Raw genomic sequence first — 56,296 nt, forward strand, 5'->3', positions numbered from 1 at the left:
GACCATCCTCTGGTCCGGGCCGCCGCCGTCGTGCGTGCCTACGGGGTGCGTCTGTGCCGCGTGCGTACTGTCGTCTCGTCCGCTCCGGCATCCGGTCCGGAGTGTCAGGCCGCTTCCACGATCTCGTCGCGGATGGCCGCCGCCCACTCGGTGACCAGCCGCTGGTACTCCGCGGCCTCGTCGGGGGAGAGGGAACCGCCCGCGCGCAGCCACAGGCCGCGGATCTGCTCGTTCAGCACGGCGGCCGTACGCCGTGCGGGGCCGGAATGGGGGTGGTTCGTGGACATGTGAGCAAGCCTAGGGGAAAGAACTGACGTTCCGCCACGGAGCAGTCACTGATCGCACCGAGACGCGGCTGTGACCTGGGGGTTCTTCGTGGGGATGCTGTGAGGATCACATCCGCCCGTCCCGGAACACCCCGTAGTACGGGCCGAGTCGGCCTTTCCGGGCGCATTCGAGGGCGCGTGGGGGTGTGGGGGGCGCGTGGTCCGCGAGCGGCGGTACGCGCGGCCGGGACCCGCGATCGCCGGGTGGGTGCCTGGGGCGCGGCGGCGGAGGCTACGCGGCCTCGGTCACCTCGGCGCTGACGGCCGTCGCCCACTCCTCCACCAGCGCTTCGTACTCCGCTCGCTGTGCTGCCGTGAGCCGTCCGGCAGAGCGCAGCATGAGGGCGCGGATCTGCTCGTTTATGACGGACGGGGGGCGCACGCGGGCGGTGACGGGGGTGGAGGACATGTGAACAGAGTAGGTGCTCCCTGTGATCTTTCGCTGCGTATTGACCGCCGCCGAATCGGCATCGTCCGTCGGGAACAGCGTCTGACCTGCAAAGACGCGCGAATTTCGGCTGGAGAGCGGCCGATTGTGACGTTCGCCGCCTCATTGGCCCGGCGCGTTACCCGCGAGGGCCTGCGCCCCCTGGCCAAGAGGCTCCCGCCGAGGTGAGGCGGGGTGCGGTTTCGGGCGGCGCCGGGATCCGGGGGAGCCCGGAGACCGACGGCCGGGCCGGCGAGGCGGCCGGGCGACCCGGAGAGCGGTGCGGGGCCGGGACGTACGGCGGGGCAGCACCGTGGGTCCGGTGCTGCCCCGTCCGTCCGCGCCGGGCGCTCCAGGCGCCGTGCGAGATGTGTCAGGCGCCCCTACAGCGCCTGGGCGCCGGGCTTCACCATGCCGCGTACGGTGCGGGACTTCACGAAGTCGCCGATGGCTGTCATCTCCCACTCGCCGGAGAACTGGCGGATCAGCTTGGCCATGAGCACGCCGGTCTGCGGCTCGGCCGAGGTGAGGTCGAAGCGGACCAGCTCCTCGTCGGTCGCCGCGTCCACCAGGCGGCAGTACGCCTTGGCGACCTCGGTGAACTTCTGGCCGGAGAAGGAGTTCACCGTGAAGACGAGGCCGCTGACGTCGGCCGGGAGGCGGCCGAGGTCCACCACGATGACCTCGTCGTCACCGCCGCCCTCACCGGTGAGGTTGTCGCCGGAGTGCTTGACGGCGCCGTTCAGGATCGAGAGGCGGCCGAAGTAGCAGCTGTCGAGCTGGTTGCGCTGCGGGCCGTAGGCGATGACCGAGGCGTCCAGGTCGATGTCCTTGCCGCGGAAGGCCGGCTCCCAGCCGAGGCCCATCTTGACCTGGGAGAGCAGCGGGCGGCCGCCCTTGACCAGGGAGACGGTCTGGTTCTTCTGGAGGCTGACCCGGCCCTTGTCCAGGTTGATCTTGCCGGAGCCGGGGGCCGGGGGAGCCGGTGCGGCCTGGGGCGTGGCGGGCGGCGGTGTCGACATGGCGGCGCGCGGGTCCGGGGCGGCAGGCGCGGCGGCCGGGGCGGGGGCCGGCGCGGCGGCCGGCTCCTCCTCGACGCTCACCCCGAAGTCGGTGGCGATGCCGGCCAGCCCGTCGGCGTAGCCCTGGCCGACGGCGCGGGCCTTCCACGCGCCGTTGCGGCGGTAGACCTCGATGACGACGAGGGCGGTCTCCGCGCCGAGCTGCGGCGGGGTGAAGGTGGCGAGGGCCTGGCCGTCACCACCGCGGATGGTGGCGGTGGGCTCGATGCCCTGGAAGGTCTGGCCAGCGGCGTCCGGGCTGGCCGTCACCACGATCTTCTCGATCTGGGCCGGGACCGAGGCGGTGTCGACCACGATCGCGTCGGGGGCCGAGCCGCCGCCCGAGCGGTAGGTCACACCGGCGCCCGTGGGCTGGTTGTAGAAGATGAAGTCGTCGTCGGAGCGCACCTTGCCGTCGGCGGTGAGCAGCAGGCCCGAGACGTCGAGCCGCACCGGGGCGGAGACGTCCACCGTCACGCTGGTGGCGGTGAGAGGGATGTTCGAGCCGGGGGTCATAGCTGTCATGTCCGGAGGAACGAACGACCCCGCTTTGCCGTTCCCTTACCCGCGCGGAAGTTCCCGGCTTCGCCCGAACGGGCGCGTCCGCGCTCCGGGGACCGACGCCTCCGGCCTCCCCGGGGGCCGGCGGACGCCTTCACCCCGCCCCCCGAACGCCAGCCCCGCCGCGCAGACGAGCGCCGCCGCCCCGGTGACCGCCAGCAGCACGCGGTGGTCGGCGACCGCGACCAGGCCCGCTCCGGCGAGCAGTGCCACGGCGTTCGGCGTGTACAGCAGGGTGTGGACCCGGCCCGCCGTCACGCCGAGCCGGTCGGCGGGCGTCTCCCGCTGCACCGCCGTGAGCGCGGCGATCAGTACGCAGGGCAGACCCGCGCCGATCAGCAGGCTCCCGGTGAGCACCGCCGCGTCGTCCGGCAGGGCCCGCGCCGCGACGCCCAGCCCGAAGAGCACGACGCCCCCGGCGGCGAACCCCCGCTCGCCCAGGCGCCGCAGCAGCCTCCCGGCGGCGAGGCCGGTCGCCACCGACCCGGCGCCCTGCACCGCGTAGAGGACGCCCGCCCAGCCCGGCGCGCGGCCGAGCCCCGCGTCGACCACGGCGTAGACGCTCGCCCCGTTGATCCCGGCGAGCAGCATCGTGCAGGCTCCGGCCGCGACCAGGGCCCGCAGGGCGGGGGCGGGCGGCAGCAGCGGGCCCCGGGGCCGTCGCCGGGGGAGGGGCGGACGGGCGGGTTCGGGGGCGCGGAGCAGGGCGTAGAGCCCGGCGGCGGACAGGAAGGTCAGCGCGTCCAGCAGGGCGACGGCGCGGCCCCCGTACCAGGTGAAGAGGGCGGCGCCGGCGAGCGGGGCGAGGAGTTTCATGGACTCGTTCGCCGTCAGGCGGAGCCCGTTGAAGCCGCCCAGCAGCCGGGCGTCGACGGCGGTGGCGACCAGGGCCGTCTCCGCCGCGTCGTGGACGACGCCGCACACGCCGTACAGCACCAGCACGGTGAGGAAGAGCCAGAGCCGGTCGGGGGAGGCGGTGGCGGCGAGGAGCAGGAGGAGCGCGGCGGCGGCGAGGTTGGTCCGTACGAGCAGCGGGCCGCGCCGGAACCGGTCGGCGAGGGCGCCCAGCCACGGGCCCGCCGGGACGGCGGCCCACAGGGCGGCCGTGGCCAGGGCGGCGAGGCTGTCCGACGCGGTCAGCTCCTTCATCCAGACTCCGGCGGCCAGGGCCATCGCCGAGGAGCCGAAGCCCGAGACGAGGACCGCGCTCAGGAACAAGGACGCCTCACGGTCGCGGAGGATGTGGCGCGCGGTGCGCGGGGTGGTGGTCATGGGCGCAGGGCCGCGGCGCAGGGGGTGCCGGGGCATCGGGCGATTGCCCAGGTGCACGGCCCCACTTGGCACGGGAGACGGGGTAAGGAGGGGCGGCCGTCTTCTGAGGCCCCCTCGGAAGGCGGACCTCCCCCTGTCGCCGTCCGCCGCCGACCGGCCCGCTCTCGAAGGTGGCGATGACCGCCTGGAGGCGCTCCCCTCGGACACGGCCGCCCGGCGACCGGCTCCCTCGGACGCCGGTTCACGAGCGTGCCGCTCCGGCCCCTACTGGCCGGATCGCCGGATCCCCGGAACGCACGGGGCGGGCGGCCGCAGTGCCTTGGCCGCCACCGCGCGCGACCGTGCCCCGGGCGCCCGGCCCGCCCGCAGCGCCGCGAGGTGCGCGTCGGCGTCCGCGAGGGGGAGACCGGGGAGCCGCCGCCGCAGAGCGAGCGGCGCCGGGCCACGGCCCGGCGTCTCGGCGAGCGCGCGGATCTCGTCGTGGAAGTCGTTAACCGGGGTGCGCACCGGTAGACCGCGGACCCCGGCGCGGTACTCCGCCTCCATGCCCCGGTCGCGGCGTCCACGCCGCCGGCGCGTACGGCCCGCCGTCGACGTGATCGGCCAGGAACGGGCCGGTGCCGGCCAGCGTAAGCGCCGCTTCCCCCTCCGCGCCCACGCGGCGCTCCACACCGGCGGACGCGCCGCCACCTCCGTCACCGCCGGACGCGCAGTACGCGGGTCCACGGCCACCAGCGCGCCCAACTCCCGTGCCGGGCGCCCCTCGACGATCCGTACCGCCGCCGACCGCTCGATCGCCCCGGCAGTCTCCCGCGCCCGCCCCCGGCGCGGCGCGGGGGGAGTTCTGCGCGACAGGCCGCCCCTTGACCCCCGTGATCACCCCCGCATAGCCTCCGCGCCCAAGAGCTCCGCCCTCAGGAGTCTCATCCCCCACCCTGACGAGACCGCACCCCCGATGAGACCGCGCCCGGTACGGGACAGCGCCCGGCACGGACGGCGCCGTCGGTTGTGGCCCGTACCGAAGGAGCCCCGCCGTGGCAGCAGGAGCCGTATGGAGTGTCGACCCCCGGACCGGCAAGGAGCGCGAGCAGGTCGCCGTGGAGGCCACCGGGGCCGAGGTCGACCAGGCGGTACGCGCGGCCCACGCCGCACGCGGCGCCCTCGCCGACCGGGCCGTACGGGCCGCGCTGCTGCGGGCGGCGGCCGACCGGCTCGACGGGGCCCGGGCCCACCTGGTGGAGGCCGCCGACGCCGAGACGGCTCTCGGCCCCGTCCGCCTCGACGGTGAACTGACGCGGACCACCAGCCAGTTGCGGATCTTCGCCGCCCTGGTGGAGGAGGGGGCCTTCCTCGGCGTCCGTATCGACCACCCCGACCCCGCCGCCACCCCGCCCGTCCCCGACCTGCGGAGCATGCGGGTACCGCTCGGCGTTGTCGCCGTCTACGCGGCCGGGAACTTCCCCTTCGCCTTCTCCGTGCCCGGGGGCGACACCGCCAGCGCCCTGGCGGCGGGCTGCCCCGTCGTGGTCAAGGCCCACCCGGACCACCCGGCCACCTCCGAGTTCACCCTCGCGCTGCTGCGCCGGGCCGCCGCCGACACCGGCGTGCCGCCCGAGGTCTTCGGGCTCGTGCACGGCTTCGACGCGGGCGTGGCCCTGATCAGCCACCCCTTCCTCGCCGCCGCCGGGTTCACCGGTTCCGTACGCGGCGGGCGCGCCCTCTTCGACGCGGCGGCGGCCCGGCCCGTGCCCATCCCCTTCCACGGCGAACTGGGCAGTCTCAACCCGGTCCTCGTCACCCCCGGCGCCGCCGCCGAGCGGGCGGGCGAGGTCGCCGAGGGGCTGGCCGCCTCGGTGACACTGGGGACGGGCCAGTTCTGCGTGAAGCCCGGGCTGGTGCTGGTCCCGGCGGGCGAGGACGGGGACCGGCTGGTGACGGCGCTGACCGCCGCCGTCAGCGACACCGAGGCCGGAGTGCTCCTCGACGCCCGCATCAGGGACGCCTTCCTCGCCGGGGTCACCGAGCGCGCCGCGCTGGACGGGGTGGAGAGCCCGGTCACCCCCGGCGCGGCGGGCGAGCACACGGTGGCCGCGGGCTTCCTCACGGTTGCCGCGCCCCGGCTGGCCGCCGCGGGCCCGCACGATCTGCTCCTGGAGGAGTGCTTCGGGCCGGTCACCGTCCTCGCCCGCTACGACGGGCCCGCCGAGGCCGAGGCGCTCCTCGCCCGGCTGCCCGGCAACCTCACCGCCACGCTGCACCTCTCCGCGGCCGAGGAGCGCGGCGAGGGCGGCGCGGCCGCGCTCCTGGAACGGCTCACCCGCCTGGCCGGCCGGGTCGTCGTGGGCGGCTGGCCCACCGGGGTCGCGGTCGCCGACGCCCAGCACCACGGCGGCCCCTACCCGGCGGCGACCTCCTCGGCCACCTCGGTCGGCACCGCCGCCGTCGAACGCTGGCTGCGCCCGGTCGCGTACCAGACCACGCCTCAGGCGCTCCTTCCGCCGGAGCTGCGGGACGGCAACCCGCTGGGGCTGCCCCGCCGGGTGGACGGCCGGGCGGAGCACGGGGCCTGACGCGGAGGCCGGGGGCGGGCCCGGAAGGCTACGGAATGCGCCGGTCCGCACCCGCGTTGCGGAAGAGCGGAGGCCGCCTCCGTACCCTGGTGCCCTGCCCCGCCCGCGGGACCACCGTCCCGCCCCGACCCGCCCGCCCCGGGCAGAGGAGTTGAACCGCAGCCATGCGCGTCGAGATCTGGTCAGACATCGCCTGTCCCTGGTGCTACGTAGGAAAGGCGCGGTTCGACAAGGCGCTCGCCGCCTTCCCGCACCGCGACCGGATCGAGGTCGTCCACCGCTCCTTCGAACTCGACCCGGCCCGCCCGAAGGGCACCCCCGAGCTGGTCCTGCCGATGCTCGCGAAGAAGTTCGGCATGAGCGAGGCGCAGGCCGCGGAGGCCGAGCGGAACCTCGGCCGGAACGCCGCCGACGAGGGTCTGCCGTACCGCACCGAGGGCCGCGACCACGGCAGCACCTTCGACATGCACCGGCTGCTGCACCTGGCCAAGGCGCACGGCCGCCAGGACGCATTGCTCGCCGTGCTGTACCGGGCCAACTTCGCCGAGGAGGAGACCGTCTTCGCGGACGACGAGCGGCTCGTCGCCCTCGCCGTGGAGGCCGGGCTCGACGAGGCCGAGGCCCGCGCGGTCCTCGCCGACGAGCAGCGGTACGCCGCCGAGGTCCGCGCCGACGAGCGCGCCGCCACCGAGCTGGGAGCCAACGGCGTCCCGTTCTTCGTCCTCGACCGCCGGTACGGCGTCTCCGGGGCCCAGCCCGCCGAGGTCTTCGCGCAGGCGCTCACCCAGGCGTGGGAGAGCCACGTCCCGGCCGCCGGGCTCGCCACTCCGGCGGGCGCCGAGGGCGGCGAGGCGTGCGGCCCCGACGGCTGCGAGCTCCCGCGGCGCTGACCCGCGCCCGCGTCCTTCCGGCCCGGCCTCCGCCCCGGCGGGGGCGGGCCGGAAGCGTGTCAGGGACCGTTCGGCGCACACCGCACCATGGACGCCCGCCGGGAGGAGGTGCACAGTGGCCGCATGGACCTCGACCACAGCCTGGCCGAAGACGAGTTCACGCCTTCCCGGACGCACCTGGCGACCGCCGGCACCGGCCTCCTGCCGCGGAGCGCGGCGAGGGCCGTACACGAAGCGGTCGACGCCTCCGCCGCCGGAGCCCCACCCGACATGTTCGCCGACATGGAGGCCGCCCGGGCCTCCTTCGCCCGGCTGGTGGACGTCCCCGTCGCCCGGGTCGCCACCGGCTCCTCCGTGGCGACGTACACCGGCCTGATCGCCTCCTCGCTGCCGGACGGCGCCGAGGTGCTGACCGCCGACGGCGACTTCAGCTCGCTGGTCAACCCCTTCCACACGCGGCCCGGACTGACCGTGCGCACCGTGCCGCTGGAGCGGATCGCCGAGCACGTCACCGAGGCCACCGCGCTGGTCGCCGTCAGTGCGGTGCAGTCCGCCGACGGCCGCCGCGCCGACCTCACCGCCGTCCGCGAGGCGGCCCGCGCCCACGGCGCCCGCACCCTGGTCGACGCCTCGCAGGCCGCCGGCTGGAACACACTCGACGCCGACGCGGACGACTACACCGTCTGCGTCGGCTTCAAGTGGCTGCTCTGCCCGAAGGGAACCGCCTTCCTCGTCGCCCCCGAGGACCTCGGCGTCCTGCCCCCGCTCCTGGCGGGGTGGGTCGCCGGCGAGGCCCCGTTCGACAGCTGCTACGGCCCCGTCACCGAACTGGCCCGCAGCGCACGCCGCTACGACGAGAGTCCGGCCATGCTCGCCTGGGCGGGCGCCCGGCACTCCCTCGCCCTGCTGGAACGGATCGGCACCGAGGCGGTGGGCGCCCACGACGTCGCACTCGCCGAACGGTTCCGGGAGCGGCTGACCCTCGCCGGGCACGCCCCGGTTCCGGCCCCCGGCTCGGCCATCGTCTCCGTGCCGGGGCTCGGGGAGCGCGCCGGGGCCCTGGGGGAGCGGGGGATCACGGTCTCCGACCGGGCGGGGATGCTCCGGGCCTCGTTCCACCTGTACAACACCGCGGGCGACGTGGACCGGCTGGTGGACGCGCTCGACGGCTGAGGCCGCGCCCGGGGCTCCGGCGGTGGTCGGAGCCCGTTACCCCTGCGGTTCCCCCTGCTCCGGGCACCCCCGCACCCGGTCGCACAAGTTGGCCTCCACCGCCGCCAGCAGGCGCCCGAGTTCGGCGCGGTCGGCGCGGGTGAGGCCCGCCAGGGCGTACTCCTCCAGCCCGGCCCAGGCCGCCTCGACCTGCCGGCTCAGCCCGCAGCTGAGGGGGGTCGCCTCGACCAGGACGGCCCGCCGGTCGGCCGGGTCGGGGGTGCGGCTGACGTGCCCGGCCTGCTCCAGCCGCTGGAGCGTCTTGGTCACCGTGGACGGGTCGAGTTCCACCGCCTTGATCAGCTCGGACTGGCGGACCGGGCGGCCCGCCTCCCAGAGGTGGCCGAGGACGATCTCCTGGCCCGGGTAGAGGCCCGTCTCCCGCAGCGCCCGCCCGGCGGCGGTCCGGTGCAGCCGGGCCACCCGCGTGACGAGGTGGCCGAACGGCCCGCCGGGCAGGGCGACGCCCGCCTCGGCGGGCCAGGTACAGGGGCCCTGCTCGGGGCCGGTCGCGTCGTTCATTCAACGTCTCCCGCTGGGTCGTGGCGGTCCTCTGGGCGGGCCGCGGGCGCCGCCGCGGAGACGGGACGTGCCGTCGGTCGAGGGGTGCGCGGTCTCCGCCGACTATACCTTTGGCCGACCAATCAATGGGTTACAGGGGCACCGGCCTATTAGCTGGCCGGCCATGCAATGGATCGGCCGCGGCCCCGCTCTGCCCGGAACCGCCCGTTCCCCCACTGGAGACCGCCCGTGACTTCGAGCACCTCGACCTGTCCGGCACCAAGCTCCCGCACCGCATCGCCATGGCCCCCATGACCCGCAGCCGCTCCGGCGCGGCGGGCGTGCCGACGGCGCTCATGGCCGAGTACTACGCGCAGCGCGCCTCGGCCGCCCTGATCGTCTCCGAGGGCGTCCAGCCCTCCGCCGTGGGCCAGGGCTACCCGGACACCCCCGGGCTGCACTCCGCCGACCAGGTGGCCGGATGGCGCGCGGTCACCGACGCCGTGCACGGGGCCGGCGGCCGGATCTTCGCCCAGCTCATGCACGCCGGACGGATCGGCCACCCCTCGCTGCTCCCCGAGGGCGAGGTCAACGTGGCACCGTCGGCCGTCGCCGCCGCCGGGCAGGTCTACACGGCCGAGGGCCCGAAGGACTTCGTCACTCCGCGCGAGCTGACCGCGGACGAGATCCGCGCCACCCTCGCCGACTACGTCACGGCCGCCCGCAACGCCGTGGCCGCGGGGTTCGACGGGGTCGAGCTGCACGGCGCCAACGGCTACCTGATCCACCAGTTCCTCGCCCCCGGCTCCAACCACCGTGACGACGGCTGGGGCGGCTCGGTCGAGGGGCGCGTCCGGTTCGCGGCCGAGGTCACCGAGGCGGTCGCCGCCGAGATCGGTGCCGCCAGGACCGCCCTGCGCGTCTCGCCCGGCAACGCCTTCAACAGCATCGTGGAGCCCGAGCCGGAGCCGGAGTACACCGCCCTGGTGGAGCGGATCGCCCCGCTCGGCCTCGCCTACCTGCACATCGCCGAGGACGTGCCCGCGCGCCGGGCGCTCACCGTCCGCCTGCGGGAGCGTTTCGGCGGCCCCGTGATGCTCAACCCGGCGACCGAGGGACCGACCGGCCTCGACGCGCTGGCCCTGGTCGAGGAGGGCACCGCCGACCTCGTCAGCTTCGGCCAGCTCTTCCTCGCCAACCCGGACCTGCCCGCCCGGCTGCGCGCCGGCGGCCCCTTCAACGAGGCCCGGCGGGCCACCATGTACGGCGGTGGGGCCGGGGGATACACCGACTACCCGGCCCTCTGACCGGCCGACCGGAGCCTCCTGTGAAGGGGCCCGGAACGCCGTGACGGCCCCCGAAACGCAACCGGACCGGGAGCGGCCCGCCTGTGGCCGCCCCCGGTCCCGTGGCCCGGGCGCCGTGTGCGCTGGTGCGTGGGCGGACCGCTGTCAGCGGTTCACCCGGTGTGCCTGCTCCACCTGGATGAAGCTCACTTCACCGGAGTGAAGTCACGCGCCCCGATGAACTCCGGGCGCCGGACGGGCGCCGCGAAGGGCTCCTCAGCAGCGTTCTCGACGCTGTTGAAGACGATGAACACGTTGCTGCGCGGGTACGGGGTGATGTTGTCCCCGGAGCCGTGCATGGCGTTGCAGTCGAACCAGGTGGCCGACCCGGCCTTGCCGGTGAAGAGCCGGATGCCGTGCCGGTCGGCGAACTCGGTCAGCACCTCGTCCGAGGGGATGCCCGCGTCCTGCATCTGGAGCGACCGCTTGTAGTTGTCCTTCGGCGTGACGCCGTTGCACCCCACGTACGTGCGGTGCGACCCCGGCATGATCATGAGGCCGCCGTTGGTGTCGTAGTTCTCGGTCAGTGCGATCGAGACGGACACCGTGCGCATCCTGGGCAGCCCGTCCTCGGCGTGCCAGGTCTCGAAGTCCGAGTGCCAGTAGAACCCGGAGGCTCCGAAGCCCGGCTTCACGTTGATCCGGGACTGGTGGACGTACACGTCCGAGCCGAGGATCTGGCGGGCCCGGCCCACCAGCCGCTCGTCGCGGACGAGCCGGCCGAAGACCTCGCTGATCTTGTGGATCTCGAAGACCGAGCGGACCTTCTCCGACTTGGACTCCACGATGGCGCGCTCGTCGGCCCGGATGAGCGGGTCGGCGACCAGCCGGTCCAGTTCGGAGCGGTAGACCTCGACCTCGTCGGGGGTGATCAGCTCCTCGATGGCGAGAAAGCCGTTGTCGTCGTAAGACTGCAGGTCGGACCGCGTGATGGGTCCAGGGGCGTCCTGCGGGGACCACACGACGGGGTCCTTGCGCGGGATCGTCACCTCGGTGGCAGTCCGGCTCGGGTAGAGATCGGTGCGTTCCGACGCGACAGTCATGACTCAGTCCTCCTCGGTCAGCAGCGGGTAGACGCCGTTCTCGTCGTGATCCTCCCGTCCGGTCACGGGCGGGTTGAAGACGCAGACGCAGCGAAAATCTGTCTTGGGCCTCAGGGTGTGCTTCTCGTGGCCGTTGAGCAAGTACATGGTGCCGGGCTCGATCCAGTGGGTCTCGCCCGTTTCGCGGTTGGTCAGCTCGGCCTCACCCTCGACGCAGAGCACGGCTTCGATGTGGTTGGCGTACCACATGTCGGTCTCGGTCCCCGCGTAGAGGATGGTCTCGTGCAGCGAGAAACCGACCTTCTCCTTGGCGAGCACGATGCGCTTGCTCTCCCAGGTGCCGGACGCCGACTTGACGTGCCGGTCGGTGTTCTCGATGTCCTTGAACGATCGGACGATCACAGTGTGGTCGTGCCCTTTCTTCCGTCGGTGTGTGTCAGGCCGTCTCTCGGACGGCGCGGGCGAGGATGCGCAGACCCTCGTCCAGCTCGTCCGGGCTCACGGTGAGCGGCGGCAGCAGCTTGACCACCTCGCTCTCCGGCCCGGAAGTCTCGACCAGCAGACCCAGCTCGAAGGCGCGCTTGGAGACGGCGCCCGCACGGGACTTGTCGGTGAACTCCATGCCCCAGACCAGGCCCCGGCCCCGGACGGAGGCGATGGCCTCGCCGCCGTGCTCGTCGAAGATCGCGGCGAGCGCCTGCTCGACCTGCTCGCCCCGGGCGAGGGTCTGCTTCTCCATCTGGCCGTCGCTCCAGTACGCGTCCAGCGCGGCGGCGGCGGTGACGAAGGCGGGGTTGTTGCCCCGGAAGGTGCCGTTGTGCTCGCCCGGCTCCCAGATGTCCAGCTCCGGCTTGAACAGGCAGAGCGACATCGGCATGCCGTAGCCGCTGATGGACTTCGACAGGGTGACGATGTCCGGGGTGATGCCCGCCTCCTCGAAGGAGAAGAACGGGCCGGTGCGGCCGCAGCCCATCTGGATGTCGTCGACGATCAGCAGCATGTCGCGGCGCTTGCACAGGTCGGCGAGGGCGCGCAGCCACTCGGGCCGGGCGACGTTGATGCCGCCCTCGCCCTGGATCGTCTCGACGATGACCGCGGCCGGGGTGTTGAGGCCCGAGCCCTGGTCCTCCAGCAGCCGCTCGAACCACAGGAAGTCCTGCATGGTGCCGTCGAAGTAGTTGTCGAACGGCATCGGCGTGCCGTGCACCAGCGGGATGCCGGCACCGGCGCGCTTGAAGGCGTTGCCGGTCACGGCGAGCGAGCCGAGCGACATGCCGTGGAAGGCGTTGGTGAAGGAGACGATGGACTCGCGGCCCTTGACCTTGCGGGCCAGCTTCAGCGCCGACTCGACGGCGTTGGTGCCCGTCGGGCCGGGGAACATGACCTTGTACGGCAGGTCGCGCGGGCGCAGCAGCACGTTCTGGAAGGTCTCCAGGAACGCGCGCTTGGCGGTGGTGCCCATGTCCAGGCCGTGGGTGATGCCGTCGCGCTCGATGTAGTCGATCAGCGCGCGTTTCAGCACCGGGTTGTTGTGGCCGTAGTTGAGGGCGCCGGCACCGGCGAAGAAGTCGAGGTAGGTGTGGCCGTCCTCGTCGTACAGGTAGCTGCCCTGGGCCCGGTCGAAGACGGCGGGCCAGCTGCGGCAGTAGCTCCGTACCTCCGACTCAAGGGTCTCGAAGACGCTCAGGGCGGGCGGGGTGATGGTCACGACTGCTCTCCTGGGAGATGGGGGGTGAAGCGGGGCGGAAGTCAGGGATACGTGCGGAAGGGCGGCCGGGGGCTTGCTTCCCGGCCGGACCTGGGTGGCTGTGCGGGCGTCCGGTGTCAGTCGGTGAACGGTCCGATGCGGTACAGCACCTCGGGGTCGTGCCCCCCGTCGGGGAAGAGCCCGGCGCCGAAGAGGACCTCGCGCTCCAGCTCGGCGCCGTGGCGCTTGGCGTAGGAGGTGAAGAGGCGCTCGGAGGGCGTGTTCCCCGGGGTGATGGTGGTTTCGATCCCGTCCAGCCGCCCGTTCTCACGGAGCCGGTCGGTCAGCCCGTCCAGCAGGGCGGCGGCGAGGCCCCGTCCGCGCTGCGAGGCGTCCACGGCGACCTGCCAGACGACGAGGGTGTGCGGGCGCTCGGGCCGGAAGTATCCGGTCACGAACCCGACCGGCTCGCCGTCGGCGTCGCGCGCCACCACGGAGGTGCCGGCGAAGTCGCGACACCACAGGAGGTAGCTGTAGGAGGAGTTGAGGTCGAGGGTGCGCGAGTCGCGGGCGATACGCCAGATGGCTGCCCCGTCCTCGATGCCCGGGTGGTCCAGGCGCAAATCCTCTGGCATTTCCTTCGAGGTGGATCGGCCACGTGCAAGGTCGGCTTGTGCGGCGGTCATGCAAATTGAATTTACCGATCGGCTCTGAAAAATGCATCGCGGGTCGGGGTTACATGGCAGCGCTTTCTGTGTTATCAGGCGCGGGGGTGCGCCTGCGCGAATCGCCGCCCGAAGATGGTGATTTGTACTGGATATAAGGGGCGAAACGGGCACCGTGTGGAGTCAGTCACAAGTGCGTAACGCATGCGTGACGCGTCCGAATTACGCGGTTTCGGTGTCTGGAAAATCGATGCGTTTAGCTCGGGGGATAGCGGGCAGACGAATAGGGGAAGCTGAGTGCGAAGGAATTCGGAATTCCCCGTAATAGGTCTGCTGATAAGAATAATGGCCTGCCTCCGCGCCGAAGTCGGCGCGGTCTTCGCCGTGCCCGGACATCCGGAAAGGCGCACGGGCCGCCCCGCCCACGGCAATCCGCCGCGCACCGGACGGCCCGCCGGGGCCGGGGGAGAGGTCAGGCCGAGGGGCGCTCCCACGCCGCCGTCGCCGCGCGCCGCGCCGCGTCCAGGTCGACCGTCCGGCCGGTCAGGTCGGTCAGCGCGGCGCCCAGGGCCGCCAGCGAGGAGTGGACCGTGCCGCCGGCCGCGGCCGTGCCGTAGTGGTTGACCCGGATCATCTCCTTGGCCAGCGCCCCGCCACCCGCCACCAGCGGCAGCACCGGGTCCGCCGCCAGCGCCCGCGCCACCAGCTCCGAGGCGTCGACACCCTCCGGCGTGCGCAGCGTGGTCGCCACCGGCGCCGCGTTCCCCGCCTCGCGGACGTACGGCGCGAAACCGCCGCCGATCGCCTTCACACCCGCCCGGGTGGCCGCCGCCGCCCGCGTGTGCCGGTCGATCACCGTGTCCAGGCCCTCGTCCTCGATCCGCTCGACGCACGCCTGGAGCGCCAGCATCTCCAGCTGGGCCGGGGCGTGCAGCAGGGCGGTGCGACCGGCGTCGATCCACCGCTCCTTCCAGTCCAGCAGCGAGAGGTACGAGCGGCGCGGCGCCTGCGGGTTGGCCGCCATCCGCTGCCAGGCCCGCTCGCTCACCGAGACCGCCGACACCCCGGCCGGGCCGCCCATCGCCTTCTGGGCGCCGATCACGCACAGGTCCACGCCCCAGGCGTCCGGGAGCAGCGGCTCGGCGCCGACCGACGCGACCGCGTCCACCATGAAGAGCGCGCCGTGCTCACGGACCACCCGGCCGATCTCGGCCACCGGGTTGGTGTTGCCGGTCGCCGCCTCGGCGTGCACCAGCGAGACGAAGCCGATCTCCGGGTTCTCTGCCAGCGCCTCGGCGACCTGGGCTGCGCTCACCGCGGAGTCGTACGGCACCGCGAGGTCGACCACCCGGGCCCCGCAGTCGCGCAGCCAGTCGCCGAAGGTCTGGCCGTAGGGGCCGGTGATGACGTTGAGCGCGGTGGTGTCCGGGCCCGCGACGCCGCGGATGCAGCCCTCCAGGGGCAGCAGCGCCTCACCTTGGGTGATGACGACGTCCTGCGTGGTGGAGAGCAGCGCCGCGACCCGGCGCTCGATGTTCGCGAAATGCGCGGCGGTCAGCGGGGTCAGGTCCAGAAGGGGGTGCGTCACGGTGGTGCTCTCTTCGCCGGTCGATCGTCGGGCTGCCGGTCCGAGCGTACCCACCGGGTCCTACGCTGCCGTGCATGAGCGAGGACATGGTGCTGCACGTGAAGGGCCGGATACTGGTCGGTCCCGAGGAGGCCGGGGACGAACTCTGGGTGGTGGGCGGGCGGATCACCTTCAGCAGGCCGCCGGGGGCCCGCGAGGTGCGGACCGTCGAGGGGTGGGCGCTGCCCGGACTGGTCGACGCCCACTGCCATGTCGGCCTGGACCGGCACGGCCCGGTCGCGGCGGACGTCGCCGAGAAGCAGGCGCTCACCGACCGCGACGCCGGGGCGCTGCTGCTGCGCGACGCCGGCTCCCCGAGCGACACCCGCTGGATGGACGAGCGGGACGACCTGCCGCGCGTCATCCGGGCCGGCCGCCACATCGCGCGCACCCGCCGCTACATCCGCAACTACGCCCACGAGATCGAGCCGGACGAACTGGTCGCCTACGTCGGCCAGGAGGCGCGGCGCGGCGACGGCTGGGTCAAGCTGGTCGGCGACTGGATCGACCGGGGCGCCGGCGACCTGACGCCCTGCTGGCCCCGCGAGGCGGTCGAGGCGGCCATCGCCGAGGCGCACCGGCTCGGCGCCCGGGTCACCGCGCACTGCTTCGCCGAGGACTCGCTGCGCGACCTGGTCGAGGCGGGGATCGACTGCGTCGAGCACGCCACCGGCCTCACCGAGGACACCATCCCGCTCTTCGCCGAGCGTGGCGTCGCCATCGTGCCGACCCTGGTCAACATCGCCACCTTCCCCGACCTCGCGGCGGGCGGCGAGGCCAAGTTCCCCACCTGGTCGGCCCACATGCGGCGGCTTTACGAGCGCCGTTACGACACGGTCCGCGCGGCCTGGGACGCCGGCATCCCCGTCTTCGTCGGCACCGACGCGGGCGGCAGCCTGCCGCACGGCCTGGTCGCCGCCGAGGTCGCCGAACTGGTCACCGCCGGGATCCCGCCGCTCGACGCGCTCGCCGCCACCACGTGGGGCGCCCGCGACTGGCTCGGCCGCCCCGGGCTGTCCGAGGGCGCCCCGGGCGATCTGGTGGTCTACGAGAGCGACCCCCGCGCCGACGTGCGGGTGCTGGCGAGGCCGCGCCGGGTGGTGATCGGGGGGAAGGTCGTCGCCTGAGGGCGGAAGAAGCGTGTTGACGGGCCGTTACGGGGGCCGGAGCAGGGTCGTTGTGCTCCGGCCCCCGAGGCGTCCCGGCGTCCGCGTATGCCGTCCGTACGCCCTCCGGGGGCCTGGAAACGGGCGGATCGGGTGACGGGAGGGAACGGCCGTGCCGATCGGGTCGAACGCATGCGCCAAAACCCCCCTTTGGAGTGAACTCGCCCGAGGTTGTCGCCCCTTCACCCGCAGTGCGTAAAGATTCCGGCAACGACGTCGTCGACGGCCGCCTGTCCCCAAGCGCGGCCCTCGGCGGCTCCATGTCTCTGTGGGGGTTTCACCATCTTGAACAGCACCAACTTCCGCATGCCCGCACGCCGTCTGGTGGCCACCTCGGCGGCCGGACTGCTCGTCGCGGCACCGCTCGCCCTCGCCTCGGCCTCGACGGCCCACGCCACCGGCGACCACGGGCGGGCGGACGCGGTCGTCCTGCGCACCGGCCTCGACGTCTCGCTGCTCAACAAGACCGTCAACGTCCCGCTGAAGGTCGCGCTCAACGAGGTCCACGCGCCTCAGAGCGCCGAGAAGACAGCGCTGAACGCCGAGCTCTCCGGCGTCAACAACGGCGAGCCGTTCAGCGTGCTCAGCGCCCAGGTGGCCGAGGCGAAGGCCACCGCCGACGCGCACAAGGCGGAGGGGCACACCACGCTCGCCCACGCCAAGGTGCACCTGCCGGGCCTGCCCGCCCTGCCGCTCCTGGAGGTCGAGAAGGCCACCTCCACCGCGCTCTGCGAGGCGGGGAAGAAGCCGGTCGCCGAGGCCAACGTGCTCGGCCAGGTCACCGTCCTCGGCAAGCGCGTCACCCTCACCGCGGGCGGCACCACCGAGGTCGAGGTGCCCGGCGTCGGAGAGGTCACCCTCGACCTCTCCAAGCGGCACACCACCACCTCGACCGCCGCGGCCACCGCCCTGGAGCTCAAGGTCTCCGTCAACCCGCTCAAGCTGGGCGTCGCCGAGGTCGACGGCACCGTCACCCTCGCCGGAGCCACCTGCGAGGCCCCCGCGGCCCCGGCCCCCGCGCCCGAGGAGGAGAAGCCCGCCGAGGAGCCCGCAGCGGAGGAGGAGGCCGAGAAGCCCGCCGACAGCTCCGGTACCGAGCAGGCGAAGACCGGGGACGAGGGCGTCACCACCCAGACGGGCAAGGCCCCCGCCACCGAGAACCTCGCCGAGACCGGCGGCAGTTCCATGACCCCCTACCTCGCGGGCGGCGCCGTCCTCCTGCTCGCCGCGGGCGGCGGCGCCCTCGCCCTGACCCGCCGCAAGCGCGCCTGATCTGACCCTGCCGCACGGCCACCGGGGGGTGGGCCGGGCGGCAGGGGGAGGCCGGGCGCCGCGTCGAGGACGGCGTCCGGCCGCACGGACGGACGGGAGCGGGGCGCGTGGGGCGCCCCGCTCCCGTACCGGAGGGGGCGGCCGCGTGGGGCGGCCGCCCCCTTTTCTCGTCAAGGGGGCGCGAATGCGGCCTGTCCGGACCGAATGCGTGCTCCGGCTCCGTCTGCCGTATGGCGCGCCTCAGCCGAATGCGCTGCCTGGTCTCACTGGCTGGACACGGAGGTCCGGACCGGGTCGAGGTGCAGTTCCTAGGGGCCGAAGCAGTCGGCTGCGAGGGTCGCGACCGGCGCGCCGCAGGGGCAGGCCCGGTTGAGCCCTTCGTCGCCCATCGGTCCGCAGCACCCGGTGCTGTTGGCCCCCTGGGGCAGGGGCTGGAGGCCGGCAGCGTCGTCGGGGTGCACCAGCACGGTGCGGCGGGTGCCCGCCGAGATGACGAAGACTTCTTCGTGGCAGACCAGCCCTCCGCGTGACTGGGCGGGCCTCGGCTCCTCCTGATCGTCCTGTGCGACGTAAGGAGCCCCCCAGGGCTCGGGGTCGATCGCGTAGTGGCCCTGCGGAACGGTGGAGGGCGCCCGGCGCGTCTTTCTGTCCCGGTCACGATCGTCCTCCGAGACGTCGGGGACGGCGGCGAGCCTGGCCGGCTCCGGCGTGATGGCGGTGCCGCACCGGGAACAGCGGAAGACGGTCATCCCCTTGTTGTACCGCGCGGGGCTGCTGTCCGGCATCCCTGTTTCGACGCGCAAGCCAGTAGCCCGTTCACCGCCTCCGCGCCAACGCCAGGTCCAGGGCCCCCAGGAACCCCTCCGTCGTCGCCGCGTCCCTGACCGCCAGGCGGAGCCAGTCCGGGCCGAGGCCCGGGAAGGTGTCGCCGCGGCGGACCGCGAAGCCGAGGGTGCGTAGTTCCTCGCGGACCGCGGCCGCGTCCTCCACCGCCATCAGGACGAACGGTGCCTCGGCCGGGCCCGCGACCCGTACCCCCGACTCCGCCCGCTTCTCCAGCCCCGCCACCAGCAGTTCGCGGTCGGCCGCGATCCGCCGGGCGGCCTCCTCCGCCTCGGCCAGCGCGGGTGGGCAGACGCACGCCTCGGCGGCGGTCAGGGCCGGAGTGGAGACCGGCCACAGGGGCTGGGCCGAGGCGAGGCGGGTGATCAGTTCGGGCTCGGCCAGGACGTAGCCGATGCGCAGGCCCGCCAGGCCCCAGGTCTTGGTGAGGCTGCGGAGGACGACCAGGCCGGGGAGGTCGGTCCGGCCCGCGAGGGCCTCGCGTTCGCCCGGCACCGCGTCCATGAACGCCTCGTCCACCACGAGCACCCGCCCCGGCCGGGCGAGCCGGGCCAGTTCGCGCGCGGGATGCAGGACGGAGGTGGGGTTGGTGGGGTTGCCGACCACCACCAGGTCGGCGTCGTCGGGGACGGCGGCGGCCTCCAGCCGGAAGCCGTCTGCCTCCCGCAGCAGGACCCGGTCCACCCGGTGCCCGGCGTCCCGCAACGCCGCCTCCGGCTCGGTGAACTGCGGGTGCACCACGACGGGACGCCGTACCGGCAGGGCCCGCGCCAGCAGGACGAACGCCTCCGCCGCGCCGGAGGTGAGCAGCACCCACTCGGGAGCCACCCCGTGCCGAGCCGCGACCGCCGCGCGGGCCGCCCGCCCGTCCGGGTAGGCGGCGAGGCCGCCCAGCGAGGCGGCGATCCGCTCCCGCAGCCAGGGCGGGGGCGTGCCGGTGCGCACGTTCACCGCGAGGTCGGTCAGTCCGGCGCCGCGCACCTCGGCGTCGCCGTGGTGCCGCAGGTCGGGCTCGTCCATCGTCACTCCGTCCCCGAGGCGGTCGCCGCCGGGTCGCGCCGCGCCACCGCGCAGGTCGCCACCGCGGGACCGGGACCGCCCGACTTCCGTTTCGGTACGAGGAGTTCGCCGCCGCCCGCCAGCGCCGCCGCCTCCGCGACCGAGGGCACCCCCAGCGCCGCCAGCGCGGTCGGCGAGGAGTGCGGCGTCGCCACCTCGGCCAGCACCTCGGGCGCCCAGGACCGCAGCCCCACCCCCAGCAGCCGGGCCGCCTCGACGAGCCCCGGCTCGGTGGCCTTCGCCTCGACGGTGGCCAGCTCCAGCAGCCGCCCGGCGCCCGGGCCCAGCTCCGCCAGGACCCCGCTCACCAGCGCGTGCACCGCCTCGGCGGGCGCGTCGCGGCAGGCGCCGACGCCCACCACCAGCCAGGCTCCGGCCGGAGGGCCGGTCATACGGCCGCCCCGGCGGCACCCCGCGTCCCGGCCGCACCGGCCGCGCCGGGACGGAGCGCCCGGGCCGTCAGACGGGCCGCCGCCGACGGCAGGGCCGCCCAGTGGACGTGCAGGTAGGAGGCGTGCACGCCGCCCTGGACGAACCCCTCGGTGCGGGGCGGGCCCGGCCGCACCACACCCCAGGCCGGATCGGCGCCCGCGCCGGGCTCCAGGCGGGTGCGGTGGAACTCGTGGCCCGCCACCCGCGTCCCGGCCGGGGCCAGCACCGAGTCGCCGACCGCCACCGCGTCCCGGTAGCCCAGCGTCAGCCGCTCCGTCATCCGCGCGGAGGCGTCCAGCACGCCGCACATCGGGGCGCCGTCCAGCTCCCGCGCCAGGTAGAGCAGGCCCGCGCACTCGGCGGCCACCGGCGCCCCCGAGGCGGCGAGGGCGGCGACATCGGCGCGGAGCGGGGCGTTGGCCGACAGCTCGGGGGCGTACACCTCCGGGAAGCCGCCGCCGATCACCAGCGCCCCGGTGCCCTCCGGCAGCCGCTCGTCGCGGAGCGGGTCGAAGGGGACCACCTCGGCGCCGGCCGCCGTCAGGAGTTCGGCGTGCTCGGCGTAGGAGAAGGTGAAGGCGGCGCCCCCTGCCACCGCGACCACCGGGCGGGGCCCGGCCGGCGGGGGAGGAGCGCCCGCACCGGCCAGCGTCTCGGCCGGGTCCCACGGCGCGTCGGTGAGCGGCGGCGCCGAACGGGCCAGCGCCCACAGCGCGTCCAGGTCGCAGCCCGCGCGGACCTGGGCGGCCATCGCCGCCACCGCCGCCACCGCGTCCGGCTCGCGCTCCGCCACCGGGATGAGGCCCAGGTGGCGGGAGGGCGTCGCGGCCTGCGGGGTGCGGCGCAGCACGCCGAGCACGTCGACGCCGGCCTCGTCCAGGGCCGCGCGCAGGAGCTCCTCGTGCCGGTCGGAGCCGACCTTGTTGAGGATCACCCCGCCGATCCGCACTTCCGGGTCCCAGGAGGCGAAGCCGTGCACCAGCGCCGCCACCGAACGGGACTGCGAGGAGCCGTCGACCACCAGCACCACCGGCGCCCGCAGCGCCTTCGCCAGCTGCGCCGTGGAGGCCAGCTCGCCCTGCCCGGCCGCACCGTCGTACAGGCCCATCACGCCTTCCACCACGGCCAGGTCGGCCCCGGCCGCGCCGTGCGCGAAGAGCGGGCCGAGCAGCTCGGTGCCGCAGAGGTAGGCGTCGAGGTTGCGGCCCGGGCGGCCGGTGGCCAGGGCGTGGTAGCCCGGGTCGATGTAGTCGGGGCCCGCCTTGTGCGGCGAGACCGCCAGGCCCCGCCCGGTGAAGGCAGCCATCAGGCCGGTCGCCACCGTCGTCTTGCCGCTGCCCGACGACGGGGCCGCCACCACCAGGCGGGGCATGTGGAGCGTCCTCACCACTCGATGCCTCGCTGGCCCTTCTGGCCCGCGTCCATCGGGTGCTTCACCTTGGTCATCTCGGTGACCAGGTCGGCGAAGTCCACCAGTTCGGCGGGGGCGTTGCGGCCGGTGATCACCACGTGCTGGTTGCCGGGGCGGGCCCGCAGCACCTCGATGACCTCGGCGGTGTCGATCCATCCCCAGTGCAGCGGATAGGCGAACTCGTCCAGCACGTACAGCCGGTACGTCTCGGCGGCCAGGTCGCGCTTGACCTGCTCCCACCCCTCGCGCGCCTTGGCCTCGTTGTCCTGCTGGTCGTCGCGCTGCACCCACGACCAGCCCTCGCCCATCTTGTGCCAGTCGACGCGGCCGCCCTCGCTGCCGGCGCCCAGCACCTTCAGCGCGTTCTCCTCGCCGACCTTCCACTTCGCCGACTTGACGAACTGGAACACCCCGATCGGCCATCCCTGGTTCCAGGCGCGCAGCGCCAGCCCGAAGGCCGCCGTCGACTTGCCCTTGCCGGGGCCGGTGTGGACCGCGACCAGGGGACGGTTGCGGCGCTGACGTGTGGTGAGTCCGTCCTCGGGGACGACGGACGGCTGTCCCTGCGGCATTACGCGGCCCTCCGGGCGTGGTGGTGATCGGTGACGTCCTTGACCAGGCCGGTGAGCGCCTCGGCCCGCAGCTCGTCCAAGGTGACGGCGGTGCCCCGCAGTTCGCGGGCGAGTTCGGCGGCGAGCCCGAGGCGGACCGGGCCCGCCTCGCAGTCGACGACCACACTCGCGGTCGCCTCGGCGGCGTGCAGCCGGGCGGCCCTGGCCGCCAGCGCCACCGGCTCGGGGCCGCCGGTGGCCCGGCCGTCGGTGACGACGACCAGCAGCGGGCGGCGGGTGGCGTCCCGCAGCCGCTCCACCCGCAGCACGTCGTGGGCCCTCAGCAGGCCCGCCGCCAGCGGGGTCCGGCCGCCGGTCGGCAGCGACTGGAGGCGGGCGGCGGCCGCGTCCACCGACGAGGTCGGGGGCAGCGCCACCTCGGCCTCGCGGCCCCGGAACGTCACCAGCCCCACCTTGTCGCGCCGCTGGTAGGCGTCGAGGAGCAGCGACAGCACCGCGCCCTTGACCGCCCCCATCCGCTTGCGGGCCGCCATCGACCCGGAGGCGTCCACCACGAAGAGCACGAGGTTGCCCTCGCGGCCCTCCCGGGTCGCCTGCCGCAGGTCGTCGCGGCGCACCACCAGGCCCCGCCCCGACCGGCCGCGCGCCCGCTGGTGCGGGGCGGCCGCCCGGACCGTCGCCGTCAGGTGCAGCTTGGTCAGCGCGCCCTCGGGGCGGGTGGCGCCGGTGGTCCTGCCGTGCTCGGTACGCGCCCGGGACCTGCGGCCCGCAGCGCCCGCGCCGAGCCCCGGCACGCTGAGCGCCTTGGTGCGGAAGGGTTCGCCCGCCGCCACCGCCTGCTGCTCCGCCGAGGCCGGGCGGGGCGTACCGCCGGCGGGCTCGCCGGGCTCCCGCCCGGTCAGCGCCTCGGGCGCGTCTTCGGGTGCCCCGGCACCGGAGTCCTCGGCGCGCTGCGGCGGGACCCCGCCGGAACCGCCGTCGCCGGGGTCGGGCTGCCCGCCCCCGCCCCCGCCGCCGTCCGGGCCCGGGCCGTCGTCGCCGTCGCCGTCGGCCGGGTCCTCCGGCGCCTGCCCCTCGGGCGGCGTCGGCGGCTCGTCCTCGGGGTCGTCGGCGGCGGCGTCCCGCAGCACCTCGTCCAGCTTCTCCTCGTCCAGGCCCGGTGCGTCGAAGGGGTTGCGGCGGCGCCGGTGCGGCAGCGCCAGCAGCGCGGCCTGCCGTACGTCCTCGACGGCGACCTCGGTGCGCCCGGCCCAGGCGGCCAGCGCCGTCGCGGTGCGCGCCATCACCAGGTCGCCGCGCATCCCGTCGACCTCGAACGCCGCGCACACCGCCGCGATCCGGCGCAGCGCCCCGTCGCCCAGGCGTACCTGGGGCAGCAGCGCCCGGGCGGCGGCCACCCGCTCGCGCAGCTCGGCCTCCTCGCCGGACCAGCGGCCCGCGAAGGCGGCCGGGTCGTCCTCGAAGGCGAGGCGGCGGCGGACCACCTCGACGCGCTGGCCCGGCTCCCGGGAGGCGGCGACCTCCACGGTCAGACCGAACCGGTCCAGCAGCTGCGGGCGCAGCTCGCCCTCCTCCGGGTTCATCGTGCCGACCAGCAGGAAGCGGGCCGCGTGCCGCACCGAGACGCCCTCGCGCTCCACGTACGAGGCGCCCATCGCCGCCGCGTCGAGCAGCAGGTCGATGAGGTGGTCGTGGAGGAGGTTGACCTCGTCGACGTAGAGGATGCCGCGGTGCGCGTCGGCCAGCAGGCCCGGCTCGAACGCCTTCACGCCCTCCGCCAGGGCCCGTTCGATGTCGAGCGCGCCGACCAGCCGGTCCTCGGAGGCGCCGACCGGCAGCTCCACCATCCGCGCCGCCCGCTCCCGGCCCCGGCCGCCCTGCCCGTCCACCGGGTGCGGCCCGTCCGGGCAGTCGGGGTCGGGCGCGGCCGGGTCGCAGGAGAAGCGGCACCCCTCCACGGCCCGCACCGGCGGCAGCAGCGCGGCCAGCGCGCGTACCGCCGTCGACTTGGCGGTGCCCTTCTCCCCCCGGACGAGGACACCGCCGACCGCCGGGGAGACCGCGTTCAGCAGCAGCGCCAGCCGCAGGTCGTCCTGACCGACGATCGCGGTGAACGGATAGCGGGAACTGGTACTCATCGGGACTTCACTCCTTCACTCACCAAGACCACGCGCCGCGCGGCGGCAGGGGTACGGCGGACAGGGGACGCGGGGCCGCCGGGAGGGCGGAGCCCGGGCGTGCGGGCGTGAGGCTCGCTGACCGGGGCGCGGGTCATGGCGCTCCCGGCGGGAGGAACGGCAGGCCGGGCGGGGCGCCCCGCTCGATGAGGCGCAGCAGCGCCTCGGTGTCGGCGTGCTCCTCGATCAGGTCGCCGAGCCGGTCGAGCTGCTCCTCGCGGAGCAGGCCGAAGGAGGTGTCGGGGGCGGGGACGAAGCGGCGGCCCGCGGCCCGGGCCACCTCGGTGAGGAAGGCCCTGCGGTAGCCGTCGCTCTCCAGCGAGCCGTGCCAGTGGGTGCCCCACACCGCGCCGACCCGGCAGCCGTCCAGGGCCCGCCCGGCCGCGTCGGTGAAGACCGGCTCGCCGCCCCGTACCTCGGCGACGCCGTGATGGATCTCGTACCCCTCGGCCGGCTCGCCGAGGGCCGAACCGGCCGGCCGCGCCAGCGTCTTCCCGGCCGCGAACCGCACTCGCACCGGCAGCACGCCGAGCCCCGCCACGGTGCCCGCCCGGGACTCCACCTCGTCCTCGATCCGCTCGCCGAGGAGCTGGTAGCCGCCGCAGATGCCGAGCACCGGCCGCCCCTCGGCGACCCGCCGCAGCAGCGCGTCGGCCAGACCCCGCTCACGCAGCCAGGCCAGCGCGCGGACCGTGCCCCGGGTGCCGGGGACCACCACCAGGTCGGCGTCGGCCAGCTCCTCGGCCCGGTCCACGAACCGCACCACCACGCCCGGTTCGGCGGCCAGCGCGTCCACGTCGGTGAAGTTCGACATCAGCGGCACCGCGCAGACCGCGACCCGCAGCACGTCCTCGCCGACCGGCGGTGCCACCACCGACTCGCGGACCGCGCCGCGCAGCGAGACCCGCAGCCCGTCCTCCTCGTCGATGCCGAGCCCGTCGGCGTACGGCAGGACGCCGTAGGTGTGCCGTCCGGTGATGCCCCGCAGCATCTCGACGCCGGGCTTCAGCAACTCGACGTCGCCCCGGAACTTGTTGACCACGTACCCGGCCACCAACGCCTGGTCCTCGGGGGCCAGCAGTGCCGTGGTGCCGAAGAACGAGGCGAAGACCCCGCCCCGGTCGATGTCGCCGACCACCAGCACCGGCAGCTTCGCCGCGCGGGCCACGCCCATGTTGACGATGTCGGTGCGGCGCAGGTTGATCTCGGCGGGGCTGCCCGCGCCCTCGCAGACCACCACGTCGTGCTCGGCCCGCAGCCGGGCCAGGCACTCCAGCACCGGTTCCAGCAGTGCCTCACGGCGGCCGCCCGCCACCGCACGCGCCGGCTCCCCGGGCCGTGCCGAGCCGAAGAAACCCTGGGCGCTCAGCTCCCCGACCGGCTTGCCGAGCAGCACGACCTGGCTGGAGCGGTCGCTGCCGGGCTTGAGCAGGACCGGGTTCATCAGCGCCGTCGGCTCGACGCGGGCGGCCTGCGCCTGCATGGCCTGGGCCCGGCCGATCTCCGCGCCCTCCCGGGTGACGAACGAGTTGAGGGACATGTTCTGCCCCTTGAACGGCGCCACCTTCACCCCGCGCCGCGCCAGCCACCGGCAGATGCCCGCCGTCAGCACGCTCTTCCCGGCGTCCGAGGTGGTCCCCGCGATCAGCACTCCGCCGCTCATGCCCCTGCCCGTCCCTTCCCGGTTCCCGCGCGCCGGGCGCGCCCGCGTACCGCTCCGGCGGCCAGGCGTGCGCCCGCCCCCGCCACCAGGGCCAGCGCCCCGACGCGCCGGGAGAGCCGGGCGGCCCGTTCGATGTCGCCGGGCCGCACCGGGCGGCCCTGGCCGCCGAGCACCGGCCGGTGCTCGGTCCGCCCGCCGTACGCCAGGGTCCCGCCGAGCCGCACCCCGAGCGCGCCGGCGAACGCCGCCTCGACCGGGCCCGCGTTGGGGCTCGGGTGGCGGTGCGCGTCGGCGCGCCAGGCCCGGACGGCGCCACGCGGGTCGGGTCCGGCGAGGACGGCGAGGGCGGCCGTCAGCCGCGCCCCCGGGTAGCCGACGGCGTCGTCGAGGCGGGCCGAGGCCCAGCCGAACCGGCGCAGCCGGGGCGACTTGTGGCCGACCATGGCGTCCAGCGTGTTGACGGCGCGGAACCCGACGAGGCCGGGGACGCCCGCGACCGCGCCCCAGACCAGGGCGCCGACCACCGCGTCCGAGGTGTTCTCGGCGACCGACTCCACCACGGCACGGGCCAGCGCGTCGGCGTCCAGCGCCTGCGGGTCGCGCCCGCAGAGGCGGGGCAGCAGCCGCCGCGCCTCGGCCACGTCACCGGCCTGGAGGGCGGCGCCGATCAGCCGGGCCTCACGCACCAGCGAGGTGCCGCCGACCACGGCCCAGGTCGTGGTGGCGGTCAGCGCGACGGCGCCGCGCGGGTGGCGGCGTACGGCTCGACCGGCCAGCGCGGCGGCGGCGGTGGCGCCGCCCGCGCAGAGCGCGGTGTGCAGGGCGCCCCAGCCGCGGTGGTCGTGCCACAGGCGCCGCTCCACGGCGGCGGCCGCCCGGCCGAAGAGGGCCACGGGGTGGCCCCGGCCGGGGTCGGCGAGAAGGGCGTCGGCCAGCAGCCCGGCGGTGGCGCCGCACGCGAAGACGCGGCCGGCACGGTCCACGGGGCTCAGTCCGTTCGGCGCTCGGGGGACCGGTGGACGGCTGGAGGGGGCGGCGACGGGCAGCCACGCATGGCGGTGTGTCCTCACTCAGGGTCCGCGCCCTGGTTCGACGTGACCGGGGGCGAGAGTCTCCTGGCTTCCGGATCGGCGGCATCCCCTGGCCTTCCAGCCCCTGGGGGCCGTGGCGCTCGGCGGAGATGCCGCTCCCCGGTGACAGTGGCGGGACCGCGCCGGATTCGCACCGGCTTCCTCTGCTGCCTCCGTGTTTCGGCCCCGGCAGTCCACCACGTGCCCGGAACACCAGTCAACTCACCGTTGACCTGCGGCGAAGAGTGTGTGGAGCCCCACAGCGGGGGCGGCGCGGCACCGGGCGCCCGCGCCGCCGTACGCCGAAGGGCGGGCCGGACGCCGTACGTCCGGTCCGCCCTTCGCGGCGGGAGGTGGCCCTCAGGCCACGATGATGTAGATCCCGTAGGCGACCGCCGCCGCGCAGAGGGCGAAGCAGAGGTAGCCGCCGGTCCTGGCGAGGGCGCCGGATCCGCCGCCCTGCGTGCTGCTCGCGCCCTTGGAGAGGCCCACGATGCCGAGGGTGAAGAAGCCGACGAGCGCGACGGTGACCACGAGGCTCACGCCGAAGACGGCGCCGAGGGCTGCCCAGTCGATGTGCATGGTGAGGTGTCCTTACGTACGCGAGGCCGGGTCAGACCGTGGCCGGCCGGGCCGGTTCGGCGGAGGAGTGGCCGGGCTGGCCGGGGATCGAGGAGAGCGGGGAGCCGCCCGCCGGACCGTCGCCGTCCCGGTCGTCGTCGTCCCGCTCGCCGGAGGCGTCCGAGGCGGCGGCCTCGTCGGAGGCGGCGGCCGCGCCGGTGGGCGGCGGGGCGACGGAGGCCATGGCCTGGGTGACGACGCCCGAGGGCTCGTCCTGGCCCGGCTCGACGTCGTTGACGTTGTCGTGGGTGACGGGGGAGCGGCGCGAGCGCAGCCAGATCGCGAAGGACCCGCCGACCAGCAGGACCGCGGTGGCGGCGACGCCCCAGTCGCCCTGCTTGGTGAGGAACTCGGCGGCCGCGCCGACCAGGGCGGCGGCCGGGAGCGTCAGGCCCCAGGCGACGAACATCCGGGTGGCGGTCGACCAGCGGACGACACCGCCCTTGCGGCCGAGGCCCGCACCCATCACCGCGCCGGAGCACGACTGGGTGGTGGAGAGGGAGAAGCCCAGGTGGGAGGAGGCCAGGATGACCGTCGCGGCGCTGGTCTGGGCGGCGAAGCCCTGCGGCGGCGTGAGGTCGGTGAGGCCCTTGCCCATGGTCCGGATGATGCGCCAGCCGCCCAGGTACGTACCGAGCGCGATGGCGACACCGGCGGAGACGATGACCCACATCGGGGGGTTGGAGCCGGGCGCGAGGACACCGCCGGTCACCAGGGCGAGGGTGATGACACCCATCGTCTTCTGGGCGTCGTTGGTGCCGTGCGCCAGCGAGACCAGGCCGGCCGAGGCGATCTGTCCGGCGCGGTAGCCCTTGGCGGTGGACTTCTCGTCCACGTTCCGGTTGATCCGGAAGGTCAGCCGGGTGGCGAGCATCGCGGCGAGGCCGGCGACGAGCGGCGCGGCGAGCGCCGGGAGCAGCACCTTGGTGACGACGGTGCCGCCGTTGACGGAGGACCAGCCCGCCGACATCACCGCGGCGCCGATGAGGCCGCCGAAGAGCGCGTGCGAGGAGCTCGACGGCAGACCGACGAGCCAGGTCAGAAGATTCCACAGAATGGCGCCGACGAGGGCGGCGAAGATGACTTCCGTCTTCAGGCCGTCCTCGTTGATGAGTCCGCCGGAGATCGTCTTGGCGACCTCCACGGAGAGGAACGCGCCGACGAGGTTGAGGACGGCGGACATCGCCACCGCGGCCTTGGGCCTCATCGCGCCGGTCGAGATGGTGGTGGCCATCGCGTTGGCTGTGTCGTGGAAACCGTTCGTGAAGTCGAACACGAGAGCGGTCACGATCACGATCCCGAGGAGAAGCGTGATGTGTTCCATTTACCCGGACTTCTGTGGGACGTCGTTGGCTCGTTGAACGTAGGGGTGTTGAGTGAACGGAAGATGAACTGAGCCGGGCAACGTGGTGACCCGAACCGGAGCCCGGGCGGCCGCCTCGTCCCCGGACCCGCCCCGACCCCGTGGGGGAGCGGCTCCCGGGGCCTTTCCTGCCCTCGATCACGGCCTTCGGCAGGGGTGCCCGCGGAGCCGCGATGTGAGGCAGGTCGCACGCCCCGGGCGGGGCCGGCGGCGGCGAAGCGGAATGCCCTGTGGGTGGCTGGGGACGGGGCGTGCGCCGGAGAGGGCTTCGGGGGGCGGGTGCGTACGCCGGGGCGACCGCCCGGCGGGGGAGTGCCGCCGGGCGAGGGCTGGGGGTGCGGGGCGCGCCTCGGGCGGCGGCTGCCCTCGCGGGGGAGCCCCGTGGCAGGATCCCGCGCCATGGAGAAGAAGCTGGAGCAGCACCGGGAAGACCAGGAAGTCCAGGAGGCCCAGGATGCCCTGGCGGACCAGGACGGTACCGTCGCCCGCGCCTGGCGGGCCCTGCTGGAGACGGCCCGGGCCACCGTCCGCGACGGGCTGGTGGTCGGCACCTCCGGCAACGTCTCCGTCCGCGTCACCCCCGGCGGCCCGGGCGGCGGCACCGCGCGGGACCTCGTCCTCATCACCCCCACCGGCGTCCCCTACGACCAGCTCGGCCCCGAGGACACCGTCGCCGTCACCCCGGACGGCCGCCAGGTCCTCGGCACGCTGAAGCCCACCAGCGAACTGCCGCTCCACCTCGCCGTGTACCGCACCGGCACGGCCCGCGCCGTCGTCCACACCCACGCCCCGCACGCCACCGCCGTCTCCACGCTCGTCGACACCCTGCCGCCGGTCCACTACATGGCGGCCGCGTTCGGCGGCCCGGTCCGCACCGCCCCGTACGCCCTCTACGGCACCCGGGAACTCGCCGCCCACCTCCTCGAGGCCCTCCGCGACCGCACCGGCTGCCTGCTGCGCAACCACGGCACCGTCACCACCGGCGACACCCTCGGCCAGGCGCTGGAGCGCACCGCCCAGCTGGAGTGGATGTGCCGCGTCTGGCTGCTGGCCCGCTCCGTCCCCGGCCACACCCCGGCCCTCCTCGACACCGGCCGGCTCGCGGCCGCCGCCGACCGGCTGCGCGGTTACGGCCAGCCGGAGGGCTGACCCGCCGCCCGGCCCGCCCGGCGCCCGCCACGTGACCCCCCGGGCCACGCCCACTGGCCGGGAGGCGGTCTCTGCCCGCAGACTGGAGCGGTGCGTATCGCCCGAACGACGGCACTGGCCGTCACCGCCGCAGTCGGAGCCGGGGTCGCCGCCGTCGCGGCCGGCCGGTACGCCAGCGACGCCGCCCTGCGGCTCCCACCAGGCCACCGGCTGCGGACCGAACCGAAGCTGACGGTCCACCGGGCCGAGGGCGGGCGGATCGTCCTCACCCGCGACCTCGCCTCCCTGCGCCCCGGCCGCTACGGCCTCGCGGGAAGCGACTTCCACGCCGCCGTGGGGCCGGTGCTCGACCGCACCGAGGGCGAGGTCGCCGCCGACACCGTGGTCCGCCGCCTGGAGCGCGTCTTCCACGGCACCCCCGGCACCGGCGACCGGGCCTGGCTCACCCCGCAGCTCTACAGCGGCGACCCCGCCACCGCCCTCGGCCTCTCCTACGCCGGGGTCGAGATCCCCGGCGAACTGGGCGTCCTGCCCGGCTGGATGGTGCCCGGCGACCGCCGCACCTGGGTGGTGGCCGTCCACGGCCTGGCCGGCACCATCGAGCACCCCTTGGTCGTGACCGAGCAGCTGCACCGCCTCGGCCTGCCGGTGCTCTCCCTGGCCTACCGCGGCGACCGGGGCGCCCCCCGTTCCCCGGACGGCCTCAACCACCTGGGCGACACCGAGTGGCGCGACGTCGACGCCGCCATCCGCTTCGCCGTCGCCAACGGCGCCACCCGCGTCATCCTCTACGGCTGGTCCACCGGCGCCACCATGGCCCTCTTCGCCGCCGCACGCTCCGCGCTGCGCGACCGCATCGGCGGGCTCATCCTCGACTCCCCGGTCCTCGGCCGTGAGGAGACCGTCCAGGCGCTGGCCTCCGCCAGGCACGTGCCGCGCGCCTTCCTGCCGCTCGCCGTACGCGCCGCCGAGGGCCGCACCGGGCTCAGCGACGACCGGCTCCCGCACATCGGCGGCCCCGAGGGCCTGCGCGTCCCCACCTTCCTGGTCCACGGCCCCGACGACGAGATCGCCCCCTTGGGGTACTCGCTCGCCCTCGCCCGCAGCCGCCCCGACCTGATCACCCTCCGGACGGTCCCCGACGCCCCCCACGCCGCCATGTGGAACGCCGACCCCAACGGCTACGACGAGGCCCTGCGCCGTTTCCTGACTCCGCTGCTCTGAGCGACACCGCCTCCGCGGGCACGTGAGGCGTGCCCGTGATCACCACCGCATAACAAAACCATCGCCCATTGCATATGCAATGAGCAAAGAGGTTGCGGTGAGAGGGGGAGGTGGTCACGACAAGGCAGGACAAACGACCCGTCAAACGCTGACTCTCCCGGCATCTGCCGCATTAGAGAAGTCATTTGCCCTCGTCGGGGCCGCGCGAATCGAAGATCGCCACGGCGCGACGGTGCTGTTATGGTGCCAGGCGTTTGCGGGCACAAAGGATGCCCCCGTTTTATGGCGTCCCCCGATCCCAGCGATGACGCGGCCTGGGGACCGAAGCAGGAGCCCCGCCGGCGCCCTTGGGCGCGAGGCGCGCGCACGCAGCTCCCCCGGTCGACCCGTCGGGTGCTACGGCTGACGCCGGGCTCCGCGAGTCGAAGGAGGTGGTGCGTGTGGACGGACTGGAAACAGCCGGTTTCAGCGCCGTGGTGGTAGTCGGATTGCTGGTCTTCTTCTACGGAGGGACCTTCCTGATCTCGACCCGCATCGGCAAGAAGGAAGAGAACGCCGACGGGTACATGACCGGCGGCAACAACATCGGGTTCGGGGTCTCCGCCGCCAGCATGACGGCGACATGGATCTGGGCGTCCTCGATGTACGCCTCGGCGACGTCCGGTTACACCTACGGCATATCCGGGCCCATCCACTACGGGCTCTGGGGCGCCCTGATGATTCTCTTCATCTACCCCTTCGGCAAGCGCATTCGCGCCGTCGCCCCGAAGGCCCACACGCTGGCCGAGGTGATGCGCGCCCGGCACGGCCGCTCCAGTCAGCTGATGCTCGCCGGCTCCAACATCGTCGGCAGCCTGATCAGCCTGATGTCCAACTTCATCGCCGGCGGCGTGCTGATCTCCCTGCTGTCGCCGTTCACCTTCACCCAGGGCGTCTTCGCCGTGGCCGCGGGCGTGCTGCTGTACACCCTGTGGTCCGGCTTCCGGGCCTCCGTGCTGACCGACTTCGTGCAGGTGATCGCGATGCTCGGTGCGGTGGCCGTGATCGTCCCGTTCATCTTCTTCGCCGCCGGGTTCCCGGCGGCGTTCGAGACGGGCGCGGAGAACCTGACCTCCCAGCAGGGCGACTTCTTCTCCAGCGAGGCGTTCATGGAGCAGGGCGCCCCCTACATCGCCGCCGTACTGGCCTACGCCATCGGCAACCAGACCATCGCCCAGCGGCTCTTCGCCGTGAAGCAGACCCTGATCAAGCCGGTCTTCGTCACCGCGACCATCGGCTACGGCGCCATGGTGATCGGCGTCGGCATGCTCGGCGTGCTCGCCCTCTACCTGGGCTTCGAGCCGACCGGTGGCGACCTCAACAACCTCATCCCCGAGATGGCCGCCGACTACCTGCCGCCCGTGCTGCTGGCGCTCTTCTTCATCATGATCGTCGGCGCGCTCTCCTCCACCGCCGACTCGGACCTCTCCGCCCTCTCCTCCATCATGATGGCCGACGTCTACGGACAGAACGTGACCGGCGAGAAGAAGGCCAACCCCCGGACGATGCTGCTGATCGGGCGCCTCACGATGGTGGTGGCGACCGCGATGGCCGTGGCCTTCGCCAGCCTCCAGCTGAGCATCCTCGACCTGCTGGTCTTCGTCGGCGCGCTGTGGGGCGCCCTCGTCTTCCCGGTGCTGGCCAGCTTCTACTGGGAGAAGGTCACCAACAAGGCGTTCACCGTCTCGGTCCTCGCGGCCCTCGCGGTGTTCCTGCCCGTCCGCTTCGACTGGCTCCCCCTGGACGGCGTCTTCGGCATCCTCGTCGACGTGCTGTCGGTCGTCGGGATCGGTGTGGTCCTCGGCCTGATGGTCTTCGGCTTCCTCGGCCTCAGGGCAGCGAAGATCGCCGGTGTGCTGGCCGTGGTGGCCTCCGCGCCGTTCGCCGTCGGCTCCCTGCACGAGTACGCGACGCTGTGCGGCTCGCTCGTCGCGTACTCCGTGAGCACCGCCATCTGCTGGGCGATGTCCGTCGGCCGACGTGAACGCTTCGACTTCGCCCTCATCGCGCAGCGCACCGGGGACTTCGACGACGGCGGGGCGGGGGCCGGTGTCCCGCCCCAGGTGACAGGGGCGCAAGGCACCGCACCGACCCCGCCCCCGAGCCCCGCGGGCACCCAGTGACCCAGGAGGAGGCACAGTGACCACCATCGCTCTGACCGTGTACGTCCTGATGTGGCCTGTCGGCGTGGCCGCCGTCCTGTTCGTGATCAGCCGTGCGTTCTTCCGCGAGTGGGCCGAGGCCCGCCGCAAGGGCGAGGGCATGATCTGACCCGCCCGCTCGGCCCGGCCCCCAAGGCCGGGCCGATCGCCGCCGCCCCACAGGTGCCCCCCGGCACCACCGCCGACGAGGCGGGCCCGACCGCCTCGGCAGCCTTCTGCCCCGACAGGCAGTCCCCGCCCGTACCCGCGGCCCCGCGCCCAGCGCGCGGCACGGCCCGACGGCGACGCCCTCCCGTACACGGCGCCCGCATGCGACGCGGCACGGCGCGCCCCCCCGCTCGCACCCCCGGGGCACGAACTCCTCCGAGCTCGCGCCGCCCGCGCACTACGCGCCGACGCCTCCGAGCCTCCCGCCCGGCCCCACGCCGCCCGGGACGGGACAAAGCGGCTGGAACATTTCGCTCCGAGCCGCCCATAGCAGCCCCGGCACCAGTTCCGTTTGGGATTTCCGTACTTCACCCGGAAGACTGCCCCCGTGACGTCCCGTATCCCGCGCGACTCCAGGCTCCGAATCGTCCGCCCACGACCCCTCGCCGCCGCCCCGGCGGCGGTCGCCGAACGGCGGGCCCGCAGGCCCGCGCCCCGCCCGCCCGAGGGCACGCCGCCCCGGGCCCGGCTCGCCGCCATGGCGAGGGAGGGCCTGGCCGACGCCGTCCGGGTCGCCCGCTGGGCCGAGACGGCACTGCCCCGCGGCGGCCCCGCCGCCCAGCCGGCCGCACCCGCCGACGGAGAGGGGGCGCTCTCCGAGGCGACCGCGATCCGCGCCGCGGGCGAGCTGGGGCTCACCCCGGCCAAAGTCCGCGCCGACTGGGACACCGCCCGCCTCGCCGGACTGGTCGAGGTGCACGGCGGCGTGGCCCGCGCCGGGTGGCGCCTGCGCGCCTGGGACCGGGACGACTCCGCCGTGCTGCGCGGCTGGGTGGCGCTCTTCGACGCCTGGTCGCTGGTCCACCCCGGCCCGGACGAGCTGACCCCCGCCGCGGGCGCCGAGGTGATCGAGGCGGTCCCGCAGCTGCTGACCCTGCTCCAGCTCTCCGCGGGCCCCGTCCCCGTCACCCAGCTCCTGGACCTCCTCGAACAGCGCGTGGAGGAACTCCGCACCCAGCGCTGCGAGATCCCCTACGCCCCCCGGGCCGAACCGGCGGCCGAACCGGGCCAGGACATCCCGCTGGCCACCCTGCTCGACTGGGCCCTGCACGGCCTCGCCGCCGTCGGCGCGCTCACCTACGCCGACGGCCACGCCACCCTCACCCCGCTCGGGAGCTGGGCGGTGTGGGTGCGGCTGGAGCAGATCTGCGTCGCCGCCCAGAGCCCGGCGGGCAACATCGAGCAGCCCGCCGAGGAGATGCTCCGCGGCTGTGCCCGGCTGCGCCCGCAGTCGGCCCGCTCGGAGTATCGCGCCTGGCTCGCCGCCCGCCCCGCCGGCAGCGCCGTCGCCGAGCTGCTGGAGGCGGCCCGGGGCGAGGACGCCATGGTGCGCAGCCTCGCCTTCGAGGCACTCAGGGTCGTCGGCGCCCCCGCCGAGGCCGAGGTGCGCGCCGCCGCCGAGGACGTCTCGCTGCGGCCCTACGCCCTGCTCTGGCTCGCCGAGCACGACGGCACCGACCCCGAGGACGCCCCGCTGGTCCTCAGCCGCCAGGAGGCCACCTGGCTGTGGGTCGACACGGCCGCCGCCGTCGCGGACCACGGCGAGGCCCCGCTGCTCGTCCGGCACCTGGAGGCCGCCGTCCAGTCGACGGTGCCCGCCCTGCTCGCCGACGTCCGCGCGGTCGGCCACCCCCGCACCGTGCAGGTCCTGGTGGCGCTGGCCGCCGCCCACCCGGACCCGGCGCTCGCCAAGGCCGTGCGCCGGGCCGCCTTCCAGGTCCACACCGGCGGCGCCTGACCAGGGCCCGGGCCAGGCTCAGGCGGGCAGCTCGGGACCGTACGTACCGAAGGACCAGATGTTCCCCTCGGCGTCCCGCGCCATGTAGTCGCGGGAGCCGTACTCCTGGTCCGTCGGGGGCGTGAGGATCTCGACGCCGTCGTGGGCGGCGGCGCGGGCGTGGTGGGCGTCCACGTCGGTGACGACGACGTAGACGCCGACCGGCCCGGCGCCCGTCATCGCCCGGTCGTAGGCGCTGCCCGTGCCCTTGGGGCCGATCATCACGGCGCCGTTGCCCAGCGACAGCTCGGCGTGGGCGACCTTCCCGTCGTCCGTCTCGTAGACCGCCGCCCGGGTGAAGCCGAACGCCTCCGTCAGGGTCCGTACGGCCGCTTGGGCGTCCGCGTAGAGGACCGTCGGGAAGACGGTGGGGGGTCCGCTCGCGGTCTGGGCCATGGCACTCACTCCTTGGGACGTCCCGTTCCGGTGCGGGGTGATTCCGCTCACCGGTGAGCGGGGCGCGCGGCGGCGCCCGTACCGAGCTCCAGGCCCTCTCGCGTGCGCCCGCTCGCCCCGGTGTCGAGTATCTGCCGGTTGCCGCCTCCGCGCTCCCGGGGGCGGAGGGCCGTCGAGGGAGAAAAGCGGTTGACCGCCGCCGTTAGAATTGCCGTATGGCCATTCTCCTCACGCATTAGACGGCGTCGACCGCCCCCGCATCAGTCCGCCGTCCGTTCCATTCCTGCCCAGGAGTCTGTCCGTGATCACCGCCTCCGGTGTCGAGCTGCGCGCCGGCGCCCGCGTCCTCATCGAGTCCGCCACCTTCCGTATCGCCAAGGGCGACCGCATCGGCCTCGTCGGCCGCAACGGCGCGGGGAAGACCACCCTCACCAAGTGCCTCGCGGGGCAGGGCCAGCCCGCCGCCGGCACCATCACCTCCTCCGGCGAGGTCGGCTACCTCCCGCAGGACCCGCGCACCGGCGACCTCGACGTCCTCGCCCGCGACCGCGTCCTCTCCGCCCGCGGCCTGGACACCCTGCTCAAGAAGATGCGGGAGAACGAGCAGCGGATGGCCACCGGCCAGGGCGCCACCCGCGAGAAGGCGATGCGCAAGTACGAGCGGCTGGAGACGGAGTTCCTCACCAAGGGCGGGTACGCCGCCGAGGCCGAGGCCGCCACCATCGCCGCCGCGCTCAACCTCCCCGACCGGGTCCTCGGCCAGCCCCTGCACACCCTCTCGGGTGGTCAGCGGCGCCGTATCGAGCTGGCCCGCATCCTCTTCTCCGACGCCGACGTGCTCCTCCTGGACGAGCCCACCAACCACCTCGACGCGGACTCCATCGCCTGGCTGCGCGACTACCTGAGGAGCTACCGCGGCGGCTTCATCGTCATCTCCCACGATGTCGAGCTGGTCGAGACGGTCGTCAACAAGGTCTTCTACCTGGACGCCAACCGCGCCCAGATCGACATCTACAACATGGGCTGGAAGCTCTACCAGCAGCAGCGCGAGGCCGACGAGAAGCGCCGCCGCCGCGAGCGGCAGAACGCCGAGAAGAAGGCCGCGACCCTCAACGCCCAGGCCGACAAGATGCGCGCCAAGGCCACCAAGACGGTCGCCGCGCAGAACATGGCCCGCCGCGCCGAGCGGCTGCTCTCCGGCCTGGAGGCCGAGCGGGTCAGCGACAAGGTCGCCAAGCTGCGCTTCCCCGAGCCCGCCCCCTGCGGCAAGACCCCGCTGACCGCCGAGGGCCTCTCCAAGTCGTACGGCTCGCTGGAGATCTTCACCGACGTCAGCCTCGCCATCGACAAGGGCTCCCGGGTCGTCATCCTCGGCCTCAACGGCGCGGGCAAGACGACCCTGCTGCGGCTGCTCGCCGGGACGGAGAAGCCCGACACCGGCAGCGTGGTCGAGGGCCACGGGCTGAAACTCGGCTACTACGCGCAGGAGCACGAGACGCTCGACCCCGACCGCACGGTCCTGGAGAACATGCGCTCGGCCGCGCCCGACCTGGACCTGGTGCAGGTCCGCAAGACGCTCGGCTCGTTCCTCTTCTCCGGCGACGACGTCGACAAGCCGGCCGGGGTGCTCTCCGGCGGCGAGAAGACCCGGCTGGCCCTGGCCACCCTGGTCGTCTCCTCGGCCAACGTCCTCCTCCTCGACGAGCCCACCAACAACCTCGACCCGGCCAGCCGTGAGGAGATCCTCGGCGCGCTCAAGACGTACAAGGGCGCCGTCGTCCTCGTCACCCACGACGAGGGTGCGGTCGACGCCCTCCAGCCCGAGCGGATCATCCTGCTCCCCGACGGCGTCGAGGACCTCTGGGGCGCGGACTACCTCGACCTGGTCACCCTGGCCTGACCGGTTCGGCCCGGCGCCGACCCGCCCGACGCACACCCCGCGAGCCGTCCGCCCGATCCCGGGCCGGGCGGCTCCGGCGTGCGGTCCGGGTACAAGGGGCGCGTTCACCCGGCGCATTCCGGCGTACGCAGGGTTGACGCGGAGAGATCGTCCTCGGATGGATCATTCGGCCCACTCCTGATCCGTCATCTGCGTGAGCGGCTCTCACCCTGGGGGCGAGAAGCCGTCGACAGGCGCTGCCGCACCGGCCCCGCCGACCTCGGATCCCTTGTGCCACCTGGCCTTGGCCCGCCTCCACCCTGACCAGCCGCTTCCCGCCGGAACCCGTTCGGCGGTACGGGTGCGAGGCGTGCGGAATGCTTGGTTCCACAGGCCATGGCCCATTTCCCTGGCAAAACCCGCTCCCGCCGACCTTGCCGAATGGGTGGCCAGGAAGGCCGGGAGGGGTGATCATGAGAGACAAGAGCGCACTTCGCATGAGGAGGCACGGGTGGCCGAGACTCTGAAGAAGGGCAGCCGGGTGACCGGCGCGGCGCGCGACAAGCTCGCCGCCGACCTGAAGAGGAAGTACGACGACGGCGCGAGCATTCGTGCGCTGGCGGAGGAAACCGGACGTTCCTACGGGTTCGTCCACCGGATGCTCAGCGAATCCGGTGTCACACTGCGGGGACGAGGCGGCGCGACCAGAGGCAAGAAGTCCTCGTCGGACTGACCCCGACCCGCACACACCAGTACCAGTACCAGCACCAGTGCTCATCACCAGCACTGCTTCACCGCCTTCACCGCCGATCCCGGCCGACGGCTGCGAGCCGAAGGGCCGCGGTCGTTGTCGAGAGTCCCGACGCCCGCAGGGCGCGCAGCGACCGAGCACGTCGGGGCTCTCGACAACGACATGCGTCGGCCCGGCGGCGAGCCTCCGCCGAAGGTCCGGCCTGCTCACCTTCCACCCGGTCGGGCTCCCGGCCGGGTCAGTGGTTACTGTGCAGTCACTTACGGGCGTGCCCACGCGCCCCACCGACCGCACCGGAGGCAGGCCATGGCCGCGACCGATCCCGCAACCCCGCTGCTCGACCAGGACGGCGTACGCCTCACCGTGGACGGGGCGACCGCCACGGTGACGCTGACCAACCCGGCGAAGCGCAACGCGCAGAGCCCGGCCCTGTGGCGCAGCCTCACCGAGGCCGGGCGCCTGCTCCCCGGCTCGGTGCGGATCGCCGTGGTCCGCGGCGAGGGCAAGTCGTTCTCGGCGGGACTCGACCGGCAGGCGTTCACGCCGGAGGGGTTCGAGGACGAGCCGTCCTTCGTCGACATGGGCAAGGGCCCGGCCGAGGAGATGGACGCCGTCATCGCCTCGTACCAGGAGGCGTTCACCTGGTGGCGGCGGAGTGACCTGATCACCATCGCCGCCGTGCAGGGGCACGCGATCGGCGCCGGGTTCCAGCTGGCGCTCGCCTGCGACCTGAGGGTGGTCGCCGAGGACGTGCAGTTCGCCATGCGCGAGACCAGCCTCGGCCTGGTGCCCGACCTGACCGGCACCCAGCCGCTGGTCCACCTGGTCGGCTACGCCCGCGCCCTGGAGATCTGCGCCACCGGCCGCTTCGTCCACGCCGAGGAGGCCGAGCGCACCGGCCTCGCCAACCTCGTCGTCCCCGCCGACCAGCTCGACGCCGCCGTCGCCGACCTGGCGGCCGCGCTGCTCGCGGCCCCCCGCGACGCCGTCGTGGAGACCAAGGCCCTGCTCCAGGGTGCCGTCGGCCGCGACCTGGACGAGCAGCGCGCCGCCGAGCGCGCCGCCCAGGGCCGCCGCCTCCGCGACCTGGTGGGCCAGGGGGACTGACCCTCCCGCCCCTGCCCCGATAGGCTCGTCGAACAGAGTACCGGGGCAGCTCAACAGGGGGCGGAAGGTCGTGAGTTCACCGCTGACGCGGGACGATCCGGAGCGCATCGGCGGGTACTGGCTCGCGGCCAGACTCGGCGCGGGCGGACAGGGCGTGGTCTACGAGGCGTACGACGCCTCGGGGGCGCGGTACGCGCTCAAGACGCTGCACACGGGGGCGGAGTCCTTCGCCCGGGACCGGTTCGCGCGGGAGGCCGACTCGGCCCGCCGCGTGGCCGCCTTCTGCACCGCCCGGATCGTCCGCGCGGGCGTCGACGGCGACGTGCCGTACATCGTCAGCGAGTACGTGCCCGGGCCGACCCTGTCGGCCCGGGTGCACGCCGACGGGCCGCTCGGGCCCGAGGGGGCGCTGCGACTGGCCGTCGGGGTGGCGACCGCGCTGGCCGCCATCCACCAGGCCGGGGTGATCCACCGGGACCTGAAGCCCGGCAACGTGCTGCTGGGCCCCGACGGCCCGCGCATCATCGACTTCGGCATCGCCCGCGCGCCCGAGATGTCGCTGACCGCCACCGGCGCGGTGATGGGCACCCTCGGCTACATGGCGCCCGAGGTGCTGGCGGGACACCGGGCCACCGAGGCCTCGGACATCTTCGCCTGGGCCGCGGTGGTGGTGTACGCCGCCTCCGGGACCGAGCCGTTCCGCGGCGAGAACATCGGCGAGGTCGTCCACCGCACCGCCACCGTCGACCCGGACCTCGGCGCGCTGCCCGCCCGGGTCCGCCCGCTCATCGCCGCCGCCCTCGCCAAGGAGCCGGAGCTGCGGCCCACCGCCGCCGACCTGCTGCTCGGCCTGGTCGGCGCGCCCGTGGAGGCGGCCGATCCGCGCCGGGCCCTGCTGGAGGCGGGCGCCCGCAAGGCGTCCACCCCCGCCGACCAGGCGCCGGACGCCGGCGAGCACCACGACCCGACAAGCGTCGAGGCTCCGCTCGGGGAGCGGGCCGAGGCCGCATGGTCCGCGCTGTCCCCCACCGCCGGCGCGGCCGCCCGGGAGCTGCTGCTGCGACTCACCGTCCCGGGGTCGGCGGCCGACGGGTCGCAGGACACCGTGCGCACCGCCGCCCCGGCCGAACTCTTCGCCGACCGTGCCGAGGCGGAGCACTCCGCGCTCGCCGAGGCCGCCGAGGCGCTCACCGGCGCCGGAGTGCTGGTGACCGAGGCGGACGGCTCGGTCCGGCCGGTCAGCGCGGCCCTGCTGCCCGCCTGGCGGCGGCTGCGCGCCTGGGCCGACGCCGACCGGACCGCGCTGGAGACGCTGCACCGCGTGGGCGCCGCCGCCCGGCGCTGGGAGGCGCACGGCGGGCGTACGGAGGACCTGCCCCGCGGCACCGAGCTGCGCCAGGGCCTCGACTGGCTGACGGCCGCCCCTTATCACCTGCGGCCCAACCCGCTGGAGCGGCGCTTCCTCGCCGCCGCGCGGGACGAGGAGACCCGGGCGGCACGGCGGCGGCGCCGGCTGCTGTCCGGACTCGCCGGGGTGAGCGCCCTCGCCCTGCTGGCCGGAGGCGTGGCCTGGACCCAGAACCAGCAGGCGGAGCTGCGCCGCACCCAGGCCACCGCCCGCGCGGTCGCCCAGTCGGCGGAGAGCCTGCGCAGCACCGACCCGACGGCGGCGATGCTGCTGGGCCTGGCCTCCTGGCGGATAGCCGAAGTGCCGGAGGCGCGGGGCGCGCTCAACACGGCGGCACTCCAACTGGAGCGCGGGGTGCTCCCGTTGCGGCCGCTGGACGCCGGTGACGAGTCGGGGCGGCTCCTGTCGGCCGACGGGCGGCGGCTCGTCACGTACTCGCCGCTGGGCGTGCAGGTGTGGGAGACGGGCAAGGGGCCGGGCGGGGCGGAGCGTCCGCTGGTGGAGCTCACCCCCGACGCCATCGACCTGAGCGCGCCGCTGGAGACCGTCCTCAGCGCCGACGGGACGTACCTGCTGCTCCGTCAGAAGGACGGCCGCCCGCGCTTGCTGCGGACCGAGGACGGGAAGTTCGTCGGCAAGCCGGTGGCCGACCGGAAGCTGAAGCCCCTCGGCGTCTCCGACGAGGGGCACATGCTGTTCGGCACCGAGTCCCGGGGGGTCCGCGTGCTGGACCGGTCCGGCCGCCACGTCGTGACCGAGCCCTCCGGCACCCTGCTCGCCCCCGACGGCGGCCACACCGTGCACTGCGGCTTCGGGAGCATGGTGGTCCGGCGCGCCGAGAAGGACGCCCCCTCGGTCGTCAGCCAGACCTTCAAGGACGACAAGGGCAAGTACACCTGTCCCGACCTGTTGTTCAGCCCGGACGGCAGCCACCTGGCGGCCAGCGGCGACCGGCGCACCTTCGTCTGGGACCTGGAGTCGGGAAAGCTCACCGCGACCCTGGCCACCGGCCCGATCGCGCCGCGCTTCAGCTCCGGCGGCCGCTTCCTGGTCGGCTGGTCCGAGCAGGACGGCGCCATGGAGGTCTGGCCGACCGGCCAGGACGCCTCGCAGCCGCTGGCGGGCATCAGCACCGCCGACACCGACACCGCCTTCGTCGACCTCGCCCTGGACGAGCGCGCCGAGGTGCTGAGGCACGTCCCGTACGGCTCCGAGCGGATGTACGAGACCGATGTGGCGGGCATGCTCGACCACGCGGCGCCGAAGTCCGGCGCGTCCGACGAGGGCGGGGAGGTCGGCGCGGCGCTCTCCCCGGACGGCCGCACCGGCCTGGTGCGCGAGGGGGAGGAGAACCCGACCCTGAGGCTGATCGACCTCGCCGACGGGAAGACGATCGGTGACCCCGTCACCCAGGGCACCCCCGTCGGTCCCGTCCTCGAACACGTCGCCGCGCTCAGCGACGGCGGCACGGTGCTCGCCTACACCGACGGCGAGGGCGGCAGCGGTGAGGAGTTGCGGCGCGAGGTCGCCGTCCGCGACACGAAGGCCGGGAAGGAGATCCTCCGCATCCCGGTGACCGTCGAGGAGCGGGTGCACCGCCTCGTCGTCGCGCCGGACGGCCGCCACCTCGCGGCCACCTTCGCCCCGGCGGGCTCCGTCCCCTCGGCCGAGGGCTCCGCCGTGCAGGTGTGGGACCTCCGTTCGGGCCGCAAGGTCCGCGAACTGCCGGGCGACTACGGCCACGGCGTGTTCAGCCCGGACGGCCGCACCCTGGTCACCACCACCGGGTACGCGTTGGACCTGGCGGCCGGGTCGGTCCGCGAGGACGTCCTCGGGGCGGGCCGCAACACCGACCTCGTCTTCTCCCCGGACGGGAAGCAGGTCGCCGTCCTCAAGGAGTCCGGGCTGGTCGAGCTCTGGGACGGCGCGCTGCGCGAGCGGAAGGCGACGATGCCCAGCGGTCTGGTGCGCGGCGGCGACCGGCACGGCGGCTACGCCCGGACGATGTCCTTCTCCGCCGACGGCGGTCAGCTCGCCGTGCTGCTGGATGCCGACCCGAACGAACTGGACGGGGACGCCGTGCAGTTGTGGGACACGGCGGCGCGCATACCGCTCGGCCCGCCGCTGGTGCTCGGCGGCCGCCCGGCCGACGCGGTCGCCTTCCACGGGCAGGCGCTGCGCACCCTCACCGGCGACCGGGTGCACACCGTCGACCTCACGCCGTCCGGGCTGGCGAAGACCATCTGCCGGAAGGCGGGGCGGGACCTCACCGAGGACGAGTGGCGCACCTACATCCCCGACGAGCCGTACCGGAAGCTCTGCTGAGCCGGTGAGAGGGCGGGGCGCGAGGCCCCGCCCTCCGGACGGGCGCGGCGGCGTTCACCCGCGCTCACCACCGCCCCGCGTCCACCACGGCCCGGAGGCCGGGGCGAGGGCGCGGGCGGGCCCGCCCGTGGTCCGGAGCCCGGGCCCGCCCGCTCAGTCCACCGCCGTCACCAGCACCGCCACCGAAGGCCGGTCCGGCAGCGCCTCGGTGACCGCCTGGCGGACCGCCCGTGCCACCTCGTGCGGCCGGTGACCGCTCGCCACCGCGAGTTCCACCCGGACGTGGCCGGGGCGCCCCGGCCCGGCGGGGCGATCCACCCGTACGGCCCCGCTCCGGCCCCCGAACGCCCCACCGAGCCGCGCCACCCCCGGCACGGCGAGCGCCGCCGACGCGGCCCGTGCCTCGGTGGAGTCCTCGCGCGGGGTGTGCGCCTCACCCGGCGTGCCGGAGGGGCGGCCGGTGGCGGGCGGGTCGTCGTCCCCGGCCCGCTCCTCCCGGGGCGTGCCCACCCCGGTGACCCGCAGGTCCACCTCCGTGACCCGCAGCCCCAACTGGTTCCCGGCCGCCTCGGCGAGTGCCGCGCGGAGCTGGTCGGCCAGGGCCGGGAAGGGCTCCAGGCGGGTCGCGGCGAACTCAGCGTCGATCCTGAGCGGGCCCGGCCACAGCGCGCTCGGCGGCGGTGGCACCCCCGGCTCCTCGGTCGGCGCGCCCTCCACGGGGCCGACCCGCAGCGGGCCCAGCCGCACTCCGGCCACCTCGTCCGCCGAACGGCGCAACGCCGAGCGCGCCGCCGACTCCGTCAACCACGCCCCGTCCTGTGACCCTCCCATCGGCAACAGCCTGCCCAGTCCCAGTTGATGTCGTACCGCCTCGGTCCACCCGTCCGTACTCATGGACCCAGACTGCCGTATCCAGGGCGCGAACCGGGGCAACCCGGCATAATGTGGGCGCCACGAGTGGATCACCGTGCGGAAGGGAAGTGCCGCGATGACCGAGCCCACAGAGCGCAGGCGGTCGGAGGACGACCGGGAGGGCCAGGGCGGCCCGGGTGGCCGCCGCGGCCACGGCGCCCCGGGGACCCGGGGGAAGACCACCATCGCCGACGGCGTGGTGGAGAAGATCGCCGGTCTCGCCGCCCGGGACGTGGACGGCGTGCACGCGATGGGCAGCGGGATCTCCCGCACCCTCGGTGCCATGCGCGACCGGGTGCCCGGCGGCGGCAAGTCCGTCACCCGCGGCGTCAGCGCCGAGGTCGGCGAGGTGCAGACCGCCCTCGACCTGGAGATCGTCGTCGAGTACGGCGTGTCGATCGCCGACGTCGCCCGCTCCGTGCGGGAGAACGTGGTGAACGCTGTCGAGCGGATGACCGGCCTGGAGGTCGTCGAGGTCAACATCGCCGTCAGCGACGTCAAGCTGCCCGACGAGGACGACGACGATGACGACGGCGGCGACGGCCGCAACCTCCAGTGACCGGCATGCCGCGCCCCCGACACCGGGGGCGGACCGGCCGGCCCGGACCGGCCAGAAGGAGTACGAGATGAGCATGGCCCTGATCGGCCTGGTGGCCGGGTTGGCGCTGGGCTTCGCCGGATACTTCGGCGGGTTCGGTGCCTTCGTCCTGGTGGCGGCGCTCGGAGCGGTGGGCTTCGTCGCGGGCAGGTTCGCCGACGGAGACCTGGAACCCGGCGACTTCTTCCGCTCGCGCGGACGTGACACCGGGCGCCGGTGAGCCCTGTGACCAGCGGACCGGTCGCGCCGGCGGAGCGCGGCGAGACCCGCATCGCGGACCGGGTGGTCGCCAAGATCGCCGGGCAGGCCGCGCGGGAGGCGCTGCGCGGCAACCAGAGGGACGCGGACGCGCCCCGCGCCACCGTCAGCATCCACCAGGACCGGGCCCGGGTCCGGGTCAGCGTCGAGCTGGGCTACCCCACGGACATCGGCCGGCAGTGCGGTGCCGTACGGCGCCGGGTCACCGAACGCGTCGAGGGGCTCACCGGCATGACCGTGCCCGAGGTCGCCGTCCAGGTCGAGAAGCTGCACGCCAAGGCCGCCGGCCGGACGGAAGGGAGGGCCCGATGAGTGAGAACCCCGAACCGGGCGGCGCCACCCGTTCCGGCAGCGGCGGGGTGCTGGAGAAGGACCCGCGCGTGGTGGACGCCTCCCCGCCGGAGCGCGGGGAGGCACTGGACCCCGGCGGCAGGGCCCACCGCTTCTGGTCGGCGCGCCGCGTCCCCGCCACCCTCACCGCCCTGGTGCTCCTCGGCGCCTCCGGCCTCCTCCTCTACGACGTGGTGGCGGTCCGCGCCGGGCACCGGGCGATGGCCTGGCGCCGCACCCTCGCCCGGGAGCTGGCCGAACGGCCGCTGGACGACATCTGGACGCTGGTCGGCGCGGGCGTCGCCGCCGCCCTCGGCCTCTGGCTGCTGCTCCTCGCCCTCACACCGGGGCGGCGCCGCCTGCTGCCGATGGGCCGCGTCCACCCCGACGTCCGCGCGGTGCTGCACCGCAAGGCCGCCGCCCTCGCCGTGCGGGACCGGGCGATGGAGGTGCCCGGGGTGCAGAGCGCCACGGTGAAGCTGAAGCGGCGCAAGGCCAAGGTGCGGGCCGTCGCCCACTTCCGCGACGTGGACGAGGTGCGCACCGATCTGCGGTCCGCCTCCGGCGAGGCCGTCGAAGACCTCGGCCTCGCCCGCCCGCCGAAGGTGTCGGTCAAGGTCGTCCGTCCCCAGCGAAAGAGGTGACCGGCGTGCGAACCAAGGTCAACCGCGTCCTGCTCGCCCTCGCCGGTCTGCTGCTGATCGTCGCGGGAGGCGCCACCCTCGCCGTCGGGCTGGGCGTGAAGCCGCCCTCCTGGTGGATCTACGACGGGCGCGGCGACGTGCTGCTCACCGAGGCCAACCGCACCCGCTGGCGCGACGAGGGCTGGTGGTGGCCGGTGGTCATCGCCGCCCTGGCGGTGATCCTGCTGCTCGCCCTGTGGTGGCTCTCGGCCGAACTGCGCCGCCACCGCCTCTCCGCCCTCGCCGTCGACACCGGCGACGGGGACGGTGCCGAGGTGCGCGGCCGCGCGGTGGAGGACGCCCTCAGCGACGAGGCCGAGCGACTGCCCGGCGTGGACCGGGCCAGGGTGCTGCTGCGCGGCCGCCGCGGCTCGCCCGAGGTGCGGGCCGGGCTCCGCCTGGAGACGCACGCCGGGCCGCGCGAGACGCTGGAGCGCCTGGTCGGCCAGGGGCTCCGGGACGCCCGGGGCTCCCTCGGCCGGGACAAGCTGCCCGCCGAGGTGGTCCTCAAGTCCGCCCGCCACAAGGCGGAACGGGTCTCCTGACCCGAGGTCTCGCCGTACCACCGGGAAGGCTCCCGGCGTACAGGCAGGAAGAAGAAGGGGCCCGGCACCGTGCCGGGCCCCTTCCCGCGTGCCGTCCGGACGCGGACGGTCAGAAGCCGTGCCGTACGCCGCCGTCCACGGGGACCATGATCCCGGTGAGGTAGGAGGCGGCGGGGGAGAGGAGGAAGGCGGCGGTGCGGCCGAACTCCTCCGGGCGGCCGTACCGCTTCAGCGGGATGGACGCCTCGGCGGTGGCACGGGCGGCCGCCGGGTCCTCGGCGAAGCCGTCGATCTCCCGGATGCGGTCGGTGTCGATCTTCCCGGGCAGCACCCCGACGACCCGGATGCCGCGCGGGCCGACCTCGTTCGCCAGCGACTTGGCGAAACCGGCGAGGCCCGGCCGCAGTCCGTTGGAGACGGTCAGCCCGGTGATCGGCTCGTGGACGGAGCCGGAGAGCACGAAGCCGATGACGCCGCCCTCGCCCAGCTCGGCCGCGGCCGCCCGGGCGAGCCGCACCGCGCCCAGGAAGACCGAGGCGAAGCCCGCCTCCCACTGCGCGTCCGTGGTGGAGGTGGCGGAGCCCGGCGGCGGGCCGCCGACGCTGATGAGGATGCCGTCGAGACGGCCGAAGCGCTCCTTGGCGGTGGCGAGCAGGCGCCCGGCGGCCTGGGGGTCGGCGTTGTCGGCGCCGACGCCGACGGCGTTCGGGCCGATCGCCTCGGCGGCCTGCTCCGCCGTGGCCTGGTCGCGGCCGCTGACGACGACCTTCGCGCCGTCGGCGGCCAGCGCGCGGGCGGTGGCGTTGCCGAGGCCACGGGTGGCGCCGGTGACGACGTAGACGCGGTCCTTCAGTCCAAGATCCATGACCCACATCCTGCCGTGCGGGGGCGGCCGGAGGCGAGGCAGGGGGCCGCCCGGATTCCGCTTCGTCAGCCGCCGACGGTGGCGGGCTCCGGGTCGGGCGTGCCGCCCTCGCCACTCCCGGCCTGTTCGGCGGCGGCCTCGCGGCGGTCGCGGGCGTCGCGGCGGACCAGGATCACCCAGCCGACCGGGACCGCCGCGGCGAACAGCCACCACTGCACGGCGTACGCCATGTGCGGGCCGATGCCGCCGTAGTCCGGGCCCCGGACCGCCTCGGGACCGTCGGCGCCCGGCGCGGGGGAGACCAGTTCGACGTAGCCGCCGAGGACCGGCTCGCCGAGGGCGTCGGCCTGCCGGCCGCTGTTGATCAGCATGATCTGCCGGTCGGGCAGGCCCTTGAGGTCCTTGATGCCGCTAGTGGCGGTGGTCTCGTCCGGCATCAGCCGGCCGGTGACGGTGGTCTCGCCGGACGGCGGGGCGGGGATCTCCGGCAGCGAGGTCTGCGGCCCGTCGGAGGGGACCCAGCCGCGGTTGACCAGCAGCACGGTGCCGTCGCCGAGCTTGAAGGGGGTCAGCACGTGCACGCCGACCTTGTCGTCGGCGTTGGTGCGGCGGCGCACCACGACCTCGTGCTCCGGGTCGAAGGTGCCCTCGGCGGTGACCTGCCGCCACCGGTCGCCCTCGTCCACCGAGCCGCCGGGGGAGGTGAGGTCACCGACCGGCACGGGGTCGGCCTTGACCGCCCGCTCGATGCGCGCGTTCTGCGCGACGCGGTGCTCGTGGCGGTGCAGTTGCCAAAAACCCAGCTCGATCATGGTGGGGATCAGGAGCAGGAAGACCAGCGTCACGATCACCCACTGCCGGGACAACAGGAAGCGGTACACGCCTTGACGGTACCTGGCGGCCCCGCCGCCCCTCCGCCCGGGCCCGCCCCTTTCGTCCCGCCTCCCACGCCCCCGCCGAAGCGGCCGGTTCAGCCGCCCGGCGCGGGCGCCACGTCCTGGAGCAACTGGCCGAAGGCCGCCTCGTCCACCACCGGCGTGCCGAACTGGCGCGCCTTGACCGTCTTGGACGTACCCGAGTCGGGGTCGTTGGTCACCAGCAGGCTGGTCAGCCGGGAGAGGCTGGTCGCCACGTGCAGGCCCGCCTCGGTGGCCCGGTCCTCCAGCAGGTCCCGCTCGGTCGAGGTGTCGCCGGAGAAGGCGATCCGCATCCCCTGCACCAGCCGTCCGCCCGGCTCGTACCGGCCCGGGTTCGGGTAGGGGCAGGCGGGGCGCCTGCGGGAGGGGCGCCAGGAGGCGGGGCCGCCGTAGGAGGGCTGGCGGCCGATCCGCGGGGTCGCGGGCGGCTCGGACCACTCGGTGAGCGGGCGGCACTCCAGCAGCGGCAGCCGCACCCCGCCCCCGGCGGCGGCCACCAGGCTCGGGCGGAACGCCTCGGCCAGCACGCGGGCGTCGTCCAGCGCGTGGTGGGCGCGCTCCTGGACGACGCCGAAGTGCGCGGCGAGCGACTCCAGCTTGTGGTTGGGCAGCGGCAGCCCCAGCTCCTTGGAGAGGGCGATGGTGCACAGCCGCTGCCGCACCGGGGCGACCCGCTCCGCCCGGGCGTACTCGCGGGCCAGCATCGACCAGTCGAAGGCCGCGTTGTGGGCGACCAGCACGCGGTCGGCGAGGCGCGCCGACAGTTCGTCCGAGATGTCCTTGAAGAGCGGCGCGTCCTGGAGGAGACGGCTCGTCAGCCCGTGGATCCACACCGGACCCGGGTCGCGCTCGGGGTTGACCAGCGTGTACCAGTGGTCCTCCACCCGCCCCAGCGCGTCGAGTTGGTAGACGCCGGCCGAGACGATGCGGTCGTCCCTGGCCAGGCCGGTGGTCTCCACGTCGACCACGGCGTAACCCGTCGGGTAGGTGGCCGGCCAGGCGGATGCGGGCGTGTGGTCTTCGAGCATGGTCGTAGAGAATACGGGGTGCGGTGGACCCCGGTGGTGGGGCGTCTGTCCCTTTGCTCCCCGAGGAGGCGCGGCGCCGGACCTGGCGGGGTGTCAGGTGCCCGTGCGCCGAGGTGGTGCCCCGGGCGCGCACTTGGTGGAATCCGCCAACGGAAGCACCCTTACCTCCGGTAAGTGTTGTGGTGCCGGACCCCTCCCGCCGGGCCGCGCACCGCCTTACCGTGCGGTCATGCCGAACCTGCCCGACGTGGTGCTCTGGTCCATACCCGCCTTCGTCCTGCTCACCGTCGTCGAGATCGTGACCGTGCGGCTCCATCCCGACGAGGAGCAGGCCGGGTACGAGACCAAGGACGCGGCGACCAGCGTCACGATGGGGATCGGCAGCCTCGGCTTCGACTTCCTGTGGAAGATCCCGGTCGTCGCCGTCTACACCCTCGCCTACGAGCTGACGCCGCTGCGGGTCCCGGTGCTCTGGTGGAGCGTGCCGCTGGTCCTGCTCGCCCAGGACTTCTTCTACTACTGGTCGCACCGGGGCCACCACGTCATCCGCATCCTGTGGGCCTGCCACGTGGTGCACCACTCCAGCCGCCGGTTCAACCTCACCACCGCGCTCCGCCAGCCCTGGACCAGCCTCACCTCCTGGCCCTTCTACCTGCCGCTGATCCTCTGCGGCGTCCACCCGGCGGTGCTCGCGTTCTGCTCCTCGGTCAACCTCGTCTACCAGTTCGGCATCCACACCGAGCGGGTCGGCCGCCTGCCGCGCCCGGTGGAGTTCCTCTTCAACACCCCCTCCCACCACCGCGTCCACCACGCCTCCCAGGGCGGCTACCTGGACCGGAACTTCGGCGGCATCCTCATCGTCTGGGACCGGCTCTTCGGCTCCTTCGCCCCCGAGACGGTCCGCCCCGTCTACGGCCTCACCAAGAACATCGAGACCTACAACCCGCTGCGCGTCGCCACCCACGAGTACGCCGCCATCGCCCGCGACGTCCGCGCCGCCACCACCTGGCGCGAACGGGCGGGACGCGTCTTCCGGGGCCCCGGCTGGTCACCCGCCCCGGCACCCGCGCCCGCCGTCCCCGCGCCGGCCGCCCCCGCCACCCCTGAGGCCACCCGATGAGAGCCGGCACCCCGCTGACACCCCGTCGCGCGATGGCCGCGCGCGTGCTGCTGGCCGCCTTCGGCCTGGTCGTCGCCGTCGACCTCGGCAGCCTGCTCGCCGGGCACCCGGAGATCCACCTGGCGGTCAAACCGCTGCTGCTCTCCGTCCTCGCCGCCCACGTCGCCGTGCGCGGCGGGCCGCCGCTGCTGATCGCCGCCGCCGTCTTCGGCTGGGGCGGCGACACCCTGCTGCGCTTCGAGGACGACACCGCATTCCTCCTCGGCATGGGCTCCTTCGCCGTCGGCCACCTCTGCTACCTGGCGCTCTTCGCCCGGTACGGCTCCACGCCGCGCCGCGTCATCCCGCTCGGCGCCGCCTACGCCGCCGCCCTCGTCCTGCTCGTCGTGCTGCTCTGGCCCGACCTGCCCGCCGGGCTGCGGCTGCCGGTCGCCGCGTACAGCCTGCTGCTCACCGCGATGGCGTTCCGGTCGCTGCGGCTCGGGGCCGCCACCGCCGCGGGCGGCCTGCTCTTCCTCCTGTCGGACGCCCTGATCGCCATGGACATCGCCGCCTGGAACACCCCGGTCCCGCACGACTTCTGGGTGATGTCGACCTACCTCGCCGCCCAGTACCTGCTGGTGCGCGGGGTGCTGGGGGCCGCCGGGACGCCGGGGTCCGAGGCGGCACCGGGCCGGCTCCGCCCGGCGGTCGGCGCCTGAGGACAGCGCCCGCCCGCGCTACCAGCGGATCGGTACGGGCAGCGCGGTCAGCAGCGCCGACACCGCCACCACCAGACCGAGCACCGCCACCTCCGCGCGCCCCGGGACGAACGCCGCCCCGGGGTCCCCGGCTGCGACCGCGCGGCGCCGGGCCCGCAGCGCCAGCACCGCGACGACGGCGAGCAGCAGCAGCTTGGCCAGCAGCGTCCGCCCGTAACCGGTCGTGCCGAGCTGCTCCAGCACGGTGTCCGGCGGCATCCGGCGCAGCGTGGAGAGGGTCCCCGTGACCGTCACCGCCGCGAACAGCCAGGCGGCGGCGCGGGCGTAGCGGGCCAGCAGCACCACGCCCGGGGCGCGCAGGCCGTGGCCCTGCCAGAGCCGCAGCACCCGCAGGACGTGAAGCAGGCCGCCCGCCCAGAGCGCCCCGCACGTCAGGTGGACCAGGGTCAGGGCCGAGCCGAGCAGCGGGGTCTCGATCTCGGGATGGGCGCGCACCGCCTCGGCCACCACCAGCACCGCCAGCGGCAGCGCGGCGAACCCGGGCCGCCGGGAGAGCGCCAGCAGCCAGGCCGCCGCGAGGGCGTTGATCTCCAGCAGCGCCAGCACCCCGTCACCGGTGCCGTACAACTCGCCGAAGCGCAGCTCGGTCCAGTTGCGGGGCGGGATGTTGCCGTTGGCGACGATGGCGGAGAGCGCCACCGCCGCGACCAGACCGCACCCGGCGGCCGCCGCCGACCAGGCCCGCGGCACCAGCCCGGCCGGGGCGCCGGGCACCGCCGGGATCATCCGTGCCACCCAGAGCTCGCCCGCCTGGACGCAGAGGGCGGCGAGAAGCACCGTCCGCAGCACCCCGACCGGTCGCGCCGCCGGGGCGACGGCCTCACCGGTGCCCTCCAGCGCCAGGCCGGGACCGAGCAGCGGGACGAGGGCGGCGAGTGTCAGCAGACCCACCACGGCCAGGGCACGCGCCGCGCCGCCGGCCGACGGCACCGCCAACACCCGGGCGGGCGGGGCGGCGTGCGGCCCGGCCGCGGGGGCGGCGCTGTCGGCGGGGCGGGGCGTGCCGACAGGGCCGTCGGCGGGCGGTCGTATGAAGCTCACTACACGATCTTCACCAGGCGTGCGCGGGAACGGCAAGTCCCAGCGGTCAACGGGAGGACCCCCTTCCGGCTCACCCCGCGGTCCCTTCCCAGCGCGGCGCGTCCGTGCCCCACAGGCCGGGTGTCCGGGACCAGTCGCGGGGGCCGCCCTCGAACTCCACGGGGGAGGGGACGTACCGCAGCGTCCCCCGGGCGGTGACCGCCTCGCGCAGGAGCGGCTCCCCGCCGCCGTCCCGGGCGGGCGCCCGTTCCGGTGCATCGGCGCGGAGCAGTCCGTGCGCGGTGCGGGCGAGGCTCAGGCGCAGGAGGGAGCCTTCGCCGGTGCGGTGGCGCCGTGTCAGCGCGCGCAGCACCGCCGCCGCCAGGAGGTAGCCGGTGCCGTGGTCGAGGGCCTGCGCGGGCAGCGCACCCGGCGTACCGTCCGCCGCGCCCGGACCGGCCTCGGCCACCGCGACGCCGCTCGCCGCCTGCACCAGGCTGTCGAAGCCCCGCCGCCCGGCCCACGGCCCGCTCCACCCCCAGGCGGAGAGCTGGGCCACCACCAGCCCCGGCCTGCGCGCCGCCAGTTCCCCGGGCGCCATGCCGGGCAGCGCCTCCAGGGCGCCGGGCCGGTAGCCGGTGACGACCACGTCCGCCGTCTCCAGCAGGCGGCCGAAGACCGCGCGGCCGTCCGCCGTGGCGAGGTCGAGCCGGGCGGAGCGCTTGCCGAGCCCCGTGTCGTCCAGCGCGTCCTGGCTCTCCGGCAGCCACGGCGCGTCGAGCCGCAGCACGTCGGCGCCGAGCAGCGCCAGCGTGCGGGTGGCGACGGGCCCGGCGAGGACCCGCGTCAGGTCGAGGACGCGCAGCCCGGCCGCCGCGTACCCCGGCGCGCGGCCGGACGGCGGCAGCGGGGGAGCGCCCGGCGCCAGGGGCCGGCGCTCGGCCAGGGGCTGCCGGGCCGCCGCCACGCCCTGCGGGTGGCGTGCCCAGGCGGCCCGGTCCCGGACGGCGACGGCCAGGCCGCCCGCCGCGTACACCGCCTCCTCGGTGGCGGCGGCGCCGCGTCCGGCGAGGGCGGCGGCCAGCTCGCCGGGACCGGCGCCCTCGGGCAGGCCGAGCGCGCCGAGCAGCCGGGCGCGGTGGTGCGGGTAGTTGGCGTGGGTGCGGACCCAGCCGTCGGCGGCCCGCCAGAACCCGCTGAGCGGCGCGAAGGTGACGGGCCCACGGTCCTCCAGCCGGATCAGCCGGTCGCTGCGGAAGGCGTCGGCCACGGCCCTGTCGGCCACCCGCACCCGGGGCACGGGCCCGCCGCCGCGGGCCGCCGCCAGCTCGGCCGCCGCCAGGGCGCAGACGGCCACCGTGGCGCGCGCCACGGTGGCGGCGGGCAGCGCGGCCCGGTCCAGCACCGTCGGCGCGCGCTCCTCGGTGATCCGCTCCGTCAGCTCGGCGCCGCCGCCGAGCGCCGTCCACATCCGTACCGTTTCGCCCTGCCGGGCCGTGTCGTCGTCCGCCATGCGGCCATCCTGTCCGAGCGGGCGGGGGAGTACCGGGGTACCGGGCCGGCCCCGGGCAGGCGCGAAGGCCCGGGCGGGGGAGGGAGCTCCGGTCGTGCCGGAGCCCGCGGCCCGTCGCCCGAGCCTTCAGAGGGAGCGCCGGGTGCCGGCCCGGCGCCCGGCTCAGCGCTTGGTGACCGCGTCCAGCGCGTCGGCCATGCCCGCGCCGTAGAAGCCGGCGCCGGACTTGCCGCCCTCGCAGACCGCGTCGGTGACGCCGTCACCGTCGAGGTCGTACGGCTCCGGGCAGGCCATCGTGTCGGCCTGGGCCTTCAGCAGGGCCTTGACCGCCAGGGCCGGGGCCTTGGGGTGGGTCGACTTGATCAGCGCGGCGACGCCCGCGACGTGCGGGCCGGCCATCGAGGTGCCCGCCATGTAGCCGTAGCCGCCGCCCGGCAGGGTGCCGAGGATGCGGCCGTCGACGGCCGGGGCCTCGGGGGTCTGCAGGCTGGTCGAGTCGCCGCCGGGGGCGGTGATGTCGATGACGCCCTTGCCGTAGTTGGAGTACGACGACTTGAGGTTCTTCGCACCGGTGGCGGAGACCGTCACGACGCCCGGCAGCTGGGCCGGGATGTCCAGGCAGGTGCGCGGGTCGATCTCACGGTCGACCGGCACCGAGTCGTTGGGGCTGGTGGCGTCGGGCAGCGTCTTGGCGGCCAGGTCCAGATCGGAGTTGCCCGCCGAGGCGATGTTGACGGCGCCCTTCAGCTCCGCGTACGCGGTGGCCCGGCCGACCGCGTGGACCAGCGCCTTCTGGTCCGGGTCGTCTGTGCAGTTGAACATCCACGGGTCGGTGTAGTAGCTGTTGTTGGTGACGTCCACGCCGTGCTCGGCCGCCCACATGAAGCCGCAGACCACGGCCTCGGTGTAGAAGAACCCGTCCGGCTGCGACACCTTGATGCCGGAGACCTTCACGCCCGGCGCGACACCGGTCATGCCGATGCCGTTCTTGGCCGCGGCGATCTCGCCCGCCACGTGCGTGCCGTGCGCGCTCTCCCCGGCCTGCGGGCGCCAGGCGCCGTCCGCCGTGTCCGGCACGCCGCCCACGCAGTTGACCGAGGCCGCGCGGTCGAAGTTGGCCGCCAGGTCGGGGTGGGTGTCGTCCACACCGGTGTCGATGACGGCGACGGTCACCTTGCCCGACCCCAGCGACTTCTGGTGCGCCTTGTCGGCCTTGATCGCCGGCAGGTCCCACTGGAGGCCCTGCAGCGGGTCCTCGTCGCCGTCGGCCTGCCGGGCCGCCGCGTCCTGCTGCTTCTCGCTCAGCACCGCGGGGGCGCCCATGTCGTCGGTGGACTGCGCGGCGAGCGGCGTGGTCCGGGTCGCCCCGGCGCTCTGCACCCCGGGCACCTTGCGTATCTTCTCGGCGAAGTCGGCCCGCGCCGAGTGGACCACGACGACACCGATCTTGTCGTACGCCTTGAGGACGGTGCCGCCCGCCTTGGTTATCGCTCTCTCGGCGAGGGCCGCGGCGAGCTTGCCCGGCAGGATGTTCACCACGTAGCTGGTCTGCTCGCCGCCGGCGGCGCCCGTGGCGGTCGTCGCCGTCGTGGCTGCGGGGGCCGCCTCGGCCGCGGTGGCCGTGGTGACGGGGACCAGGACGAGGGACGAGGCCACCGCCAGCCCCATCGGGAGGGCGAACGCGCGGCGCGCGCGTGCGGAGGAAGCGGTCATGAGGCTCTCCGAATTCTGTAAGGAGTGCGCACCACCCGGCCGCCCCAGGACGCGTGGACCCCCCGGCCGACCGGAGTCGTGCAAGGGACCCGGCGTTCGTGCACCGTGGACCGACCGCTCGGCGGTGTGACCGCCTGGGCAGGTACATGACGCGTGTGCAGAGTGCAGCCAACCATCAAGGCGCGCGGCCAGCAATGGTCTTCAAGAAGAAATCGGCCTGGCCGTGAACCACTTCGGCCGCGCCCCCGTGACGTTGAACAGGGGACAAGAGCTTGGCCCAACCCCTTACGGATCACGCCCGGGGCACCTAGCATCGCCAACCGTCGCGTGATCCACATCACTGTGAGGTCTGCGCAGAACCATGCCCGTACCCGCTGAACAACCCCTTCCGTCCGGCACGACCGGGCTGCCGGGCCCCTCGGTCCCGACAGAACCGACCGGCCCGGTGGACCCGTCACATCCCACCGCACCCGCACCGCGAGGAGATTCCGTGGCTACCGAAGCCTCTCCCCCGTCGAAGGGCGAAGAGCCCGACAAGCCCCCTTCCATGCCCTCGACGGCGGCGTTCGTGGAGGCGCAGGAAAGCGCGGAATTCGGCGAACTCCGCCGCGCCCACCGCTCCTTCGCCTTCCCCCTGACGATCGCCTTCGTCCTGTGGTACCTGCTCTACGTGCTGCTCTCGAACTACGCGGGCGGCTTCATGGGCACCAAGCTCTTCGGCAACATCAACGTGGCCCTCGTCCTCGGACTCGGCCAGTTCGCCACCACCTTC

51 protein-coding genes and 1 riboswitch (1 of these 52 cut by a window edge) are annotated in these 56,296 nt (G+C 74.7%); of the genes, 23 read left to right on the forward strand and 28 right to left on the reverse strand.

The features are described from left to right. Positions 1-104: 104 nt before the first annotated feature. The 4 genes from ACFWMZ_RS19155 to ACFWMZ_RS19170 form a co-directional block, all read right to left on the reverse strand. Positions 105-287, reverse strand: a complete 183-nt coding sequence (locus ACFWMZ_RS19155; protein WP_030695107.1) for a hypothetical protein — start codon at positions 285-287, stop codon at positions 105-107. A gap of 271 nt (positions 288-558) precedes the next feature. After that, positions 559-735, reverse strand: a complete 177-nt coding sequence (locus ACFWMZ_RS19160) for a hypothetical protein (RefSeq protein ID WP_383184241.1) — start codon at positions 733-735, stop codon at positions 559-561. A gap of 401 nt (positions 736-1,136) precedes the next feature. Then, entirely contained in the window at positions 1,137-2,330 is a 1,194-nt protein-coding gene (locus ACFWMZ_RS19165) for a TerD family protein (protein WP_383203039.1), read from the reverse strand. 45 nt (positions 2,331-2,375) lie between these two features. Beyond that, a complete protein-coding gene (locus tag ACFWMZ_RS19170) occupies positions 2,376-3,647 on the reverse strand; it encodes an MFS transporter (protein WP_383202969.1) in 1,272 nt (423 codons plus the stop codon). A gap of 1,034 nt (positions 3,648-4,681) precedes the next feature. Here ACFWMZ_RS19170 and ACFWMZ_RS19175 point away from each other — a divergent pair. From ACFWMZ_RS19175 to ACFWMZ_RS19185, 3 genes are all read left to right on the forward strand, one after another. Further along, positions 4,682-6,217 carry an aldehyde dehydrogenase (NADP(+)) gene (locus tag ACFWMZ_RS19175; protein WP_383202972.1) on the forward strand — a complete coding sequence of 512 codons (1,536 nt, stop codon included), beginning with the start codon at positions 4,682-4,684 and terminating at the stop codon, positions 6,215-6,217. A 164-nt stretch (positions 6,218-6,381) separates the two neighbouring features. After that, a complete protein-coding gene (locus ACFWMZ_RS19180) occupies positions 6,382-7,107 on the forward strand; it encodes a DsbA family oxidoreductase (protein ID WP_383184014.1) in 726 nt (241 codons plus the stop codon). Between the two features lie 123 nt (positions 7,108-7,230). After that, complete coding sequence (locus tag ACFWMZ_RS19185) at positions 7,231-8,280, forward strand: aminotransferase class V-fold PLP-dependent enzyme (RefSeq protein WP_383184016.1); 1,050 nt, start codon at positions 7,231-7,233, stop codon at positions 8,278-8,280. A gap of 36 nt (positions 8,281-8,316) precedes the next feature. Here the strand turns inward: ACFWMZ_RS19185 and ACFWMZ_RS19190 are convergent, their stop codons facing one another. Further along, on the reverse strand, positions 8,317-8,841 hold the full coding sequence (locus tag ACFWMZ_RS19190) for a MarR family winged helix-turn-helix transcriptional regulator (RefSeq protein ID WP_383184018.1): 525 nt from the start codon (positions 8,839-8,841) through the stop codon (positions 8,317-8,319). A gap of 125 nt (positions 8,842-8,966) precedes the next feature. On the opposite strand from ACFWMZ_RS19190, the gene ACFWMZ_RS19195 reads away from it, so the two are divergent. Then, positions 8,967-10,127, forward strand: a complete 1,161-nt coding sequence (locus tag ACFWMZ_RS19195) for an alkene reductase (protein WP_383202975.1) — start codon at positions 8,967-8,969, stop codon at positions 10,125-10,127. A gap of 185 nt (positions 10,128-10,312) precedes the next feature. Here ACFWMZ_RS19195 and thpD read toward each other — a convergent pair whose 3' ends face one another. From thpD to ACFWMZ_RS19220, 5 genes are all read right to left on the reverse strand, one after another. Continuing rightward, positions 10,313-11,209: an ectoine hydroxylase gene (gene thpD / locus ACFWMZ_RS19200; protein ID WP_383184022.1), complete on the reverse strand. Its 897-nt coding sequence runs from the start codon at positions 11,207-11,209 to the stop codon at positions 10,313-10,315. Between the two features lie 3 nt (positions 11,210-11,212). Continuing rightward, positions 11,213-11,611, reverse strand: a complete 399-nt coding sequence (locus tag ACFWMZ_RS19205) for an ectoine synthase (RefSeq protein WP_003947422.1) — start codon at positions 11,609-11,611, stop codon at positions 11,213-11,215. Positions 11,612-11,645: 34 nt separating this feature from the next. After that, positions 11,646-12,917 (reverse strand): diaminobutyrate--2-oxoglutarate transaminase, encoded by a 1,272-nt coding sequence (gene ectB, locus ACFWMZ_RS19210; RefSeq protein WP_383184024.1) that lies wholly within the window; start codon positions 12,915-12,917, stop codon positions 11,646-11,648. 116 nt (positions 12,918-13,033) lie between these two features. Beyond that, positions 13,034-13,582, reverse strand: coding sequence for a diaminobutyrate acetyltransferase (ectA, locus tag ACFWMZ_RS19215; protein WP_383184026.1), 549 nt, complete (start codon positions 13,580-13,582; stop codon positions 13,034-13,036). A 451-nt stretch (positions 13,583-14,033) separates the two neighbouring features. After that, positions 14,034-15,149, reverse strand: coding sequence for a pyridoxal-phosphate-dependent aminotransferase family protein (locus ACFWMZ_RS19220; protein ID WP_383202978.1), 1,116 nt, complete (start codon positions 15,147-15,149; stop codon positions 14,034-14,036). A gap of 74 nt (positions 15,150-15,223) precedes the next feature. Here ACFWMZ_RS19220 and ACFWMZ_RS19225 point away from each other — a divergent pair, with 74 nt between their 5' ends. Both ACFWMZ_RS19225 and ACFWMZ_RS19230 read left to right on the forward strand, forming a co-directional pair. Further along, on the forward strand, positions 15,224-16,315 hold the full coding sequence (locus ACFWMZ_RS19225) for an amidohydrolase family protein (RefSeq protein ID WP_383202981.1): 1,092 nt from the start codon (positions 15,224-15,226) through the stop codon (positions 16,313-16,315). A 324-nt stretch (positions 16,316-16,639) separates the two neighbouring features. Continuing rightward, a complete protein-coding gene (locus ACFWMZ_RS19230) occupies positions 16,640-17,626 on the forward strand; it encodes an SCO1860 family LAETG-anchored protein (protein ID WP_383202984.1) in 987 nt (328 codons plus the stop codon). Between the two features lie 308 nt (positions 17,627-17,934). Here the strand turns inward: ACFWMZ_RS19230 and ACFWMZ_RS19235 are convergent, their stop codons facing one another. The 10 genes from ACFWMZ_RS19235 to ACFWMZ_RS19280 all read right to left on the reverse strand — a co-directional run bounded on the left by ACFWMZ_RS19235 (position 17,935) and on the right by ACFWMZ_RS19280 (position 28,798). Beyond that, positions 17,935-18,411: a hypothetical protein gene (locus ACFWMZ_RS19235; RefSeq protein ID WP_383202987.1), complete on the reverse strand. Its 477-nt coding sequence runs from the start codon at positions 18,409-18,411 to the stop codon at positions 17,935-17,937. 31 nt (positions 18,412-18,442) lie between these two features. Continuing rightward, the gene (cobC, locus tag ACFWMZ_RS19240) at positions 18,443-19,489 is read right to left on the reverse strand and encodes an Rv2231c family pyridoxal phosphate-dependent protein CobC (protein ID WP_383202989.1); all 1,047 of its coding nucleotides are present in this window, start codon (positions 19,487-19,489) and stop codon (positions 18,443-18,445) included. Positions 19,490-19,491: 2 nt separating this feature from the next. Continuing rightward, the gene (locus ACFWMZ_RS19245) at positions 19,492-19,920 is read right to left on the reverse strand and encodes a cobalamin biosynthesis protein (RefSeq protein WP_383202992.1); all 429 of its coding nucleotides are present in this window, start codon (positions 19,918-19,920) and stop codon (positions 19,492-19,494) included. After that, a complete protein-coding gene (locus tag ACFWMZ_RS19250; protein WP_383202995.1) occupies positions 19,917-21,332 on the reverse strand; it encodes a cobyrinate a,c-diamide synthase in 1,416 nt (471 codons plus the stop codon). Before ACFWMZ_RS19250 ends, ACFWMZ_RS19245 begins: the two co-directional genes overlap by 4 nt. An 11-nt stretch (positions 21,333-21,343) precedes the next feature. After that, positions 21,344-21,943 (reverse strand): cob(I)yrinic acid a,c-diamide adenosyltransferase, encoded by a 600-nt coding sequence (cobO, locus tag ACFWMZ_RS19255; RefSeq protein WP_383179333.1) that lies wholly within the window; start codon positions 21,941-21,943, stop codon positions 21,344-21,346. Beyond that, positions 21,943-24,081, reverse strand: a complete 2,139-nt coding sequence (locus ACFWMZ_RS19260; RefSeq protein ID WP_383179330.1) for a putative cobaltochelatase — start codon at positions 24,079-24,081, stop codon at positions 21,943-21,945. The genes cobO and ACFWMZ_RS19260 overlap by 1 nt, the downstream gene beginning before the upstream one ends. A gap of 133 nt (positions 24,082-24,214) precedes the next feature. Further along, on the reverse strand, positions 24,215-25,783 hold the full coding sequence (locus ACFWMZ_RS19265; RefSeq protein ID WP_383202997.1) for a cobyric acid synthase: 1,569 nt from the start codon (positions 25,781-25,783) through the stop codon (positions 24,215-24,217). Beyond that, complete coding sequence (locus ACFWMZ_RS19270; protein WP_383203000.1) at positions 25,780-26,766, reverse strand: cobalamin biosynthesis protein; 987 nt, start codon at positions 26,764-26,766, stop codon at positions 25,780-25,782. The genes ACFWMZ_RS19265 and ACFWMZ_RS19270 overlap by 4 nt, the downstream gene beginning before the upstream one ends. Positions 26,767-26,891: 125 nt before the next feature. Continuing rightward, positions 26,892-27,019, reverse strand: a riboswitch (cobalamin riboswitch). A gap of 194 nt (positions 27,020-27,213) precedes the next feature. Further along, positions 27,214-27,435, reverse strand: a complete 222-nt coding sequence (locus tag ACFWMZ_RS19275) for a hypothetical protein (RefSeq protein WP_383179322.1) — start codon at positions 27,433-27,435, stop codon at positions 27,214-27,216. A gap of 31 nt (positions 27,436-27,466) precedes the next feature. After that, a complete protein-coding gene (locus ACFWMZ_RS19280) occupies positions 27,467-28,798 on the reverse strand; it encodes an anion permease (RefSeq protein ID WP_383203002.1) in 1,332 nt (443 codons plus the stop codon). Between the two features lie 420 nt (positions 28,799-29,218). Between ACFWMZ_RS19280 and ACFWMZ_RS19285 the strand changes: the two genes are divergently transcribed. The 5 genes from ACFWMZ_RS19285 to ACFWMZ_RS19305 all read left to right on the forward strand — a co-directional run bounded on the left by ACFWMZ_RS19285 (position 29,219) and on the right by ACFWMZ_RS19305 (position 35,356). After that, positions 29,219-29,986 (forward strand): class II aldolase/adducin family protein, encoded by a 768-nt coding sequence (locus tag ACFWMZ_RS19285; RefSeq protein WP_383203005.1) that lies wholly within the window; start codon positions 29,219-29,221, stop codon positions 29,984-29,986. A 90-nt stretch (positions 29,987-30,076) separates the two neighbouring features. Further along, positions 30,077-31,210 carry an alpha/beta hydrolase gene (locus ACFWMZ_RS19290; protein WP_383203008.1) on the forward strand — a complete coding sequence of 378 codons (1,134 nt, stop codon included), beginning with the start codon at positions 30,077-30,079 and terminating at the stop codon, positions 31,208-31,210. A gap of 440 nt (positions 31,211-31,650) precedes the next feature. Continuing rightward, positions 31,651-33,372 (forward strand): sodium:solute symporter family protein, encoded by a 1,722-nt coding sequence (locus ACFWMZ_RS19295; RefSeq protein WP_383203011.1) that lies wholly within the window; start codon positions 31,651-31,653, stop codon positions 33,370-33,372. 16 nt (positions 33,373-33,388) lie between these two features. Further along, complete coding sequence (locus ACFWMZ_RS19300) at positions 33,389-33,520, forward strand: putative transporter small subunit (RefSeq protein ID WP_383179310.1); 132 nt, start codon at positions 33,389-33,391, stop codon at positions 33,518-33,520. 426 nt (positions 33,521-33,946) lie between these two features. Beyond that, on the forward strand, positions 33,947-35,356 hold the full coding sequence (locus ACFWMZ_RS19305) for a hypothetical protein (RefSeq protein WP_383203014.1): 1,410 nt from the start codon (positions 33,947-33,949) through the stop codon (positions 35,354-35,356). 18 nt (positions 35,357-35,374) lie between these two features. On the opposite strand, the gene ACFWMZ_RS19310 is transcribed toward ACFWMZ_RS19305, so the two are convergent. Next, positions 35,375-35,791 (reverse strand): VOC family protein, encoded by a 417-nt coding sequence (locus ACFWMZ_RS19310; protein WP_383179304.1) that lies wholly within the window; start codon positions 35,789-35,791, stop codon positions 35,375-35,377. A gap of 301 nt (positions 35,792-36,092) precedes the next feature. Between ACFWMZ_RS19310 and ACFWMZ_RS19315 the strand changes: the two genes are divergently transcribed. From ACFWMZ_RS19315 to ACFWMZ_RS19330, 4 genes are all read left to right on the forward strand, one after another. Beyond that, positions 36,093-37,691 carry an ABC-F family ATP-binding cassette domain-containing protein gene (locus ACFWMZ_RS19315; protein WP_383179301.1) on the forward strand — a complete coding sequence of 533 codons (1,599 nt, stop codon included), beginning with the start codon at positions 36,093-36,095 and terminating at the stop codon, positions 37,689-37,691. A gap of 490 nt (positions 37,692-38,181) precedes the next feature. Then, positions 38,182-38,403, forward strand: a complete 222-nt coding sequence (locus ACFWMZ_RS19320) for a helix-turn-helix domain-containing protein (protein WP_383179298.1) — start codon at positions 38,182-38,184, stop codon at positions 38,401-38,403. 324 nt (positions 38,404-38,727) lie between these two features. Next, a complete protein-coding gene (locus ACFWMZ_RS19325; protein ID WP_383179295.1) occupies positions 38,728-39,528 on the forward strand; it encodes an enoyl-CoA hydratase/isomerase family protein in 801 nt (266 codons plus the stop codon). Between the two features lie 70 nt (positions 39,529-39,598). Then, positions 39,599-43,261, forward strand: coding sequence for a protein kinase (locus tag ACFWMZ_RS19330; protein WP_383203017.1), 3,663 nt, complete (start codon positions 39,599-39,601; stop codon positions 43,259-43,261). A 153-nt stretch (positions 43,262-43,414) separates the two neighbouring features. On the opposite strand, the gene ACFWMZ_RS19335 is transcribed toward ACFWMZ_RS19330, so the two are convergent. After that, a complete protein-coding gene (locus ACFWMZ_RS19335; protein ID WP_383179289.1) occupies positions 43,415-44,155 on the reverse strand; it encodes a nucleopolyhedrovirus P10 family protein in 741 nt (246 codons plus the stop codon). Positions 44,156-44,249: 94 nt separating this feature from the next. Here ACFWMZ_RS19335 and ACFWMZ_RS19340 point away from each other — a divergent pair, with 94 nt between their 5' ends. From ACFWMZ_RS19340 to amaP, 5 genes are all read left to right on the forward strand, one after another. Next, complete coding sequence (locus ACFWMZ_RS19340) at positions 44,250-44,732, forward strand: Asp23/Gls24 family envelope stress response protein (RefSeq protein ID WP_383179286.1); 483 nt, start codon at positions 44,250-44,252, stop codon at positions 44,730-44,732. 67 nt (positions 44,733-44,799) lie between these two features. Then, positions 44,800-44,991 (forward strand): hypothetical protein, encoded by a 192-nt coding sequence (locus tag ACFWMZ_RS19345; protein ID WP_383179283.1) that lies wholly within the window; start codon positions 44,800-44,802, stop codon positions 44,989-44,991. Beyond that, complete coding sequence (locus ACFWMZ_RS19350; protein ID WP_383179281.1) at positions 44,988-45,341, forward strand: Asp23/Gls24 family envelope stress response protein; 354 nt, start codon at positions 44,988-44,990, stop codon at positions 45,339-45,341. Before ACFWMZ_RS19345 ends, ACFWMZ_RS19350 begins: the two co-directional genes overlap by 4 nt. Continuing rightward, positions 45,338-46,003: a DUF6286 domain-containing protein gene (locus ACFWMZ_RS19355; RefSeq protein ID WP_383179278.1), complete on the forward strand. Its 666-nt coding sequence runs from the start codon at positions 45,338-45,340 to the stop codon at positions 46,001-46,003. The genes ACFWMZ_RS19350 and ACFWMZ_RS19355 overlap by 4 nt, the downstream gene beginning before the upstream one ends. Then, on the forward strand, positions 46,000-46,587 hold the full coding sequence (amaP, locus tag ACFWMZ_RS19360; RefSeq protein ID WP_383179275.1) for an alkaline shock response membrane anchor protein AmaP: 588 nt from the start codon (positions 46,000-46,002) through the stop codon (positions 46,585-46,587). The genes ACFWMZ_RS19355 and amaP overlap by 4 nt, the downstream gene beginning before the upstream one ends. Before the next feature lie 109 nt (positions 46,588-46,696). Here amaP and ACFWMZ_RS19365 read toward each other — a convergent pair whose 3' ends face one another. The 3 genes from ACFWMZ_RS19365 to ACFWMZ_RS19375 form a co-directional block, all read right to left on the reverse strand. Beyond that, positions 46,697-47,452 carry an SDR family oxidoreductase gene (locus ACFWMZ_RS19365; RefSeq protein WP_383203020.1) on the reverse strand — a complete coding sequence of 252 codons (756 nt, stop codon included), beginning with the start codon at positions 47,450-47,452 and terminating at the stop codon, positions 46,697-46,699. A 65-nt stretch (positions 47,453-47,517) separates the two neighbouring features. After that, positions 47,518-48,333, reverse strand: coding sequence for an SURF1 family protein (locus tag ACFWMZ_RS19370; protein WP_383179269.1), 816 nt, complete (start codon positions 48,331-48,333; stop codon positions 47,518-47,520). 89 nt (positions 48,334-48,422) lie between these two features. Beyond that, positions 48,423-49,397, reverse strand: coding sequence for a DEDDh family exonuclease (locus ACFWMZ_RS19375; protein WP_383179266.1), 975 nt, complete (start codon positions 49,395-49,397; stop codon positions 48,423-48,425). Between the two features lie 229 nt (positions 49,398-49,626). On the opposite strand from ACFWMZ_RS19375, the gene ACFWMZ_RS19380 reads away from it, so the two are divergent. Continuing rightward, positions 49,627-50,517, forward strand: a complete 891-nt coding sequence (locus ACFWMZ_RS19380; protein WP_383179263.1) for a sterol desaturase family protein — start codon at positions 49,627-49,629, stop codon at positions 50,515-50,517. A 32-nt stretch (positions 50,518-50,549) separates the two neighbouring features. After that, positions 50,550-51,218, forward strand: a complete 669-nt coding sequence (locus ACFWMZ_RS19385) for a lysoplasmalogenase (RefSeq protein ID WP_383203023.1) — start codon at positions 50,550-50,552, stop codon at positions 51,216-51,218. Positions 51,219-51,236: 18 nt separating this feature from the next. Here the strand turns inward: ACFWMZ_RS19385 and ACFWMZ_RS19390 are convergent, their stop codons facing one another. The 3 genes from ACFWMZ_RS19390 to ACFWMZ_RS19400 all read right to left on the reverse strand — a co-directional run bounded on the left by ACFWMZ_RS19390 (position 51,237) and on the right by ACFWMZ_RS19400 (position 55,524). After that, positions 51,237-52,319 (reverse strand): CopD family protein, encoded by a 1,083-nt coding sequence (locus tag ACFWMZ_RS19390; RefSeq protein WP_383179257.1) that lies wholly within the window; start codon positions 52,317-52,319, stop codon positions 51,237-51,239. 70 nt (positions 52,320-52,389) lie between these two features. Then, complete coding sequence (locus ACFWMZ_RS19395; protein WP_383179254.1) at positions 52,390-53,811, reverse strand: CoA transferase; 1,422 nt, start codon at positions 53,809-53,811, stop codon at positions 52,390-52,392. A 162-nt stretch (positions 53,812-53,973) separates the two neighbouring features. Next, complete coding sequence (locus ACFWMZ_RS19400; RefSeq protein ID WP_383179251.1) at positions 53,974-55,524, reverse strand: S8 family serine peptidase; 1,551 nt, start codon at positions 55,522-55,524, stop codon at positions 53,974-53,976. A 547-nt stretch (positions 55,525-56,071) separates the two neighbouring features. Between ACFWMZ_RS19400 and ACFWMZ_RS19405 the strand changes: the two genes are divergently transcribed. Next, positions 56,072-56,296 carry the 5' portion of a DUF485 domain-containing protein gene (locus tag ACFWMZ_RS19405; protein ID WP_018470487.1) on the forward strand. 90 nt of this gene lie beyond the right edge of the window, so the window shows 225 of its 315 coding nt (coding positions 1-225); the start codon lies at positions 56,072-56,074; its stop codon lies off the right edge, out of view.

The sequence above is a fragment of the Streptomyces sp. NPDC058373 genome, assembly GCF_042723275.1.
Taxonomy (GTDB): domain Bacteria; phylum Actinomycetota; class Actinomycetes; order Streptomycetales; family Streptomycetaceae; genus Streptomyces.

Coding starts and splice junctions, on each gene's coding strand:
- ACFWMZ_RS19395 (WP_383179254.1), bottom strand. CDS start 53,811: ATGGCGGACGACGACACGGCCCGGCAGGGCGAAACGGTACGGATGTGG.
- ACFWMZ_RS19250 (WP_383202995.1), bottom strand. CDS start 21,332: ATGCCCCGCCTGGTGGTGGCGGCCCCGTCGTCGGGCAGCGGCAAGACG.
- ACFWMZ_RS19195 (WP_383202975.1), top strand. CDS start 8,967: ATGGGTTACAGGGGCACCGGCCTATTAGCTGGCCGGCCATGCAATGGA.
- thpD (WP_383184022.1), bottom strand. CDS start 11,209: ATGACTGTCGCGTCGGAACGCACCGATCTCTACCCGAGCCGGACTGCC.
- ACFWMZ_RS19260 (WP_383179330.1), bottom strand. CDS start 24,081: ATGAGTACCAGTTCCCGCTATCCGTTCACCGCGATCGTCGGTCAGGAC.
- ACFWMZ_RS19170 (WP_383202969.1), bottom strand. CDS start 3,647: ATGACCACCACCCCGCGCACCGCGCGCCACATCCTCCGCGACCGTGAG.
- ACFWMZ_RS19385 (WP_383203023.1), top strand. CDS start 50,550: ATGGCCGCGCGCGTGCTGCTGGCCGCCTTCGGCCTGGTCGTCGCCGTC.
- ACFWMZ_RS19280 (WP_383203002.1), bottom strand. CDS start 28,798: ATGGAACACATCACGCTTCTCCTCGGGATCGTGATCGTGACCGCTCTC.
- ACFWMZ_RS19345 (WP_383179283.1), top strand. CDS start 44,800: ATGAGCATGGCCCTGATCGGCCTGGTGGCCGGGTTGGCGCTGGGCTTC.
- ACFWMZ_RS19380 (WP_383179263.1), top strand. CDS start 49,627: ATGCCGAACCTGCCCGACGTGGTGCTCTGGTCCATACCCGCCTTCGTC.
- ACFWMZ_RS19225 (WP_383202981.1), top strand. CDS start 15,224: ATGAGCGAGGACATGGTGCTGCACGTGAAGGGCCGGATACTGGTCGGT.
- ACFWMZ_RS19265 (WP_383202997.1), bottom strand. CDS start 25,783: ATGAGCGGCGGAGTGCTGATCGCGGGGACCACCTCGGACGCCGGGAAG.
- ACFWMZ_RS19275 (WP_383179322.1), bottom strand. CDS start 27,435: ATGCACATCGACTGGGCAGCCCTCGGCGCCGTCTTCGGCGTGAGCCTC.
- ACFWMZ_RS19160 (WP_383184241.1), bottom strand. CDS start 735: ATGTCCTCCACCCCCGTCACCGCCCGCGTGCGCCCCCCGTCCGTCATA.
- ACFWMZ_RS19155 (WP_030695107.1), bottom strand. CDS start 287: ATGTCCACGAACCACCCCCATTCCGGCCCCGCACGGCGTACGGCCGCC.
- ACFWMZ_RS19235 (WP_383202987.1), bottom strand. CDS start 18,411: ATGCCGGACAGCAGCCCCGCGCGGTACAACAAGGGGATGACCGTCTTC.
- ACFWMZ_RS19325 (WP_383179295.1), top strand. CDS start 38,728: ATGGCCGCGACCGATCCCGCAACCCCGCTGCTCGACCAGGACGGCGTA.
- ACFWMZ_RS19310 (WP_383179304.1), bottom strand. CDS start 35,791: ATGGCCCAGACCGCGAGCGGACCCCCCACCGTCTTCCCGACGGTCCTC.
- ACFWMZ_RS19185 (WP_383184016.1), top strand. CDS start 7,231: ATGGACCTCGACCACAGCCTGGCCGAAGACGAGTTCACGCCTTCCCGG.
- ACFWMZ_RS19245 (WP_383202992.1), bottom strand. CDS start 19,920: ATGACCGGCCCTCCGGCCGGAGCCTGGCTGGTGGTGGGCGTCGGCGCC.
- ACFWMZ_RS19375 (WP_383179266.1), bottom strand. CDS start 49,397: ATGCTCGAAGACCACACGCCCGCATCCGCCTGGCCGGCCACCTACCCG.
- ectA (WP_383184026.1), bottom strand. CDS start 13,582: ATGACCGCCGCACAAGCCGACCTTGCACGTGGCCGATCCACCTCGAAG.
- ACFWMZ_RS19340 (WP_383179286.1), top strand. CDS start 44,250: ATGACCGAGCCCACAGAGCGCAGGCGGTCGGAGGACGACCGGGAGGGC.
- ACFWMZ_RS19190 (WP_383184018.1), bottom strand. CDS start 8,841: ATGAACGACGCGACCGGCCCCGAGCAGGGCCCCTGTACCTGGCCCGCC.
- ACFWMZ_RS19180 (WP_383184014.1), top strand. CDS start 6,382: ATGCGCGTCGAGATCTGGTCAGACATCGCCTGTCCCTGGTGCTACGTA.
- ACFWMZ_RS19365 (WP_383203020.1), bottom strand. CDS start 47,452: ATGGATCTTGGACTGAAGGACCGCGTCTACGTCGTCACCGGCGCCACC.
- ACFWMZ_RS19165 (WP_383203039.1), bottom strand. CDS start 2,330: ATGACCCCCGGCTCGAACATCCCTCTCACCGCCACCAGCGTGACGGTG.
- ACFWMZ_RS19400 (WP_383179251.1), bottom strand. CDS start 55,524: ATGACCGCTTCCTCCGCACGCGCGCGCCGCGCGTTCGCCCTCCCGATG.
- cobC (WP_383202989.1), bottom strand. CDS start 19,489: ATGGACGAGCCCGACCTGCGGCACCACGGCGACGCCGAGGTGCGCGGC.
- ACFWMZ_RS19335 (WP_383179289.1), bottom strand. CDS start 44,155: ATGAGTACGGACGGGTGGACCGAGGCGGTACGACATCAACTGGGACTG.
- ACFWMZ_RS19355 (WP_383179278.1), top strand. CDS start 45,338: ATGAGTGAGAACCCCGAACCGGGCGGCGCCACCCGTTCCGGCAGCGGC.
- cobO (WP_383179333.1), bottom strand. CDS start 21,943: ATGCCGCAGGGACAGCCGTCCGTCGTCCCCGAGGACGGACTCACCACA.